50 protein-coding genes (2 of these 50 only partly in view) are annotated in these 56,759 nt (G+C 68.3%); 29 read left to right on the top strand and 21 right to left on the bottom strand.

Going from position 1 to position 56,759, the window contains the following annotated elements; all coding sequences use genetic code 11:
* The 10 genes from ORK51_RS05260 to ORK51_RS05215 form a co-directional block, all read right to left on the bottom strand.
* Positions 1-330, bottom strand: partial view of a DUF2968 domain-containing protein gene (locus ORK51_RS05260; protein WP_266084421.1) — the beginning only. It extends 390 nt beyond the left edge of the window; 330 of the gene's 720 nt are visible here — the first part of the coding sequence; it begins with the start codon at positions 328-330; the stop codon falls past the left edge of the window.
* A gap of 92 nt (positions 331-422) precedes the next feature.
* Complete coding sequence (locus ORK51_RS05255; protein WP_266084420.1) at positions 423-2,594, bottom strand: TadG family pilus assembly protein; 2,172 nt, start codon at positions 2,592-2,594, stop codon at positions 423-425.
* 4 nt (positions 2,595-2,598) lie between these two features.
* Positions 2,599-3,057, bottom strand: a complete 459-nt coding sequence (locus ORK51_RS05250) for a DUF3613 domain-containing protein (RefSeq protein ID WP_019185095.1) — start codon at positions 3,055-3,057, stop codon at positions 2,599-2,601.
* Positions 3,054-3,962, bottom strand: a complete 909-nt coding sequence (locus ORK51_RS05245) for a tetratricopeptide repeat protein (RefSeq protein WP_261996794.1) — start codon at positions 3,960-3,962, stop codon at positions 3,054-3,056. Before ORK51_RS05245 ends, ORK51_RS05250 begins: the two co-directional genes overlap by 4 nt.
* Before the next feature lie 5 nt (positions 3,963-3,967).
* Positions 3,968-4,918, bottom strand: a complete 951-nt coding sequence (locus ORK51_RS05240; protein WP_261996793.1) for a type II secretion system F family protein — start codon at positions 4,916-4,918, stop codon at positions 3,968-3,970.
* A gap of 30 nt (positions 4,919-4,948) precedes the next feature.
* Complete coding sequence (locus ORK51_RS05235; RefSeq protein WP_266084419.1) at positions 4,949-5,890, bottom strand: type II secretion system F family protein; 942 nt, start codon at positions 5,888-5,890, stop codon at positions 4,949-4,951.
* 2 nt (positions 5,891-5,892) lie between these two features.
* The gene (locus ORK51_RS05230) at positions 5,893-7,245 is read right to left on the bottom strand and encodes a TadA family conjugal transfer-associated ATPase (protein WP_070425289.1); all 1,353 of its coding nucleotides are present in this window, start codon (positions 7,243-7,245) and stop codon (positions 5,893-5,895) included.
* Positions 7,230-8,507 carry a CpaE/TadZ family protein gene (locus ORK51_RS05225; protein WP_266084418.1) on the bottom strand — a complete coding sequence of 426 codons (1,278 nt, stop codon included), beginning with the start codon at positions 8,505-8,507 and terminating at the stop codon, positions 7,230-7,232. Before ORK51_RS05225 ends, ORK51_RS05230 begins: the two co-directional genes overlap by 16 nt.
* 25 nt (positions 8,508-8,532) lie before the next feature.
* Positions 8,533-9,900, bottom strand: a complete 1,368-nt coding sequence (locus ORK51_RS05220) for a type II and III secretion system protein family protein (RefSeq protein ID WP_266084417.1) — start codon at positions 9,898-9,900, stop codon at positions 8,533-8,535.
* A gap of 19 nt (positions 9,901-9,919) precedes the next feature.
* Positions 9,920-10,168 carry a hypothetical protein gene (locus ORK51_RS05215; protein ID WP_266084416.1) on the bottom strand — a complete coding sequence of 83 codons (249 nt, stop codon included), beginning with the start codon at positions 10,166-10,168 and terminating at the stop codon, positions 9,920-9,922.
* Between the two features lie 30 nt (positions 10,169-10,198).
* Between ORK51_RS05215 and ORK51_RS05210 the strand changes: the two genes are divergently transcribed.
* Positions 10,199-10,468 carry an aminotransferase class I/II-fold pyridoxal phosphate-dependent enzyme gene (locus tag ORK51_RS05210; protein WP_266084415.1) on the top strand — a complete coding sequence of 90 codons (270 nt, stop codon included), beginning with the start codon at positions 10,199-10,201 and terminating at the stop codon, positions 10,466-10,468.
* On the opposite strand, the gene ORK51_RS05205 is transcribed toward ORK51_RS05210, so the two are convergent.
* Positions 10,465-12,252 (bottom strand): FAD-binding oxidoreductase, encoded by a 1,788-nt coding sequence (locus ORK51_RS05205; RefSeq protein WP_266084414.1) that lies wholly within the window; start codon positions 12,250-12,252, stop codon positions 10,465-10,467. The two genes, ORK51_RS05210 and ORK51_RS05205, sit on opposite strands and share 4 nt — an antisense overlap.
* 278 nt (positions 12,253-12,530) lie before the next feature.
* On the opposite strand from ORK51_RS05205, the gene ORK51_RS05200 reads away from it, so the two are divergent.
* The 8 genes from ORK51_RS05200 (at position 12,531) to ORK51_RS05165 (ending at position 26,652) form a co-directional block, all read left to right on the top strand.
* Positions 12,531-14,798 carry an arylsulfatase gene (locus ORK51_RS05200; RefSeq protein ID WP_266084413.1) on the top strand — a complete coding sequence of 756 codons (2,268 nt, stop codon included), beginning with the start codon at positions 12,531-12,533 and terminating at the stop codon, positions 14,796-14,798.
* A gap of 47 nt (positions 14,799-14,845) precedes the next feature.
* Positions 14,846-19,597 (top strand): ATP-dependent helicase, encoded by a 4,752-nt coding sequence (locus tag ORK51_RS05195; protein WP_266084412.1) that lies wholly within the window; start codon positions 14,846-14,848, stop codon positions 19,595-19,597.
* A 189-nt stretch (positions 19,598-19,786) separates the two neighbouring features.
* Entirely contained in the window at positions 19,787-20,203 is a 417-nt protein-coding gene (locus tag ORK51_RS05190; protein WP_266084411.1) for a DUF2231 domain-containing protein, read from the top strand.
* Positions 20,200-21,516: a PQQ-dependent sugar dehydrogenase gene (locus ORK51_RS05185; RefSeq protein WP_266084410.1), complete on the top strand. Its 1,317-nt coding sequence runs from the start codon at positions 20,200-20,202 to the stop codon at positions 21,514-21,516. Before ORK51_RS05190 ends, ORK51_RS05185 begins: the two co-directional genes overlap by 4 nt.
* A 118-nt stretch (positions 21,517-21,634) precedes the next feature.
* Positions 21,635-24,175: a heavy metal translocating P-type ATPase gene (locus tag ORK51_RS05180; RefSeq protein WP_266084409.1), complete on the top strand. Its 2,541-nt coding sequence runs from the start codon at positions 21,635-21,637 to the stop codon at positions 24,173-24,175.
* Entirely contained in the window at positions 24,172-24,672 is a 501-nt protein-coding gene (gene cueR / locus ORK51_RS05175; RefSeq protein ID WP_261996760.1) for a Cu(I)-responsive transcriptional regulator, read from the top strand. The genes ORK51_RS05180 and cueR overlap by 4 nt, the downstream gene beginning before the upstream one ends.
* A 163-nt stretch (positions 24,673-24,835) precedes the next feature.
* Positions 24,836-25,030 carry a heavy-metal-associated domain-containing protein gene (locus ORK51_RS05170; protein WP_266084408.1) on the top strand — a complete coding sequence of 65 codons (195 nt, stop codon included), beginning with the start codon at positions 24,836-24,838 and terminating at the stop codon, positions 25,028-25,030.
* Positions 25,031-25,245: 215 nt separating this feature from the next.
* A complete protein-coding gene (locus ORK51_RS05165; protein ID WP_266084407.1) occupies positions 25,246-26,652 on the top strand; it encodes a DUF1254 domain-containing protein in 1,407 nt (468 codons plus the stop codon).
* Positions 26,653-26,668: 16 nt separating this feature from the next.
* On the opposite strand, the gene ORK51_RS05160 is transcribed toward ORK51_RS05165, so the two are convergent.
* Complete coding sequence (locus tag ORK51_RS05160) at positions 26,669-27,358, bottom strand: type 1 glutamine amidotransferase domain-containing protein (RefSeq protein ID WP_261996758.1); 690 nt, start codon at positions 27,356-27,358, stop codon at positions 26,669-26,671.
* Positions 27,359-27,458: 100 nt separating this feature from the next.
* Positions 27,459-28,070, bottom strand: a complete 612-nt coding sequence (locus ORK51_RS05155; protein ID WP_266084406.1) for a TetR/AcrR family transcriptional regulator — start codon at positions 28,068-28,070, stop codon at positions 27,459-27,461.
* Between the two features lie 170 nt (positions 28,071-28,240).
* Between ORK51_RS05155 and ORK51_RS05150 the strand changes: the two genes are divergently transcribed.
* On the top strand, positions 28,241-28,510 hold the full coding sequence (locus ORK51_RS05150; RefSeq protein ID WP_266084405.1) for a hypothetical protein: 270 nt from the start codon (positions 28,241-28,243) through the stop codon (positions 28,508-28,510).
* Between the two features lie 19 nt (positions 28,511-28,529).
* Here ORK51_RS05150 and ORK51_RS05145 read toward each other — a convergent pair whose 3' ends face one another.
* Positions 28,530-29,897, bottom strand: coding sequence for an aminotransferase-like domain-containing protein (locus ORK51_RS05145; protein ID WP_266084404.1), 1,368 nt, complete (start codon positions 29,895-29,897; stop codon positions 28,530-28,532).
* A gap of 190 nt (positions 29,898-30,087) precedes the next feature.
* On the opposite strand from ORK51_RS05145, the gene cyoA reads away from it, so the two are divergent.
* The 6 genes from cyoA to ORK51_RS05115 are packed head-to-tail and all read left to right on the top strand — an operon-like array spanning position 30,088 to position 35,074.
* Complete coding sequence (gene cyoA / locus ORK51_RS05140) at positions 30,088-31,062, top strand: ubiquinol oxidase subunit II (protein ID WP_266084403.1); 975 nt, start codon at positions 30,088-30,090, stop codon at positions 31,060-31,062.
* A gap of 2 nt (positions 31,063-31,064) precedes the next feature.
* Positions 31,065-33,044 carry a cytochrome o ubiquinol oxidase subunit I gene (gene cyoB / locus ORK51_RS05135; protein WP_266084402.1) on the top strand — a complete coding sequence of 660 codons (1,980 nt, stop codon included), beginning with the start codon at positions 31,065-31,067 and terminating at the stop codon, positions 33,042-33,044.
* Positions 33,041-33,679 carry a cytochrome o ubiquinol oxidase subunit III gene (gene cyoC, locus ORK51_RS05130; RefSeq protein WP_266084401.1) on the top strand — a complete coding sequence of 213 codons (639 nt, stop codon included), beginning with the start codon at positions 33,041-33,043 and terminating at the stop codon, positions 33,677-33,679. The genes cyoB and cyoC overlap by 4 nt, the downstream gene beginning before the upstream one ends.
* A complete protein-coding gene (gene cyoD / locus ORK51_RS05125) occupies positions 33,676-34,029 on the top strand; it encodes a cytochrome o ubiquinol oxidase subunit IV (protein WP_266084400.1) in 354 nt (117 codons plus the stop codon). The genes cyoC and cyoD overlap by 4 nt, the downstream gene beginning before the upstream one ends.
* Positions 34,026-34,508, top strand: coding sequence for a copper chaperone PCu(A)C (locus tag ORK51_RS05120; RefSeq protein WP_266084399.1), 483 nt, complete (start codon positions 34,026-34,028; stop codon positions 34,506-34,508). The genes cyoD and ORK51_RS05120 overlap by 4 nt, the downstream gene beginning before the upstream one ends.
* The gene (locus ORK51_RS05115) at positions 34,505-35,074 is read left to right on the top strand and encodes an SCO family protein (RefSeq protein ID WP_266084398.1); all 570 of its coding nucleotides are present in this window, start codon (positions 34,505-34,507) and stop codon (positions 35,072-35,074) included. Before ORK51_RS05120 ends, ORK51_RS05115 begins: the two co-directional genes overlap by 4 nt.
* A gap of 82 nt (positions 35,075-35,156) precedes the next feature.
* On the opposite strand, the gene ORK51_RS05110 is transcribed toward ORK51_RS05115, so the two are convergent.
* Both ORK51_RS05110 and ORK51_RS05105 read right to left on the bottom strand, forming a co-directional pair.
* Entirely contained in the window at positions 35,157-35,990 is an 834-nt protein-coding gene (locus ORK51_RS05110) for a class I SAM-dependent methyltransferase (protein ID WP_266084397.1), read from the bottom strand.
* A gap of 84 nt (positions 35,991-36,074) precedes the next feature.
* Entirely contained in the window at positions 36,075-37,415 is a 1,341-nt protein-coding gene (locus ORK51_RS05105; protein ID WP_046273600.1) for an Nramp family divalent metal transporter, read from the bottom strand.
* 116 nt (positions 37,416-37,531) lie between these two features.
* Here ORK51_RS05105 and ORK51_RS05100 point away from each other — a divergent pair, with 116 nt between their 5' ends.
* Together ORK51_RS05100 and ORK51_RS05095 are read left to right on the top strand one after the other, a co-directional pair.
* A complete protein-coding gene (locus ORK51_RS05100) occupies positions 37,532-38,302 on the top strand; it encodes a TspO-related membrane protein (RefSeq protein ID WP_261996748.1) in 771 nt (256 codons plus the stop codon).
* 51 nt (positions 38,303-38,353) lie between these two features.
* Entirely contained in the window at positions 38,354-39,331 is a 978-nt protein-coding gene (locus ORK51_RS05095) for a zinc-binding dehydrogenase (RefSeq protein WP_266084396.1), read from the top strand.
* A 113-nt stretch (positions 39,332-39,444) separates the two neighbouring features.
* On the opposite strand, the gene ORK51_RS05090 is transcribed toward ORK51_RS05095, so the two are convergent.
* Positions 39,445-40,338 carry a LysR family transcriptional regulator gene (locus tag ORK51_RS05090; RefSeq protein ID WP_266084395.1) on the bottom strand — a complete coding sequence of 298 codons (894 nt, stop codon included), beginning with the start codon at positions 40,336-40,338 and terminating at the stop codon, positions 39,445-39,447.
* A 203-nt stretch (positions 40,339-40,541) separates the two neighbouring features.
* Between ORK51_RS05090 and ORK51_RS05085 the strand changes: the two genes are divergently transcribed.
* From ORK51_RS05085 to ORK51_RS05075, 3 genes are all read left to right on the top strand, one after another.
* Positions 40,542-41,006: a (R)-mandelonitrile lyase gene (locus tag ORK51_RS05085; protein WP_266084394.1), complete on the top strand. Its 465-nt coding sequence runs from the start codon at positions 40,542-40,544 to the stop codon at positions 41,004-41,006.
* Positions 41,007-41,084: 78 nt separating this feature from the next.
* Positions 41,085-41,741, top strand: coding sequence for an SDR family oxidoreductase (locus ORK51_RS05080; RefSeq protein WP_266084393.1), 657 nt, complete (start codon positions 41,085-41,087; stop codon positions 41,739-41,741).
* Between the two features lie 65 nt (positions 41,742-41,806).
* Positions 41,807-42,733 carry a M14 family metallopeptidase gene (locus ORK51_RS05075; protein WP_266084392.1) on the top strand — a complete coding sequence of 309 codons (927 nt, stop codon included), beginning with the start codon at positions 41,807-41,809 and terminating at the stop codon, positions 42,731-42,733.
* Here ORK51_RS05075 and ORK51_RS05070 read toward each other — a convergent pair.
* Positions 42,706-43,572 carry a LysR family transcriptional regulator gene (locus tag ORK51_RS05070; RefSeq protein WP_266084391.1) on the bottom strand — a complete coding sequence of 289 codons (867 nt, stop codon included), beginning with the start codon at positions 43,570-43,572 and terminating at the stop codon, positions 42,706-42,708. The two genes, ORK51_RS05075 and ORK51_RS05070, sit on opposite strands and share 28 nt — an antisense overlap.
* A 297-nt stretch (positions 43,573-43,869) precedes the next feature.
* On the opposite strand from ORK51_RS05070, the gene ORK51_RS05065 reads away from it, so the two are divergent.
* Both ORK51_RS05065 and ORK51_RS05060 read left to right on the top strand, forming a co-directional pair.
* Positions 43,870-44,241, top strand: a complete 372-nt coding sequence (locus ORK51_RS05065) for a DMT family transporter (protein ID WP_266084390.1) — start codon at positions 43,870-43,872, stop codon at positions 44,239-44,241.
* Positions 44,238-44,558 (top strand): DMT family transporter, encoded by a 321-nt coding sequence (locus tag ORK51_RS05060; protein WP_266084389.1) that lies wholly within the window; start codon positions 44,238-44,240, stop codon positions 44,556-44,558. The genes ORK51_RS05065 and ORK51_RS05060 overlap by 4 nt, the downstream gene beginning before the upstream one ends.
* Positions 44,559-44,564: 6 nt before the next feature.
* Here the strand turns inward: ORK51_RS05060 and ORK51_RS05055 are convergent, their stop codons facing one another.
* The 3 genes from ORK51_RS05055 to ORK51_RS05045 all read right to left on the bottom strand — a co-directional run bounded on the left by ORK51_RS05055 (position 44,565) and on the right by ORK51_RS05045 (position 47,505).
* Positions 44,565-45,389, bottom strand: a complete 825-nt coding sequence (locus ORK51_RS05055) for an isocitrate lyase/PEP mutase family protein (RefSeq protein ID WP_429000615.1) — start codon at positions 45,387-45,389, stop codon at positions 44,565-44,567.
* 168 nt (positions 45,390-45,557) lie between these two features.
* A complete protein-coding gene (locus tag ORK51_RS05050) occupies positions 45,558-46,697 on the bottom strand; it encodes an MFS transporter (RefSeq protein ID WP_266084387.1) in 1,140 nt (379 codons plus the stop codon).
* 25 nt (positions 46,698-46,722) lie between these two features.
* Positions 46,723-47,505, bottom strand: a complete 783-nt coding sequence (locus ORK51_RS05045; RefSeq protein ID WP_266084386.1) for a DeoR/GlpR family DNA-binding transcription regulator — start codon at positions 47,503-47,505, stop codon at positions 46,723-46,725.
* A 125-nt stretch (positions 47,506-47,630) separates the two neighbouring features.
* On the opposite strand from ORK51_RS05045, the gene ORK51_RS05040 reads away from it, so the two are divergent.
* From ORK51_RS05040 to treY, 6 genes are all read left to right on the top strand, one after another.
* Positions 47,631-47,795 carry a hypothetical protein gene (locus ORK51_RS05040; RefSeq protein ID WP_266084385.1) on the top strand — a complete coding sequence of 55 codons (165 nt, stop codon included), beginning with the start codon at positions 47,631-47,633 and terminating at the stop codon, positions 47,793-47,795.
* 338 nt (positions 47,796-48,133) lie between these two features.
* Positions 48,134-49,693, top strand: a complete 1,560-nt coding sequence (gene glgA / locus ORK51_RS05035) for a glycogen synthase GlgA (RefSeq protein ID WP_266084384.1) — start codon at positions 48,134-48,136, stop codon at positions 49,691-49,693.
* Positions 49,690-51,930, top strand: a complete 2,241-nt coding sequence (glgB, locus tag ORK51_RS05030; RefSeq protein ID WP_266084383.1) for a 1,4-alpha-glucan branching protein GlgB — start codon at positions 49,690-49,692, stop codon at positions 51,928-51,930. Before glgA ends, glgB begins: the two co-directional genes overlap by 4 nt.
* Positions 51,927-53,663 (top strand): malto-oligosyltrehalose trehalohydrolase, encoded by a 1,737-nt coding sequence (gene treZ / locus ORK51_RS05025; protein WP_323053981.1) that lies wholly within the window; start codon positions 51,927-51,929, stop codon positions 53,661-53,663. Before glgB ends, treZ begins: the two co-directional genes overlap by 4 nt.
* Positions 53,660-55,552 carry a 4-alpha-glucanotransferase gene (locus tag ORK51_RS05020; RefSeq protein WP_266084382.1) on the top strand — a complete coding sequence of 631 codons (1,893 nt, stop codon included), beginning with the start codon at positions 53,660-53,662 and terminating at the stop codon, positions 55,550-55,552. The genes treZ and ORK51_RS05020 overlap by 4 nt, the downstream gene beginning before the upstream one ends.
* Before the next feature lies 1 nt (position 55,553).
* Positions 55,554-56,759, top strand: the beginning of a protein-coding gene (treY, locus tag ORK51_RS05015) for a malto-oligosyltrehalose synthase (RefSeq protein WP_266084381.1). 1,341 nt of this gene lie beyond the right edge of the window; only the first 1,206 of its 2,547 coding nucleotides appear in the window; the start codon lies at positions 55,554-55,556; the stop codon falls past the right edge of the window.

The raw sequence follows: 56,759 nt of genomic DNA, 5'->3' as shown, positions 1-56,759 counted from the left end.
ATCGGTCTTGATCACGCGCCAGAAGTCCTTCTCGTGGAACAGCGCCACGTAGTAATTCAGCGTGCTGGTATTGAACAGCAGGCTGGCACCGTAACTGCCGTTATAGGTGGTGCGCAGCTCGGTGAGCTGCTTGGAGTCGACCAGCTGGCGCAGTTCGTCCACGGTATTGCGGACCACCGGCGCCGGGCGAACGGCGGTCTCCACGGCCGGCTCGGCACGCGGTGCGCGCGCGGCCAGGGCCTGCGGAATGACGCTCAACGACAGCAGCAACACAATCCCACCGGTCAGCGCGTGCGCGACGATGGAACCAACCCCTTTTCTCTCTCGCATATTCAGGCCATCCACGAGTGGATTATCAGTGAAGTAAAGTCCCCGCCGGAGTCTAGCACGCACAATCGCGTGGCCTGCACTTTGCCGCAGCGTCAATAAACCAACTGTGCCGGGGTGCACTGGATGGACTGCATGTGCACGTCGGTCCGCCCCAGCTCCAGCCCGAGCACCTGGGCCAGCGTCTGCGAGAGCAGGGTGCCGACGCCGTTGAGCAGCGGCTTGAGGGTTTCCAGCACCGGGGTCAGCGCCAGGCACAGCAGGCCGCTGCAGCGGACCTGGTCAGTGCCCGGGTCGGTGACTCCGGTTCCGCCGGCGAGGTCCTCCAGGCCGCCCGGCCGGGTCTGCAGGTAAGAGGCCAGATTGGATTTGACGCAGTTGTTGTAGTTGAGCAGGGTACTGAGCAGGCTGTTGCAGCGGTTGATCACCAGCCCACCGAGCAGGGAGCCGAGCAGGCCACTGAGCCCGCCCATTCCCTTTCCGGTAACGGTGGCGTTGTAGCCGTCCCAGACCGAGCCGGTTTCAAAACAGGTGCCCAGATTCAGCGCGCCACACGCGTGCGGTACGCCGCCCACGACGTCCCAGTCGCCGAGGGCGCCGATGCCGCGTGCCGGGTCACCGTGTCGCAGCAGGGCAATGGTCTTCTCGGCGTCGTAGAAAACGTTGCCCGGATTGGCGGCCTTCAGATACTGATCCGCCAAACGATTGGCGGTGGCGGCATCGGTGCTGCCCTGCTTGCCCGGGGTGACCACGTTGCTCAGCACGCGCAGCAGTTCGCTCACCAGGCCGGAGATGGCTGTGCCGACCTGGGCCTGGTTGAAGTAAGTGGAGGCGGTCTCTCCGGCCGCAAGGGTGACGCTCTCATCGCGGGTCAGCGCATTGAGGGAAATCTTGTCGGTGACCAGCGGTGCGCCCAGCAGGGTCAGCAACTGCTCGTTCTGCAGCCCGGCATCGCACACATTGCGCTGCGAAAATTCGTTGGCGGCGGCCACGCGGCCGACGCAGGCGCGCAGCAGCGAGGATTGCACCCGCACCGTGGCGGTTGGCGGGGTCGCGCCGCAGTTGAGCGCGTCCAGTGTGCCCATCGCGTTGGTCACATCGGCATAGATCGGCAGGTTGAGGCGGATCCCCAGCCCGCTGAGCACGGGCCCGAGCAGCGCCAGCCCGCCGGTATCGATGTTGATCTTCAGCCGCACCTGCGCGTTGTAGGCACGGGTGCCGACGCCGCCGATCGCGATCGAGGGCGGTTCGATGATCGCCGCGCGGGTCTGCACCAGGCCCAGGATGTTGAGGTTGTTGACCGCCACGCCGTTGCCACCGCTGGCGATGCTGATGCTGGTGGTGATCAGGTCCAACGCGCTGATGTCGGCCTGCAGCGCTGGCGAAGCGGGGCCTTCGGGCGCGACGATGCGTGCGAACAACCCGCCGGTGCTGTCGGTGCTGCCGAGCTGCACGTTGAGCTGGTTCAGATCGACCTTTGCCGCGAGCGCATTGCGCAGTGCCGTCAGATCCACATGGGTGACGCCGCTGTTGGTGAGCACCGTGGCCGTGGCATCGAGCAGCTGGCCAAGCGAGACCCGGTTGGCGGCCAGCAGGGCGTTGAACTCGGCGATACCGATGTTGGCCTGGACCGGAATGCCCAGCGCCTGCAGCAGGCCGCCCGGGGTGACCTTCGCCTGGGCCAGGCCGTCATAGCCAAGCAGGGTGGTGCGGTCCAGGTTGACGCCCACCAGGTCGAGCACGTTGCCCAGCGGCGTATTGCCATTGACCCGCAGCAACTGCGAGCCCACCGAGAACACCGCGATCGGCGGCGCACGCGTGGCCACCGCCTGCGCACGGATCGTGGGCAGGCGCGTGTTCTGGCCGAAGAACGGCACCACCGAACGGGTGGCGACCACTTTGACCGCATTGAGCGGGTTGGCGGCGTCGGGCGTCATGCTGAAATGATCCTCCGCGCCGCGTGCAGGATTCCAGTTGCCGCAGTGGATCACCAGGGCGCCGGAAAAGCCGTTGTCCCGCTCAGCATTGTTGCGGGCAGCGCCGTTGTCCTTGAGGTCCGCGCGGCACAGGTCCAGGCGCTGCGCGCCGGCGACGGCGGCCAGGTCGACCACCTTCTGCGCATCGCGCTTGGCCCAGTACAGATAGCCCACTTCCACCAGGCCGAGCATCCCGACCAGGCCGAGCAGGACCAGCATCATGGTGACCGACATCCCGCCGCGCAGCCGCCGCCGGAACGGCCGGGGCGCACGAACGCTGGACTGGTGCATGGCATCAACCTCCGTCGTTGGAACCGCCTACGTCCTTTTTCACACTGGTCTTGAGGAACTCGGGAATCTCGTGCTCGAAGCTCTTGAGGTAGCGCGCATAGCTGGCCGCGGCCTGGTCACCCAGGATCGGCAGGCGCGCCCCCGCGTGGGTTCCCTGGGCCTGCATCCGCAGCAGATCACGGGTGGTCTGGCCTATCTCGCTGCGCGGCGCGGGTGCGGGAGGCATGTAGCGCCCGGGCGCGGCGTCGGTGTAAGCCGGCGCGCGATCGACGTAGGTCGGCACCGGTGCCGGGGTCTCTGGCGCCGGCAGCGTCGTAGTGGCGACCGGCGGGGCCTGCTGTCCGCCGAGCATCTGCCCGGTGAGCGGTGCCTGCTGCGCCATCGCGGGCAGCGCCACCACCATCAGCAGCCACGGCAGGCCAACGTGCAGGAACGTAACGGGCAGGCGACGCAACTGGTTCATGGCGTGGTCTCGCTGGCAGGAGTGGGCGTGCTGAAGCGCTCGAGCATCGACGGCGCCAGGCGCGCATCGGCACGCGTGCGGTGATCGGTATCGATGGCGACCCTGCGCTGCGCCGGGCGCCCGGCAGCGGCGCGTGGTGCAGGCGTGGCGCCGCTGCCGGGCGCGGCGGCCGCCGTGGCGACGCTGGCCGGGGCACGCTGCACCGACGGCGCCGGGGCCGCCTGCTGGCGCAGCTGGTCCGCCAGCCGGCGGACTTCGGCCTGCGCGCTGTCGGTCAGGCGCGCGTTGCGCATGATGGTGTCGGCCATGTCGTTCTGGCCGCGCAGCAGCGCCCAGACCGCCAGGTTGGCGTTGGCCTTGGCACTGCCGGGCGATAGTTCGGCGGCCTTGGCCAGCGGTTCCTGCGCGCGGGTCCAGTCGCCGGCGCGCAACCGGGCGAAGCCCAGATCGCCGAGGTAGCCGGTGTTCAACGGCTGCAACTGTACGGCCTTCGCCAATGCCTGCTCGGCACGTGCCGCGTCGCCATCGCGGGCGGCGATCAGGCCGAGTCCGTGCCACGCCGCGGCCGCCTGCGGGCCGCTGGTCAGGCTGCCGTACATGGCCAGTGCCGCCTCGCGCTGGCCGGTTTCGCGCAGTGCATCGGCATTCAACAGGCGCAGTTGGGGACTGTCGCCATAGCGTTGGCGATACGCCTCCACGTGCGCCAGCGAGGCGTAGTACGCGCCCTGCTGCTGCATCTTGGAGATCAGCTCGAGGTAAAGCTGTTTGTCGTCCTGCGGGGCCACCTCGGGCGAGGCCAGTGCCATCGGATCCTGTCGGTAACCGTTGCGCACGTTCGAACAGGCCGCGCAGAGGGCAGTTGCGGCGAGCAGCAGGCAAAGGCGGGAGAGCACGGCGTGGTGCATGGCGTTCAATCCAGTTTGGTCAGGGCGGAGGCGAGGGCGATGATGGCCGGGCCGGCCAACACCAGCATCAGCGCCGGCAACAACGTCAACATCATCACCACGGTCATCTTTACCGAGAGCTTGCCGACCTTCTCCTTGAGGGTGGAACGGCGCTGTTCGCGCAGGCGGATGCTGAACTGGCGCAGCGGCTCCTGCACCGCTCCGCCATGTGCGTGGACCTGCAGGATCAGCTGCACCAGGCTGCGCAGGTCTTCGTCGTCGAACGACTCGCCCAGCCGGCGCAGCGACTGCTCGCGGCTGCGCCCGTGCATGTAGGCGATGTTGGCCTGGTGGATCTCGCGGCCGAGGACCGGGATCGCGTTGCGCAGTTTGTCGCCCAGGGTCTGCAGGCTCTGGTCCATGCTGAAGCCGACGCCCTGCAGCAGGCGCAGCAGGTCGATCAGCAGCGGCAATTCCGCCGAGACCTGCTTGCGCAGGCGCATCGCCCACGCGCGCAGGGCGAACTTCGGCAACAGGATGCCGAAGGCCAGCGCGCCGAAGATCACCATCGCGCGGCTGAAGCCGGTGCTGTGGTTGAAGGCCAGCACCAGGACCAGCGTGGCCACGGCGATCAGCAGCCGAAGGGCAAGGAAGATCGCGGTGCCGGCGTTGGTGTTCCAGCCGGCCTGGTCGAGCAGCAACCGGTCTTCCGGTGCCAGCAGGGCGGCTTCGATGCGGCCGCCATTGAAACGCTGGCCGAGCGCGGCGACCGCAGCGAGCCAGCGCTGGCGCAGGCTGACCGGCGGCTGCTGGGCCGGGGCAGGGGCGCCGGCGGCATCGCGCGGCCGCAGGGCGGCCTGCAGGGCGTCCTGGTGGCGTTGCTCGCGCCCGCTCAGCACCCAGCCGCGCAGCCCGAGCAGGCCCACGCCGGCGGCGAGGACCAACAACGTAGCGATCCACCAGCCGTTACTGCTCATGCGGACTCCCGGTGGATGAAGGGCGGGCGCTCATATCGACTTGGCCAGCCGGTACAGCAGGAAGCCACCGATCAGTTCCAGCCCCAGCGCCCACAGCAGCAGCTTGTGGCCGAGCGGCTCCTGGATGATCGGCTGGAAGAAGTCCGGGCTGGTGATCGCCATCAGCACCGCGCTGATCGGCGGCAGCAGGCCGAGCACCCAGGCCGACATGCGGGTCTCGGAGGTGGTGGCCATCAGCTCCTGCTGCGCCTGGTCCAGGTCGCGCATGAAGTCGGCCATGCGCTGCAGGATCTGGTCGGCGCGGCCGCCGATGCGGACACTCACGCCGAGCACCACCGACAGCACGTTCAGGGCTTCCAGCCGATAGGGCTGGGCGGCCTGTGCCAGGGCGCGGTCCAGGTCCAGGCCGCTGCGGGTGTAGGACACGGTGGCGTCGAGCAGGCCCCGCAGCGGCATCGGCATCTGCGCGGCCGAGGTCTGGAAGGCCATCTGCAGGCTGTTGCCGAGGCCGGCCAGGCGCACCAGATTGTCGAGGAAGTCCGGCAGTTGGCGCAGCAGCTTGGCCTGCAGCCGGGTGATCCGCCGTGATACCCAGAACCAGGCTGCCAGCGCACTGAGCACCAGTACGATCGGCGCGGCCCACACCGTGCCAAGCCGCGCACTGGCGATCCAGGCCAGCAGTGCCGCAGCGGCGACGATCAGCAGTGGCACCCGCCAGCCGGTGGGAAGCGCGGCGCGCCGCATCAGCGCGTCCCAGGGCCGGCCGGCCGGGGTGCTGGTGACCGGCATCGGCGGGGGCGGGGCGTCGCTGATGCCGGCCAGGCGCGGGGCGGTGTCCGGTCGCGCCAGCCGCTGTTCGGCGTGCTGCAGTGACAGCCGGCGCTGCTCGCGCGCGGCCGCGCCGCCCCACAGCTCTACGGCCAGCGCCACCAGTATCAGCGCCGCACTGCACAGGAGCAGGACGAAGGCCATCCTCAGAAGCCTCCGCCCAGTGCTTCGCGCAGCTGCCGCCGGAACGGTTCGAGCTTGTGCGAATGGGGCTGGAAGCCGAGCCCGACCCAGCGGTCGTACTCCTTGCCGTCGCCATCGATCTGCACCTCGTGGCGGAACATCTCCTGGGTGGCGATCATGTTGTCGGTGACGCCGGTGATCTCCGTGATCGAGACCAGCACGCGACGGCCGCTGCCCAGCCGCGAGATCTGCACGATGAAGTCGATGGCGCTGGCGATCTGCCGGCGCAGGCTGTCTTCGCTGCCCTGGAATCCGGCAAAACCCGCCAGCATCTCGATGCGGTACAGGCAATCGCGCGGCGAGTTGGCGTGGATGGTGGCCATCGAGCCGTCATGGCCGGTGTTCATCGCCTGCAGCATTTCCAGCACTTCGGCGCCACGTACTTCGCCAACCACGATGCGGTCCGGGCGCATGCGCAGGCTGTTGCGGACCAGGTCGCGGATGCTGATCGCGCCGTTGCCGTCCGCACCGCCGATACGGCTTTCCAGACGCACGACATGCGGGTGGTTGAGCGAGAGCTCGGCGGTGTCTTCGACGGTGATCACGCGCTCGTTGGCGGGAATGTAGTTGGCCAGGGCATTGAGCAGCGAGGTCTTGCCCGAGCTGGTGCCGCCGGAGACCAGGATGTTGCAGCGGCCCAGCACCATGGCATGCAGGAGCGCCTGCATCGGCCGATCGAACGTGCCCATGCGCAGCAGCTCGTCCGGGGTGAACGGATCCTTGCGGAACTTCCGGATCGAGACCATCGGCCCATCCACGGCCAACGGCGAGATGATGGCGTTGAGGCGCCCGCCGTTGGGCAGCCGCGCATCCACCATCGGGTTGGATTCATCCAGGCGGCGGCCGAGCGGCGCCAGGATCCGGCGCAGGATGCGCAGCAGGTGGCTGTCATCGCTGAAGCGCTGCGGCGCCCGCTTGAGCATGCCGCCCTGGGAGACGTGGATGTCCTTGTAGCCGTTGATCAGGATGTCCTCGATCTCCGGGTCATGCAGCAGATCGTCAAGAGGGCCGAAGCCGGTCAGCTCTTTCACCAGTGCATTGGCGACGATGTCCTTCTCGGCCTCGTTGATCGGAATCCGCCACTCGTGCACGAAGCCGGCGGTCTGCGCGTGCACGTAGCGCGACACGGTGTCCGGTGCCCACGCGTCGATATCGATGCGCTCGTCCTCGATGCTGTTGAGCAGGTGCTCGTGCGCGGCGATCAGCACCTTCTGGTACTGCTCGGTCTGCTCGAACGGCTGCACGCCGTGCTCGGCGTCGGCACCGGGTTCGGCGCGGGCGGTGGTGGACGGAAACGGAGTCACTTTGTCTTCCATGGGGAACCACTCAGGCGAAGGGCGAGGTGTTCCCGCCAGCCCCTGGCCGGCGCGGGGGCCGTCGGATCCAGGTGCGACAACAGCGGGGCAAGGGCACGCACATACGGATCACGCGGCGCGTCCTGCAGCAGCAGGCGGCCATGGCTGGCACTGGAACGCAGTGTGGGCCGATCGGGCAGCACTGCCAACAGGGGCAGTTCGAAGCGTGTCGCGATCTGCGCCGGGCTCAGGCCGCTGGCATCGTCATGGCGGTTGATGATCAGCTGCAGCCGGGCATCGCGTGCGCCCACCTGGGCCAGGTGGCGAAGCATCTGGTCCAGCGAGACCAGGGTGCCGATGGACTGATCGGCGATCAGCCAGAGTTCGTCGGCACTGTTGAGCAGGGACACCGGCAACTGGCGCAGCGGCACGCCGCCCAGGTCGCACAGGACGGTGTGGAAGACGCTGCGCAGGCGCTGCATCAACATGCCAGGGTCGGGCAATGCGGTGCCTTCCATGCCGGGTGGCTGGCCGAGCAGGGTGACGCCGGCTGGATGGTGGGCCATCGCGGTGCGCGCCAGCGTGGCATCGATGCGTGCGGCATTGCGCAGCGCATCGTCGAAATGGAAGGTGGGGTCGACGTTGAGGTAGAGCGACAGGTCGCCGGTGGGTTGGCCCAGGTCCAGCAGCAGCGTACCGGCATCGGCCGGTGCCGCATCGCCGGCCGCTGACGGGTTGGACAGCGCGGTCTGGCCGGCGAGGACGCCCAGATGCGCGGCCAGGGTACTGCTGCCCACGCCGGGGCGGACGCCCAGCAGCAGCACCATGCGTGCGCGCGCCGGCGGCGCCACCGCAACGCTGCTGCGGCCCTGCGCGGCGAGCGCGGCAGCGCGACGGAGCACCGCTTCCATGTCCTGTGGTGCGCTGTCCAGGTCGAGCAGATCGCGCAGGCCGGCGCGCAACGCGGCGACCACGCCGTCCATGTGATCGGCGTGGGTGGAGCCGATCGCCACCAGCGGCAGCTCCGGGGCCTGGGCCTGCAGCTGCCGGGTCAGGGCCGCGGAGAAGGCGGCGTTCTCGTGCCGGTAGTCCAGCAGCACCACGCAGCCGGTGTCGCGCAGCGGTTCCAGCGCCGAGGCCGGCGCTGCGCTGTCCAGCCACTGCACCGTGCCCAGCGACGGCAACAAGGCCGACAGCAGGGTGGCCAGTTCGCGGTCCGGCGCAAACAGCACGAGCTTCATTGAAGCATCCCGTGGTTGGACCAGCTGCAGGGTGGCGGACATGGCGGGAAGGTTCCTGGCATTGGGCTCAGCGCGAGAATCCGGGCAGTTGGTCCGACGATGCCGGGCTCAACAGCCAGGCGCCCCAGACCGGCAGGTTCGGCGATGCCTCGCGCTGGCCCGGCAGCGGCACCTCGGTGCCCTGGGCCAACGGCTGCACCAGCCGCGGGGTGACGATGATGACCAGCTCCTTTTCTTCCTTCTTGTAATTGAGGGTGCGGAAGAACGACCCGATGATCGGCAGATCGCCGAGCAGGGGCACCTTGTCCACGTTGGAGCTGACGTTGTTGCTGACCAGCCCGCCGATCACGAAGGTTTCCCCGTCACCCAGCTCGACCGTGGTGTCGGCGCGGCGGGTTGTGATCGACGGCACCTGCACATCGTTGTAGGTGATGCCGGCGGCGTAGTTCAGGTCGCTCGCTTCCGGCGCCACCTTGAGTGCGATGCGGTTCGGGCCGAGCACGGTGGGGGTGACGGTCAGGCCAATGCCGAACGGCTTGAAGGTGACCGTCGTGGTGCCCAGCCCCTGTGGTTCCAGGATCGGCAGCTCACCGCCGGCCAGGAAGCTGGCGCTCTGTCCGGACAACGCAACGAGAGTGGGTTCGGCCAGGACGCGGGCCATGCCGTTGCTCTGCAGCAGGTCGATGTTGGCGTCCCAGCCATGGGTGAGGGATTTGAACACCAGCCCGAAGGCCGACGACAGCGGGTTGGTGATGATGACGTCGTCGGGCCCCGCCGATTCGCCCGCCGGCAGCACGCCGGGCAGGGTCGCGCCGGGGCGCGTGATGCCGTAATAGAAGCCGTTGTTGCGGTTGAAGTTCTTGTTGCCGAAGCTCATGCCGATCTGGCGCAGCACCGACTTGTTGAACTCGACGATCTTCACCTCGACCTGGACCACGCCACCCGTGGCGATGGTGGAGATATCGGCCAGCTGGCCCTCTTTGCCCACGGCCATCGCCGCGGCCTTGACACTGTTCTGGTGGTCCAGCAACGAAGGGCTCAGGCCCTGCAGCAGGCCCTGGCCGTCCTGCACGATCAGCCCGGTGCCACCGCCCTGGGTGGTCAACGCACCCTGCACGGCACTGCGCACCTCCACCTGCAGCCGTTCCGGCTCGCGATTGCCGTTGCGCCACAGCAGCAGCGTCGTGTTGCCGGGTGCCTTGCCGACCAGCAGTGCCTCGCGGCCACGCAGCATCACCACGTCGGCCACGCTGGGGTCGGCGATGGCGACCCGTTCCAGGTTGGCCGGCAACGACCACGGTCGCTGCTCACGCGTCTGCAGTACCAGCTCTGCGTCGGCACTGGCCAGCAACGGGCTGCCGATCAGCACGCCAGCCAGCAGGCAGCGTGGCAGGGCGTGGCAAAGGCGGCGCGTGAGGGTGGGGCGTTCGGTCATGGGCTGTCTCGGCATGGGCTTAACGCGACCCGCTGTGGGAGGAAATGTCGCCACGGATGATTTCAATCCCGCGGTCCGGGCGCGGTGCCGCACGCCGCGGTGCGCTGCCGGGAACGGGCAGTGCCGCGGTGGAACTGCGCCCGCGTCCGGCCAGGGCGTCGGTGTCGATGCCGGCGTAGGCATCGTTTTCCGGGCGCTGCAGGGCGATGCGCTCCTCGGCGGACAGCTCGCGGCGCGGGCTGAGCACGCGGCCGGGCGTCGGGAACAAGCCCTGGTCCGGCAGCGCGATGTCGGCCGGGTGGCCCAGGTCCGGCGCAGCGTTGCGCTGGAGCGGCAGCGCTGGCAGCAGGTGCTGACCGGGCTGGGCCTGCGTTCTACCGAGGCCGCCGGCAATTTCGTGTTCGTCGACACCGGGCGCCCGCATGCAGCCGTCGCAGCCGGGTTGCTGCAGCAGGGCGTGCGCATCGCGCGGGTGTTCGCCCCGTATGACACCTGGGTGCGGATCACCATCGGGACGCCGGCGGAGAACCGGCGCGCGCAGCAGGCGTTGCGTCACGTGCTGGGTTAGCCGCGGATGCGCTCGAAGCCGTCCGCGCTCCAGTCCTCGCTGCCCACGCCGTGGTGGATGACGAACAGCCCCTGCGGATCGTAGCGGCGCTTGGCGGCCTGAAGGCGAGGGTAGTTCGGTCCCCAGAATGCCTGCTGCCAGTCTTTCTGGAAGTAGTCGCTCTCGGAGACGTAGGCCGGTGCGGACGGGGCCACCGCGCTCAGCGCCTGGTAGGCGCGCGCTACGTTCAAGGCCCCCCGGCGTGCACGGGGCTCGTCCACCTTCAGGCCCAGGCCCGGGAAGACCGGTCCGCCGGCATTGCCGATGATGGCCAGCGCGAAGGCATCCAGCACCGCAGGGTGGGTGGCGGTGTCACGGCTGGCCGCCAGCGCAGCGGCCGGGGCGCCGAACAGGCCCTTGTTGCAGTGCAGGCCGACATCCATGTGCTCGGCCGCAGCGCAGATCGCGGCCGCCGCCTGCTCCCGCCGCGCATCATCCAGCAAGCCGGACGGCAGCCAGGCCGAGGCGTAGCCGTGCAGGAACCAGCCGGCCTGGCCCTGATCGCCCTTCCACAGCATGTGCCGCGGCGAGGCACCCGCGCGGGTGTCCTCGGCGATGAACCCGGGGGCATGCTGGCGGAAGAAATCGGCATCCCAGAAATCGCGGGCCGGCATCGCCAGGGCCTGCAGGGGGTCGGTGATCGTGTAGGCCGGCCGTGCACGCACCCATGCCAGGAACGGCGACCAGGTGGCTTCGGCCGCGTCGCGCGACAGCCCCTGGAACACCATCGAGACCGAGAGCCGGCGCGTGTCGGTGAAGGTGATCTGCTCGCCCCAGTGCGCGTTGCACAGCGTGTCGCGGTAGAAGCGCAGCATCTCCGCCGCCAGGGCCTGCCAGCTGGCGTCGTCGCTGGCCTGGATCTGGCAGGAGATGCCGCCGAAGGTATCGGGCAGGGCATGGGTGCGCAGCGTCATCCGGGTCACGATCCCGAAGCTCGCCGCACAGCCGCCCTTGAGGGCCCAGAACAGTTCCGGGTCGTTGTCGGCGTTGACGATGCGGATCTGGCCGTCGGCGGTGACGATCTCGGCCTCGAGCAGGCTGGCCGCCGCCGTGCCATGCGCCTTGGAGAAGCTGCCGAAGCCGCCGCCCGTGACCAGGCCGGTCACTCCCACCGAGGTGCAGCCGCCGCCCTGGACATAGCGGCCACCGCGGGTGGTGACCGCATCGTAGGCATCGATCCACATGGCCCCGGCGCCAACGCTCACCGCTGGCTGTGGGGCCGTGCCCGGGCGGGCGTTGTGGGCCACAAAGGCGTCATGCAGCTCGACCTGGTTCATCGCGCGGGTCCAGACCAGCAGCGAATCCGGTGCGCAGGACGTGCCGTGGTAGCTGTGCCCACCGCCTTTGACCACCAGCCGCAGCCGGTGGGTACGGGCGAAGTTCACCGCGGCGGCAACGTCGGCGCTGTTGGCGGCCGCGACCACCTTGGCACTCGGTACGGAGCGCCACGCCCCGAAGTAGCCACTGGTCTGGGTCAGGGCGGGCTGGTCACCGAGGAAGAAGGGGTTCTGCAACTGCTCCAGGGCGGCCGCGCGGGTGGCAGGGTCAGCCAGGAACGGCGACTGCGGGACCGCCAGCCGTCCGCCCACCTCACGCGACAGCCGGTCCCATTCGGTCGCCGCCGGCCAGGCCGCGCTCCCCGGCCGCACCCTCGCACCGGTCGCCGCGAGGGCGGGGCCGGCCTTGAGCAGCGTGGGCAGCAGGGGCAGGGTCAGCCCGGCCTTGAGGCAATCGCGTCGTTTCATGGAAGTCGTTCCTGCGGAGGGCGCTGTGTGTGATGCCGATGAGTGTGATCCCGGGAAGGCCCGCCCGCATTGGCCTGGGGCTGGATTCCGGGGGTGAAGGGACGAATGGCGGCCGGTGTGGGGCGGCCGGTAGTCCGGCCCGACGAGCTGCCTGGCGTGGGGCAGCGGCCAGTAGTTTTTACCCGGGCCCGCCAGTAGTTCTGCGGTCGCCGAGCGGCTGGCTGCAACGCAGACTTCAATGACGGACTTCCAACTGCCCCTCATTCACAGGACGCCCCATGAACACAAAGGTCAGCAATCTGCCCCTGCCGGTGCCGGCGTTCTCCGGGACGATCACCGAGAACTACAAGGAGGCCACGGCCGACTTTCCGCAGCCGGTGGCGCCGCCGGCCGGCGCACCGGATGTGCTGGTCATCCTGATCGATGATCTCGGCTACGGGGGCACCTCGATGTTCGGCGGGCTGATCCCCACCCCCAACATCGATGCGCTGGCGCACAACGGCCTGCGCTACAGCCACTTCCATAATTGCGCGCTGTGCTCGCCGACCCGGGCGGCGCTGTTGTCCGGCCGCAACCACCACCGCACCGGCAACGGTTCGATCACCGAGGCGTCCACAGGCTTCCCCGGCTACAACAGCATGTGGGCCGACGACAATGCGGCCATTCCGCAGGTGCTGGCCTACAACGGCTACAGCACGGCCGCGTTCGGCAAGTGGCACAACACGCCTGATTGGGAAACCAGCCCGGTCGGGCCCTTCGATCGCTGGCCCACCGGCAAGGGCTTCCAGACCTTCTACGGGTTCATGGGCGGGGAGACCAACCAGTTCACCCCGCAATTGTTCAGGAACACCACGCCGGTCGAGCCGGAAACCACCCCCGAGCAGGGCTACCACCTCACTGACGACCTGGCGACCCAGGCCATCCAGTGGCTGCACACCCGCCAGTCCATCACCCCGGACCGCCCGTGGTTCCTGTACTGGGCGCCCGGGGCGATGCATGCGCCCCACCATGTGCCCGAGCCGTACATCGAACGCTTCAAGGGGCAGTTCGATCTCGGCTGGGACGCTTACCGGGCCAAGCTGTTCGAGAACCAGAAAGCCGTCGGTGCGATTCCCGCCGATGCGCAGCTCACCCCGCGGCCGGCAGAGTTACCCGGCTGGGACACCTACAGTGCGGACGAAAAGCGGCTGTTCGCCCGGCAGATGGAGTGCTTCGCCGGCTTCCTGACCCATCTGGATGAACACATCGGCCGCCTGCTCGAGGCGGTCAACGCGCTGCCCAACGCCGACAACACGCTGATCATCGCGGTGCTGGGCGATAACGGGTGCAGCCCGGAGGGCGGCCTGCTCGGGACGTTGAACAACATGGCGACCCAGAACGGGCTCCCCGATGACGTTCCGACCATGCTGGCGGCCATCGATGAGATCGGACAGTCCCATCACGAGAACCACTTCGCCGTGGGCTGGGCCTGGGCGGTGGACTGCCCGTTCCAGTGGACCAAACAGGTGGCCAGTCACTTCGGTGGCAACCGCACCGGGGTGTCGATCACCTGGCCGGCCAGGATCAAGAACGGTGGCGAACTGCGCGCGCAGTTCCAGCACGTGGTCGACATCGCGCCGACCATCTACGAAGCGGCCGGGATCGCCTTCCCCGAAGCGGTCAATGGGGTCCGGCAGCAGAAGCTCGACGGTGCCAGCTTCCTGCATACCTTCGCCGATGCCGATGCGCCGTCTACCCATCTCACCCAGTACTTCGAAAATGCAGGCAACCGGGCGATCTACCATGACGGCTGGATCGCCTCGGCGCACCATGGCGTGCCGTGGGTGCTGCTGGGACGCGACGGTCATTTCGAACGCGACCATTGGGAGTTGTACGACCTGAGCCAGGACTTCAGCCAGGCCAATGACCTTGCGGCCACGCATCCGGAGAAGCTGGCGCAGCTGCTGGAGATCTTCCGCCAGGAGGCCGACGCCAATTTCGTGTTCCCGCTGGATGATCGCTTCTCCGAGCGCGCGCACGTGCCCGACCGCCCCAGCGTGACCCGTGGCCGGGCGCGGGTCAAATATTACGGCGGCACCACGCGCATCAGCGAGGGCACCGCCCCCGACGTGAAGGCGCGCAGCCACAGCATCACCGCCACCCTGGTCATTCCGCAGGGCGGCGCGGAGGGCGTGATTGTCGCGGCTGGCGGCAGCGCGGGCTACGCGTTCTTCGTCAAGGACGGCGAACTGATGTACGAGAACAACTTCTTCGGCCGCGAGCGCGACCTGATCCGTGCCGGAACCCGGCTTCCTGCTGGAGAAGTGACCGTGTCCTTCCATTACACCCATGAAAGCCAGGCCTACGGCGGCGGCGGAACCGGCCGCCTGGCGATCAGCGGCAACGAGGTGGCGCGCCTGCCATTCGCCCATGTGCCGCCGGCCCGCTACAGCGCCACCGAGACCATGGACATCGGTCGTGACCTCGGCGAAGCCGTGTCGACGCAGTACAAGGGACCATTCCCGTTTACCGGTACGGTGAAAGAGGTGGTGTTCGAGATCGGTTAACCTCTTGAGCGGATGCGCCACGAGCGCTCGCCTGGTCTCGTTGTTGCATGCCCACCCCGAACGCTTCCCTCACCGGTTCGCTGGCCACCTTCACCCCGGCCACGCGCGCCTGGTTCACCGCGGCGTTCACCGCGCCCACCCCGGCGCAGGCGCATGCCTGGGCTGCGATCGGCGCCGGCGAGCACACCCTGGTGATCGCGCCGACCGGTTCGGGCAAGACCCTGGCGGCGTTCCTGCACGCGATCGACCAGTTGTTCCGCAGCGGCGAGCCATCCCGCGTTCCGCCCTCCGATCCAGCGCCGCCGAAAAAGCGCGGCACCCGCGTGCTGTACCTCTCGCCGATCAAGGCGCTCGGCGCCGACGTGCAGCGCAACCTGCAGATTCCCTTGCAGGGGGTCAGCGCCGAGCGTGAGCGGCGCGGCGATCCGGCGGTCAACCTGTCCGTGGCGATCCGCACCGGGGATACCACGGCCGCCGAGCGGGCGCGGCTGGTCCGGCGCCCGCCCGACATCCTGATCACCACGCCTGAGTCGCTGTTCCTGATGCTGACCTCGCAGGCGCGCGAAACATTGCGCGACGTGCATACCGTGATCATCGATGAGATCCATGCGGTGGCCGGCAGCAAGCGGGGTACTCATCTGGCGCTGAGCCTGGAACGGCTGGAGGCGCTGCTGGCGGTGCCGGCGCAGCGCATCGGGCTGTCGGCCACGGTGCGGCCGGTCGAGGAAGTCGCGCGGTTCCTCGGGGGCGACCGCCCCGTCAGGGTGGTCCATCCGCCGTCGCAACGGGCATTGGATGTGCGCATCGTCGTGCCGGTGGAGGACATGGCCGACCTGCCGCCCCATCCCGGCGCTTCGGAGGCTTCGCCGTCGTCCGGGCGGCTGGGGTCGATCTGGCCGCACGTGGAGGCCAGCATTCTCGACCAGGTGCTGGCCCGGCGCTCCACCATCGTGTTCGCCAACGCGCGCGGGGTGGCCGAGAAGCTGACGGCGCGGCTCAACGAGCTGTACGCCGAGCGCCTCGCGCAGCGGCCAACGCCGGGTCCGGCGCCAGAGCACCATGGTTCCTTCACTGGCGGCACCGCCGCGCGCTCGGCCGGGGCAGAGGCGCTGATCGCACGTTCACACCATGGCTCGGTGTCCAAAGAGCAGCGCCGCGAGATCGAACAGGCGCTCAAATCCGGTGAGCTGCGCTGCGTGGTCGCCACCTCCAGCCTGGAGCTGGGGATCGACATGGGCCTGGTCGATCTGGTCATCCAGGTCGCAGCGCCGCCTTCGGTGGCCAGCGCCCTGCAGCGGGTCGGGCGCGCCAGCCACCAGGTGGGCGGCATCTCCACCGGCCTGGTCTACCCACGCACGCGCCGCGATCTGATCGATGCGACGGTCGCGGTGGAACGCATGCTCGCCGGCGATATCGAGGCGATCGACCCTCCGCGCAATCCGCTGGACGTGCTGGCCCAGCAGACCGTGGCCGCCGCGGCGATGGATACGCTGCAGGTGGAGGCGTGGTTTGCCTGTGTGCGTCGCGCGGCGCCGTACCGGTCGCTGCCACGCAGCGCCTTCGATGCCACGCTGGACATGCTGGCCGGGCGCTACCCGTCCGATGATTTTGCCGGGTTCCGCCCACGGCTGGTCTGGAACCGTGACACCGGTGAGCTGAGCGCCCGGCCCGGATCGAAGCAGCTGGCCGTCACCAGCGGCGGCACCATTCCCGACCGCGGCATGTTCAGCGTAATGCTGCCGGAGGGCGAGGAACGCGCGGGCTCGCGCCGGGTCGGCGAGCTGGACGAGGAAATGGTCCATGAGTCGCGCGTCAACGACGTGATCACGCTCGGCGCGACGTCGTGGCGCATCGAACAGATCACCCATGACCAGGTGGTGGTGACCCCGGCACCGGGCCGCTCGGCGCGGCTGCCGTTCTGGCGGGGCGAAGGCGTGGGGCGCCCGGCCGAGCTGGGCGAAGCGGTCGGTGCCTTCATCGGGGCGCTGGAAGGCGCGGTCGGCGAGGGCGACGTTTCCCCCGCGCTGCGGGCGCGGCTGCAGGCCGATGGGTTGGCCGACAACGCGGTCGCCAACATCGTCGGCCTGCTGGGCGAACAACGTGAGGCCACCGGCCTGCTACCCACCGATCGCACCCTGGTGGTGGAACGTTGCCGCGACGAATCCGGCGACTGGCGGTTGATGCTGCATTCTCCGTATGGCCGGCGCGTGCATGACCCGTGGGCGCTGGCGATGGCCGCGCGCATCCGCGAGCGCTGGGGCATCGATCCGGCGGTGGTGGCCAGTGATGACGGCATCATCGCGCGGCTGCCCGACGCTGCCGGCCGCCTGCCCGGGGCGGAGCTGTTCCTGTTCGAGCCGGAGCGGCTGCGCAGCGAGGTGACCCGTGCGGTGGGCGGCTCGGCCTTGTTCGCCGCCCGCTTCCGCGAATGCGCGGCGCGCGCGCTGTTGTTGCCTCGGCGCACGCCGGGCCGCCGCTCCCCGCTGTGGCAGCAGCGCCTGCGCGCGGGCGAGCTGCTCGGGATCGCGCAGGGCTACCCCGAATTTCCGATCCTGATCGAAACCGCGCGCGAATGCCTGCAGGATGTCTACGATCTGGACGCACTGGATGGGTTGATGCAGCGGCTGGCCGATGGGCGCGTGGCGATGGCCGAGGTCACCACCGAGGTGCCGTCACCGTTCGCGGCGAACCTGCTGTTCGGCTATGTCGCCGAGTTCATGTACGGCACCGACGTGCCGCTGGCCGAGCGCCGCGCGTCGGTGCTCTCGCTCGACAGTGGCCTGCTGGGGGATCTGCTCGGCCAGGTCGATCTGGGCGAACTGCTTGATCCCACCGTGGTCGACGCGATGGGCGAGGCGCTGCAGCGGCGCGTGCCGGATCGCCGCGCCAAGGGCAAGGAGGGCGTTGCCGATCTGCTGCGCGAGCTGGGCCCGCTCACGGCAGCTGCGCTGGCCGCGCGCCTCATCGACGCCGAGCCGCTGCCGCTGCTCCAGGCATTGGAGCAGGAGCGCCGCGCGATCCGGATGCCGATCGCCGGTGTCGAACACTGGGCCGCCATCGAAGATGCCGCACGCCTGCGCGACGCACTCGGTGTCGCCGTGGCGGCGGACCTGCCCGACGCATTCCTGCAGCCGGCTGCCGATCCGTTGGGCGAGTTGCTGGCGCGCTATGCCCGCAGCCATCCGCCGTTCACCACCGCCGACGCAGCAGCGGCGTTCGGGCTGGGCGTGGCCGTGGCCGATGCCGCGCTGACCCGGCTGGAGATGCAGGGCAAGCTGCTGAAGGGCGCGTTCGGCGTGGTCCGCCGGCAGTCGGCGGGGGCCGGCGCGATGCCGGCGCCGGTCCCGCTGGCCCGTCACGAATGGGTAAGCGAGGACGTGTTCCGGCGGCTGCGGGTGCGCTCGCTGCAGGCCGCGCGCGAGGCCACCCGGCCGGTGCCCCGCGAAGCTTACGCGTTGCTGGTGCTGGAACGGCATGGCCTGATCGCCGATGCCGCCCAGGCCGCCCGTGGCATGCAGACCCCGGCCCGCAGTGCGCTGGAGGGTATCGACGGCGTGGCACGGGTCGTGGAACTGCTGGCCGGCGTGCCGCTGCCCGCCTCGGTATGGGAGCAGCAGATATTGCCCGCGCGGGTGGTGGACTACGCGCCCGGACTGCTGGACGAACTGCTCGCGACCGGCACGGTGCTGTGGTCAGGCCATGGCCGCATCGGCGAGGACGACGGCCTGGTCGCGCTGCACCTGCAGGAACTGGCCGCCGAGACCTTGTCGGCACCCCCGGCCCACGTGGAGCTCTCTCCGTTGCAGGCCGGCATTCTGCAGGTGCTGACCGACGGTGGTGCGTACTTCGCCCGCCAACTGGTCGCGGCCGTGCGCAGCCAATGGGAGCAGGCCGGCACGGCCAGCCCGGAGATCACCCCGGACCAGCTGCAGAGTGCCCTGTGGGACCTGGCCTGGTCGGGCCAGGTAACCACCGACCTGTGGGCGCCGCTGCGCGCGCTGTCCGGCACGCGCCCGCCGCGCCCCCGCGTGACAAGGACGTCGCGGCGCAGCCGCGGTTTCCGCGGCTTCCCGATGCACGACATGCCCGCCGTCAGTGAAGGTTCGCCGCCGGGCACCGCCAGCTTCGCGGCGCCGACGCTGGCCGGTCGCTGGTCGCTGCTGCAACGGGAGGCGGTGAGTGACACCGTGCGTGCGGTGGCCCTGGCCGAGGGCCTGCTGGATCGCCACGGCATCGTGACCCGTGGCGCGGCCGTCGCGGAAGGGATTGCCGGCGGCTTCCCGGCATTGCAGCAGGTCTATCGTGGGATGGAGGACACCGGCCGCGTGCTGCGTGGGCGTTTCGTGGAGGGGCTGGGCGGGGCGCAGTTCGCTGATCGCCTGTTGGTGGACCGCCTGCGCGGGATTGCCGAGGCGCTGCGGCCGGGGGCTGCCGACATCGCGGTCGGCCTGTCCGCGGTGGACCCGGCCAATCCGTTCGGTACGGTGCTGCCGTGGCCAGCGCATCGCACGGGGCAGCGTCCGGTACGGCGGGCTGGCGCGTTCGTGGTGATCGGCGGTGGGCGCCTGCTGATGTATCTGGCCCAGGGTGGGCGCCACCTGCAGGTGTATGTCGAGGCGGATGATCCGTCGCTTGGCGCGGCCTCGCAGGCACTGGCCAGTGCGCTCAGGCGTGGCCGACGCAGTTCCTTCACCCTGGAGCTGATCAACGACGCGGTGGTGAAGCGCGACGCCTTGATGGATGCCCTGCGTGCCGCGGGTTTTTCCAGTGCGCCCAAGGGCGTGAGCTGGGAAGGGTAACCAGAAGGGCCGGCATTGCTGCCGGCCCCGTGCGATCAGGCGCAAGGTCCGCGAGGTTTCCGCGTTCCTGACTGATGCGACCGGCTCGCCGCCGTATTGGGACCTGGCCGATACCTGAGCCATCGGCACCCCCATCACGCCGGGGGTGGCAGGATCGGGAGAGATTCGCCCCCTCACCAGGAGACCACCATGGCTTCGACCGTTGTCCTGACCCGATCATGGGTCATCCATCCGTTCCACGCCGCTGTACTGGGCAGCGTGCTGCCGTTGTTCCTGGGCGCACTGCTGGCGGACTATGCGTATTGGAGTTCGTACGAGATCCAGTGGGCCAACTTCGCGTCCTGGCTGCTGATCGGGGCAATGGTGATGACCACGCTGGCGCTGCTGTGCGGGATCGTCGGGCTGGTCCGTGGCAGTCGCAATCTCGCTTACGTGGTGATTCTCGCGGTGATCTGGGGCGTGGGCTTCATCAACTGCCTGCACCATGCGCGCGATGCGTGGGCGGTGATGCCGGCGGGCCTGGTGCTCTCGGTGATCCTGACCGTGCTGGCGCTGATCGCCACTTGGGTGGGACTGTCCAGCCTGCGCGTGGGAGGTGTGCGATGAGCCGCCAGACGACGCTCCGCACTCTCTCGGTCTCCGCGCTTGCGGTCGCCCTGGCTGCCTGCAGCGGCAAGGCGCCGGAGCTGGAACAATATGGCGGCAACCCGGAGATGCCCAAGCCGCATCGCGGGCTGATGCCGGACATGACCATCGCCAAGCCGGCGCAATGGGGTGACATGCTCCCCACCGTGCCCAAGGGCTACCGCATCTCGGCGATCGCCACCGATCTGGCCATTCCGCGGCAGACCCTGGTGCTGCCCAACGGCGACATTCTCGTGGCCGAAGGCCGCGGCGGCAGCGCGCCGAACCTCAAGCCGAAGGATGTCATCGCCGGCAAGATCAAGGCCAAGGGCAATACCGCGGTCAAGAGCGGCAACCGCCTGACCCTGCTGCGCGACGCCGATGGCGATGGCGTCTACGAATTGAAAACGGTGTTCGCCGACAAGCTCAACGCGCCGTACGGCCTGGCGATGATCGGCAATGCGATCTTTGTTGCCAACCAGGACGCGGTGGTGCGCTTTGACTACCAGGAAGGGCAGACCAAGGCGAGTGGCGCACCGGTCAAGCTCACCGACCTGCCCGCGGCGATCAACCATCACTGGACCAAGGCGATGACCGCCAGCGCCGATGGCCGTTATCTGTACGTGGGCATCGGCTCCAACAGCAACATCACCGAACGTGGCATGGCGGTGGAGATCGACCGCGCGCGGATCTGGCAGATCGATGCGGTCACCGGCGCGCACAAGGATTACGCCACCGGCATCCGCAATCCCACTGCGTTGGCGATCCAGCCGGGCACGGGCACGTTGTGGGCGGTGGTCAACGAACGTGACGAGATCGGCCCCAACCTGGTGCCCGATTACCTCACCTCGGTGAAGGAGGGCGGCTTCTATGGGTGGCCCTACAGCTACTGGGGCAAGAACGTGGACCGCCGGGTGATGCCGCAGAACCCGGAGAAGGTCGCCTCGGCGATCGCACCGGATTACGCCTTGGGCTCGCACGTGGCCGCGCTGGGCGTGGCCTTCTCGTCCCCGGTGATGGGCACGCAGTTCGCCGAGGGTGTCTTCGTCGGCGAGCATGGCAGCTGGAACCGCAATCCGCCGGTGGGCTACAAGGTCGTGTTCGTGCCCTTCAGCAATGGCCGCCCGGCCGGCGAACCGATCGATTTCGTGAGCGGCTTCTTCGGCGAAGACGGCAAGACCCGTGGCCGCCCGGTGGGCGTCACCGTCGATCCGCGCGGCGCGCTGATCGTCGCCGACGATCTCTCCAACACCATCTGGCGGGTTACCGCCGACGGCACCCCGGCACAGCCGTAAGGCTGTTTAACAGGGACGGAGGGGAATAATAGTCCTCTCCGTCCCCGTTAAGAGGGGCTTGACCTTCCCATGATGGGAATCTTTAGGGTGGCAGGTAACCTCACCCCAAGGACTGCCCATGTCGTCTGTAATCTCCCGGTCCGGCGCGCCGATCAGCCGCCTGAGTCTGCCCATCGAGGGCATGACCTGCGCCTCCTGCGTGGGCCGGGTGGAGCGTGCGCTGACCGCCGTCCCCGGCGTGCAGACCGCCGCGGTCAACCTCGCCACGGAGCGGGCCGATCTCAGCTTCATCGGTGCGCCCGACCCGCAGGCAGCGGTGCGCGCCATCGAACGCGCGGGCTACAGCGTCCGCGAAGACACCACCGAGCTGAGCATCGAGGGGATGACCTGTGCGTCCTGCGTCGGTCGCGTGGAACGCAGTCTTGCGCAGCTGCCGGGCGTGATCGCGGCCAGCGTCAACCTGGCCACCGAGCGGGCGCAGGTGCGGCATCTGGCCGGCACGGTGTCCGTGGCCGATCTTCAGGCCGCCGTCGAGAACGCCGGCTACACCGCGCGGCCGGTCAGTGTGAGCACGGCCGCAACCGGTGACCAGGACGAGCAACGCCGTGAAGGCGAAGCACGCGCGCTGCGCCGTTCCCTGCTGCTGGCGGCGGTGCTGACCCTGCCGGTCTTCATCCTGGAAATGGGCTCGCACCTCGTCCCGGCCATGCATCACTGGGTAGTGCACACCGTAGGGTTGCAGACCAGCTGGTACCTGCAGTTCGCGCTGGCCACGCTGGTGCTGTTCGGGCCGGGCCTGCGCTTCTTCCGCAAGGGCGTGCCGGCACTGCTGCGCGGCGCCCCCGACATGAACTCGCTGGTGTCGCTGGGCACGGCAGCGGCGTACGGCTATTCCGTGGTCGCGACCTTCGCACCGGGCGCACTCCCGCCGGGAACCGCGAATGTCTACTTCGAGGCGGCCGTGGTGATCGTGACCCTGATCCTGCTCGGCCGCACGCTGGAGGCGCGGGCCAAGGGCCGTACCTCGCAGGCGATCAAGCGCCTGGTCGGGTTGCAGGCGCGGACCGCGCGCGTGCAGCGCGGTGGGGAGACCGTCGAAGTGCCGCTTGAACAGGTCACGCTGGACGACATCGTGCTGGTCCGCCCAGGCGAGAAGGTGCCGGTCGATGGCGAAGTGGTGGAGGGTGCCTCCTATGTCGACGAAAGCATGATCACCGGTGAGCCGGTACCGGTGGCCAAGGCCGTGGGCGCGGAGGTGGTGGGCGGTACGCTCAACACCACCGGTGCCTTCAGTTTCCGCGTCACCAAGGTGGGCGGGGACACGGTGCTGGCGCAGATCATCCGTCTGGTCGAGCAGGCGCAGGGTTCCAAGCTGCCGATCCAGGCGCTGGTCGACAAGGTCACCATGTGGTTCGTGCCGGCGGTGATGGCCGCCGCCGCGCTCACCTTCCTGATCTGGCTGGTGTTCGGCCCCACCCCGGCGCTGACCTTTGCACTGGTCAACGCCGTGGCGGTGCTGATCATTGCCTGCCCCTGCGCGATGGGCCTGGCCACGCCGACCTCGATCATGGTCGGCACGGGCCGCGCGGCGGAGCTGGGGATCCTGTTCCGCAAGGGCGAAGCGCTGCAGGCATTGCGCGATGTGAGCGTGATCGCGCTGGACAAGACCGGCACGCTGACCAGGGGCCGTCCCGAACTGACCGACCTGGAGCCGGCCGACGGTTTCCAGGCCGATGAAGTGCTGGCGCTGGTCGCTGCGGTGGAAACCCGCTCGGAGCATCCCATCGCCGAGGCCATCGTGGCTGCCGCCAAAACGCGTGGGCTTGCACTGGCGACCCTTGAGCGCTTCGAGGCGGTGCCCGGCTTCGGTGTGTCCGCGCAGGTCGGTGGCCGCACCGTAGCCGTGGGCGCGGACCGCTACATGACCCGGCTCGGCCTGGACGTGACCGCTTTCCAGCCCACCGCGCAGCGGCTGGGCGAGCAGGGCAGGAGCCCGCTGTATGCCGCCATCGACGGTCGCCTGGCGGCGGTGATCGCGGTGGCCGACCCGATCAAGGAAAGCACGCCTGCGGCGATCCAGGCGCTGCACGCATTGGGCCTGAAGGTGGCGATGATCACCGGTGACAACGCGGCCACGGCGGCAGCGATCGCGCGCCAGCTCGGCATCGATGAAGTGGCGGCTGAAGTGCTGCCGGATGGCAAGGTGGCTGCGCTCAAGCGCTTCCGCGCGGGCGGCGCGAAGGTGGCGTTCGTCGGGGACGGCATCAACGACGCACCGGCGCTGGCCGAGGCCGATGTCGGGTTGGCGATCGGCACCGGCACGGACGTGGCGATCGAAGCCGCCGATGTGGTGCTGATGTCCGGCGACCTGCGCGGCGTGCCCAACGCGATCGCGCTGAGCCAGGCGACGATCCGCAACATCAAGCAGAACCTGTTCTGGGCCTTCGCCTACAACGCGGTGCTGATTCCGGTCGCGGCGGGCCTGCTGTACCCGCTGAACGGCACGCTGCTTTCGCCGGTCTTCGCCGCCGCGGCGATGGCATTGTCCAGTGTGTTCGTGCTCGGCAACGCGCTGCGGCTCAAGCGCTTCCATGCACCGATGCAGGCCGATACGCTGGGTGCCGGCGTGGAGCAAGGCGCGATGAGGACCGTACGATGAATATTGGTGAAGCCGCGACGTTCTCGGGGGTCTCGGCGAAGATGATCCGCTACTACGAGCAGATCGGCCTGATCCCCCCGGCCGCGCGCTCGGAGGCGGGCTACCGGCATTACAGCCCGCAGGACGCGCACAGCCTGCGTTTCATCCGGCGTGCGCGCGACCTCGGTTTTTCCGTCGAGCAGATCGGCGAACTGCTGGTGCTGTGGCAGGACCGCGAGCGTGCCAGTGCCGACGTCAAGGCGGTGGCGCTGTCCCATGTGGATGGGCTGAAGGCGAAGATCGCCGAGCTGCAGGCCATGGTGCAGACGCTGGAGCACCTGGCCGCGCATTGCCACGGCAATGATCGGCCGGATTGCCCGATCATCGCCGACCTGGCGCAGCCGGCTGCGGCGCCGGTGGAGACCGCAGCGGCCAGGAAGCCTCGCAAGACGCCGCTGTTCGGCGCCGATACGCCGGTGTCTTCGCGCGGGCGTGCGTCCCGCAGGCCACGTTCCTGATCGACCCGGCCGCGTCCATGCCCCGCACCGGGCGTGCACGCATCTGCTCCCGCGCGGCGGATAACGCGGGCATGAATAACCGGCGACGCTCCACGACAATCGCTTGACCTTGCCACGTTGTCATCCCCGACAGTGGGCTTACACCCACGACGGCGAGGTCGCCATGCATCGTTTCATCATCCCCACCATGACCTGCGGCGGCTGTGCCCGTTCGGTCACCAAGGCCCTTCAGGGCGTCGATCCAGACGCGCGTGTCGAGACCGATCCGCCCGCACGCGAAGTGCGTGTCGAGAGCGCCCACGGGCCGGAGGCGTTTGTTGCCGCACTGGCCGAGGCCGGATTTCCCGCGACGCGTTGAGCACGCGATCCTGCATAGCTGCCCGGAGGGCAACCCATGTGCACCAAGCATCTTCTGACGATTCTGCCGTCGCTGGCGGCAGCGATGACGGCACCGCACGCAGCAGCGGCAGTAGTTTTACTGAGGCCGCCCACGCAGATGTTCGCTGGTGCGCAGGACCGGCCACGGCGAGGATCAGTCTCCCAAGGCCTCCCCGGCCAGTCGGAGCTGACATCATGCACAACGTCGCGCACACGTCCACGCAGGTCGAGATAGCGGGTCCGGTCAGGGGTACCCGGCTGACTGAAGCGTATGTCCGGATGGTCGCGCGCAACGCCTATTTCTGGGCGTGGCCGATGGTCAACATCTACAACCGGCGGCTGAAGTTCAAGGATCTGCCCGAGCCGGGCCTGATGGGTGGCTTCGTGCCGGTGGCGCCACTGAATCATGTGTGCATGCTCAGCGATTACATCGGTCCGCAGGAGCGGATGGTGGCGTGCCCCAACCAGGACGTCGTCTACGGTGCCGGCAGCATCGGCCTGGATGTGGAGCCGGTGGTGCTGCAGGTGCCCGATTTCGGCGAGCGCTTCTGGGTCTACCAGGTGGTGGATCTGCGCAGCGACAGCTTCGCCGATATCGGCAAGATGTACGGTACGGCTCCCGGCTTCTACCTGCTGGTGGGCCCGGACTGGCACGGCGACGTTCCCGCCGGCATCACCCGGGTGTTCCGTTCCAGCAGCAAGACCGGTTTCGTCATTCCGCGGGTGTTCCTGGACGATACCCCGCAGGACCGGCAGGCGATCCTTCCGCTGATCAACCAGATCGACATGTATCCCTTGTCGGCCTTCGACGGCGCGCCCAAGCAGCGCGACTGGGCCCGGGTAGCCAGGCTTCCGGCGGACGAGAGCCAGGGCAACAGCGGCGGCGAAGCGCAATGGGTCATCCCTGCCAGCTTCATTGATGAGCTTCCGCTGGTGCTGGACGATGCCAGCCCATTGCCGGGTGAGCAGGCCCTGTATGCCGAGCTGCGGGCAGTGGTCGAGGCAGCACGCCAGAACCCCGAGCTCAAGCGTGCGATGACCGATGAAGTGGGCAAGGCCGAGAACGACCTGGTCGGTCCGCTGCTGCAGTTCCGCAACTACGGTCTGCCGCTGCCGCACCACTGGACCACGCAGAGCAATGGCGCGGCGTTCGGCACGGATTACTACACCCGCACCGCCGTGGCCAAATCCAACATCTTCGTCAACAAGCCGAACGAGACGAAATACTTCTATCAGGACCTGGACGATACCGGCCAGCGGCTGGACGGTTCCAGCCGCTACACGGTGACCTTCCCGGCCGGGCAGTTGCCGCCGGTGCAGGGTTTCTGGTCGCTGACGCTCTACAACCAGCATCACTTCTTCTCGCCCAACGCGATCGAGCGGTATTCGGTCGGCACCAAGAACAAGACCCTGATCGCCAATCCCGACGGCTCGCTGACGATCTACGTGCAGGCCGACGCACCCAGTGATCCGGTGCAGCAGGCGAACTGGCTGCCGGCACCCGAAGGCGAAGCGTTTTCGCTGTACATCCGTGCCTATTGGCCGCAGCCCGCGGTGACCGACGGCAGCTGGACGCCACCGCCGGTACGCGTCGCGGGTTGACTCGGCCCGGAGCGGGTCAGTTCTTGTTGGAAGCCACCGTCCGCAGCAGCACCGCGGCCGTCTCCGCCGAGGAGGCCGGATTCTGGCCGGTGATCAGCACGCCATCGGTGACCACGTACGAGCCCCAGTCCGGTCCCTTGGAATAGTGGCCGCCCGCTGCCTTGAGCATGTCCTCCACCAGGAAGGGCACCACCTCGGTCAGGCCGACGCCGGCTTCTTCGGTGTTGGTGAAGCCGGTGACCTTCCTGCCCTGGACCAGCGGGGTACCTTCGGCAGTCTTGACGTCACGCAGTACACCCGGCGCATGGCAGACCAGGGCCACCGGCTTGCCGGCAGCGATGAAGGCTTCGAGCAGCGCAACGGAATGGCGGTCTTCGGCCAGATCCCAGAGCGGGCCGTGGCCGCCGGGATAGAACACGGTATCGAAGTCCGCCTGCGAGACGCTGTCCAGGCGTACGGTGTTGGCCAGCTGCGCGTTGGCATCCACGTCCGCCTCGAAACGGCGGGTGGCGTCGGTCTTGAAGTCGGGTTCGTTGCTCTTGGGATCCAGTGGCGGCTGGCCGCCCTTGGGCGAGGCCAGCACGATCTCGGCGCCTGCATCCTTGAAGGTGTAATAGGGCGCGGCCAGCTCTTCCAGCCAGAAGCCGGTCTTCTTGCCGGTGTTGCCGAGCTGGTCGTGGGAGGTCAGAACGATGAGGACTTTCATGGGAGACTCCAGAGGGTAGTGGGTTAAGAGTAGACCGGTCGTCTAGAAATGGAGCGTGAAAAAAGCACGCCGGTGGGGCGCGCCGGTGATCTTCTACGCGTCAGCGCGAAGGGTGGAGCAACTGGTGGGTGGTGCGCAGGGCGGTCTCGAACGGCTGGGCATTGCGCACGATCTTGACCATGATGCTGGCGCCCAGCCAAAGCTGGTACAGACTCTGGGCGAGCGGCTCCGCGCCGCCCGCGAACGACAGCGAGCCGTCTTCGGCGCCGTCTTCGAGGGCGCGCGCGATGCGCTCGATGATGCCGGCCGTGCCCTGCTTCAACGCGGCACGCATGCTGGCGGACAGGTCGGCCACTTCCGCGCCCAGCTTCACCGCCAGGCACTTCCCTTGGCAATCCTCGAACGACTGGCTCTCCTGCCAGGCGCTGAAGTAGGCGTCCAACTGCTGCGCCTTGGTCTGGCCGGGCTGGCGGAAGAGGCGGTCCATATCGGCGAGGTAGGCACTGAAATAGTCGGCCAGCAGCGCTTCGCCGAAGGCTTCCTTGGAGGCGAAGTAGTGATAGAACGAGCCCTTGGGCACGCCTGCAGCGGTCAGTACCTCATTCAGGCCCACCGCCGAAAAGCCCTTCGCGCCCATGATCCGCTGGCCGGTGGCCAGGATCGTGTCGCGGACGTCGGTAGTGGCAGGAGCGCTGGCGGTGGCGGAGTTCATGGGATGCACTCTACGCCGAATTAGACCGGTCGTCTAGTGCCGGGTGCGCTGGGCTCATGGGCATCCCGCCAACGCCCGGTACCACCGGGTAGAGGGGCACGCTGTCGGCCGACGGCGCAGGATCAGGGTATATTCCCCGGCCCCTTTTACCGCCAGATCCAGCCTCCGCCATGAGCACGACCCGGAAACACTACAAACACCCTGCGGAATCCGAGATCGGCAACGGCACGATCTACCTCGAGGCGCAGGGCGATGTGATCGTCCGCCAGGTCGAAAGCTATCGCAGCCTGCTGGTCTGGGCCGACAAATCCGGGCAGGCCGACGAGCGTTTCCCGCTGTCCGATCAGCCCTTGTCCTGGCTGGACCTGGATTCGGATGACGCCATTACCGCCAGCCAGTTTGAAGCGGTCTGGAAGCAGGCCAAGGCCGTTTCCGGCTGAGCAGGGCCACCGGCGGGGCTCAGACCTTCCAGCCGGTGCTTTCCGCCGCCGCCACATGCATCAGTTGATCCAGTTGCCGCAGCGCCCGATGCAGTTCCTGCCGGTTGGCCGCGGCACCCAATGAGATCCGCACCGCATCGTTGATCGCCACGCCTTCGGGCGTGAAGGCCGACGACGGTGCGATGCCCAGGCCCTGCAGGCGCGCGGCGTGGGTGAGGCTGGCATCGGTCCAGTGTGCGGGCAGCCGGCACCACGCATGCACCCCCGCGCAGTGCTGCAGGAAGCGCGGCGAGAGCGCCGACTGCGCGAGGTAGCGGCGCTCGGCGGCTTCCTCCTGCACCAGTGTCAGCATGGCCTGGGCCGAGCCGTCCAGGATCAGCTGCGTCACCAGAGCATTCATCAGCGGCGGTGCCATCAGGTTGACCGCGCGCAGGGCATCGAGCACCGGTTGCCGGTCCATGCCGTCGGGCAGGCGCACGAAACCGGTGTGCAATCCCGGGCTCAGGCACTTGGAGAGGGTGGAGATGTAACAGGTGTGCCGTGGTGCCAGCAGCGCAAGCGGGGCAGGGGCGTCGTCAACCAGCAGCCAGTACGGATCGTCTTCAATCAGCTGCAGGTGCTGCGCGCGGATCACGTCGGCCAGGGCTACGCGGCGTGCGGGCGGCATGGTGTGGGCCGTGGGGTTCTGTGCGGTCGGGTTGAGATAGACCACGCGCGCGCCGTGCTTCTTCGCAGCGCGTGCCAGCGCATCCGGTCGCATGCCCGCGTCGTCGCACTCGACCACGTGCAGCCGTCGCTCCAACACCCGGGTGGCATGCAGCAGGCCGGGGTAGACCAATGGCTCGCACAGAATCGTGTCACCGGCATTGGTCAAGGCCAGCAGCAGGGCGGACAGCGCGGCCTGCGCGCCTTCCGTGACGATCACCGTACCTGCATCGACCTTGCCGAGGATCGGCTTGAGCCATTGTTGCGCGGCCTGATGATCCGCGCGGCTGCCGCCACCGACGTGGTACGTCATCAGGTTGCCGACATCGCTGCGGGTCAGCACCGATGACAGGCCGCGCCGCAGCACCTCGGCCACCTGCTGCCCGCCAGGGCTGGGCGGCAGGTTCATGCTCAGGTCGATCAGCTGGGTCAGTTCCACCTGTGGCGGCGCCACGAACGAGCCCAGCGGGCCGCGTGCATCGATCAGCCCGCGCTTGCGCGCCTCGGTGAAGGCCCGGGTGATCGTGGTCAGGTCCACGCCGAGTTCATTGGCCAGGGCGCGTTGCGCCGGCAGGCGCTCGCCGGGACGCAGTGCGCCGGACCAGACCGCACGTTCCAGGGCCTGCACGATGCGCAGGTACACCGGCCCGTGGCCGTCGGCAATGAGGGGGCTCCACTCCATGCGCGCATGGTACGCGCGCGGCCGGGCAGGACTGCGACAGTGTGTCGCATCATGTATGGATCATGTCGTTGCCTAACGTACGCGGCTGCGGCGGGCACCCCCCATGCATATCGGTCATGCAGGGGGGTGTTCGCCACTTCTCATGATCCGGGCCGCCCGGCCCGGCACTGCGTTGGAAGGGCCGTCACGCATGAACCCCGCTATACACCCCGCTCGCCGCGCCGCGCTGGCCGGTCGAGCCCGCGCCGGACGCTGGTTCGGCCTGGCAGCGCTGCTGCCGCTGCTGTCAGGTTGCAGGAACCTGGAGCTGTTCAATCCCATGGGCAGCATCGCCGAGCAGGAAATGCAGCTGATCCTGGTCTGCACCGGCCTGATGCTGCTGGTGGTGATCCCGGTGATCATCCTCACGCTGTACTTCGCGTGGCACTACCGCGAGTCGAACAAGAAGGCCACCTACGCACCCACCTGGTCGCACTCCACCGCCATCGAAGTGGTGGTGTGGACGATCCCGTGCCTGATCGTGGTCGTGCTCGGCGTGCTGATCTGGAAAAGCACCCACGCGCTGGATCCGTACCGGCCGATCGAATCGGACAAGGCGCCGCTGCGCGTGGAAGTGGTCTCGCTCAACTGGAAGTGGCTGTTCATCTATCCGGACCACAACGTGGCCACGGTCAACGAACTGGTGATGCCGGTCGATACGCCGGTGGCGTTCAAGCTGACCTCCGAGTCGATGATGAATGCCTTCTTCGTGCCGCAGCTGGGCAGCATGGTCTACACCATGCCGGCAATGCAGACCCGCCTGCACCTGATCGGGCATACGCCGGGCACGTACGCCGGCATGTCCTCGGCCTACAGCGGCGCGGGCTTCTCGGACATGAAGTTCGATGCGCGGGTGATGACCGAGGCGGACTTCGCGCAGTGGCTGGCGCAGTCGCGCGGTACTGCCCAGCACCTGGGCCAGGCCCGTCTGGCCGAACTGGAGAAGCCGACCCACGGCGCGCCGATGCAGCGCTTCGCCAGCGTGGATACCGGCCTGTTCGACAGCATCCTGCGCCGCTACGGCGGCATGCCCGACGACGAAATCTGCCTGCCCGGTGAAGAACCCGGCGCGACATCCCAACTCGTGAGCCTGGCCGCGTCTGCCAGCCGTACCGCGGAGAACTGATTGTGCTTGGAAAGTTGAACCTCGAAGCGATTCCCTACCACGACCCGATCATCATGTCGGCGCTGGTCGGCTCGCTGCTGCTGGGCGTGGCGATCGTCGTGGCCATCACGTATTACAAGAAGTGGGGCTACCTCTGGACCGAGTGGATCACCTCGGTGGACCACAAGAAAATCGGTGTGATGTACATCATCCTGGCCCTGGTCATGCTGGTGCGCGGCTTCGCCGATGCGCTGATGATGCGGGCCCAGCAGGCCATCGCCGCCAATGACAGCGCCGGTTACCTGCCGCCGGAACACTACGACCAGATCTTCACCGCGCATGGCGTGATCATGATCTTCTTCGTGGCGACCCCGCTCATCGTGGGCCTGATGAACATCGTGGTGCCGCTGCAGATCGGCGCGCGCGACGTCGCCTTCCCGTTCGTCAACTCGCTCAGCTTCTGGTTGTCGGCGGTGGGCGCGGTGCTGGTGATGCTGTCGATGTTCGTCGGCGATTTCGCCGCGACCGGCTGGGTGGCGTATCCGCCGCTGTCCGGGATCGAGTACAGCCCCACGGTGGGCGTGGACTACTACATCTGGTCACTGCAGGTCTCCGGCATCGGCACCACGCTGACCGGCCTGAACTTCATCGTCACCATCCTCAAGATGCGTGCGCCGGGCATGGACCTGATGAAGATGCCGGTGTTCACCTGGACCGCACTGATCACCAACATCCTGATCGTGGCGATCTTCCCGGTGCTGACCGCGACCCTGGCGCTGCTGACCATGGATCGCTATTTCGGGATGCATTTCTTCACCAATGACGCCGGCGGCAACGCCATGATGTACGTCAACCTGATCTGGATCTGGGGCCACCCGGAAGTCTACGTTCTGATCCTGCCGTGCTTCGGCGCGTTCTCGGAGATCATCGCCACGTTCTCGGGCAAGCCGCTGTTCGGCTACCGCTCGATGGTCTACGCCACCTCGTCGATCGGCATCCTGTCGTTCTTCGTGTGGCTGCACCACTTCTTCACCATGGGCTCGGGCGCGAACGTGAATGCCTTCTTCGGCATCATGACCTCGATCATCTCGATCCCCACCGGGGTGAAGCTGTTCAACTGGCTGTTCACCATGTACCGCGGGCGGATCCGCTACCACTCCTCGACGTTGTGGACGATCGGCTTCATGGTCACCTTCGCCCTGGGCGGCATGACCGGCGTGATGCTGGCGATCCCGGGCGCGGACTTCGTGCTGCACAACAGCCTGTTCCTGATCGCGCACTTCCATAACGTGATCATCGGTGGCGTGGTGTTCGGCTGCCTGGCCGGCATCAGCTTCTGGTTCCCCAAGGCCTTTGGCTTCACCCTCAACGAGCGCTGGGGCAAGATTTCGTTCTGGTGCTGGCTGGTCGGCTTCTACCTGGCCTTCATGCCGCTGTACGTGCTGGGCTTCAAGGGCATGACCCGCCGCATGAACCACTACGGCGTGGAGGGTTACCAGCCGTGGCTGATCGTGGCCGCCGTCGGTGCGCTGGTGATCGCCGCCGGCATCGCCGCGATGTTCATCCAGTTCTATGTCAGCGTGCGTGACCGCAAGGCCAACATGGACCTCACCGGCGACCCGTGGAACGCGCGCAGCCTGGAGTGGGCTACCTCTTCGCCGCCACCGTTCTACAACTTCGCCAGGCTGCCGGCGATCACCTCGCTGGAACAGCACTGGGACGACAAGCAGCACGGCCGTGCCTGGCAGCGCCAGGACCGCTACGAGGACATCCACATGCCGCGCAACACTGCCTCCGGCGTGGTGATTTCGGTGTTCAGCCTGGTGCTGTGCTTTGCCCTGGTCTGGCACATGTGGGTGCTGGCCGGCATCGGCCTGATCGGTGTGATCGCCACCTTCGTGCTGCGCTCGTACAACCGTGATGTGGACTATTACGTGCCCGCCGCCGAGGTGAAGCGCATCGAAGACGCGCACTTCGCGCAGATGGAAGGAGCCAAGGCATGAGCGGCGATACCCTCACCGCTGCCACGCAGCACGGGCAGCTCGCGGCCGGTCATCACGACCCTGCCCACGCGCATCACGACGATGGCAGCAAGACCGTCGTCGGGTTCTGGATGTACCTGATGGGCGACTGCCTGATCTTCGCGGTGCTGTTCGCCACCTTCGGCGTGCTGCTCAACGGAACGGCCGACGGCCCCAGCGGCAAGGAACTGTTCAAGCTCGGTTTCGTGCTCTCCGAGACCGTGGTGCTGCTGCTCAGCAGCTTCACCTTCGGCCTGGCGATGCTCGGCATGCAGGCGGGCAAGCGCAACCCGGTGGTGGGCTGGCTGGCCGTGACCGGCGTGCTCGGTGCGGTCTTCATCGGCATGGAGCTGTATGAGTTCGCCGAGCTGATCCATGAAGGCGCAACGCCGGATGTGAGTGCCTACCTCTCGGCGTACTTCACGCTGGTGGCCACCCACGGCCTGCACGTCACCTTCGGCCTGCTGTGGCTGGCGATCATGATCCACCAGGTGCTGAAGTTCGGCCTGGACGGCATCGTGCGCCGCCGCCTGGCGTGCCTGAGCCTGTTCTGGCACTTCCTGGATCTGATCTGGATCTGTGTGTTCACCTTCGTCTACTTGAGGGAGTTTGTATGAGCGCGAACGCGCCTGAGGCCGATCACGGTGGCGGCCATGCCACCCTGACGGGCTACATCCTCGGCCTGCTGCTGTGCCTGGTCCTGACCGGCGCCTCGTTCGGCGTGGTCATGACCGATCTGGTCCCGCAGCCGCTGCGGCTGACCGCCATCGTGGTGCTGTGCGTGGTCCAGCTGGTCGCCCAGCTGGTGCTGTTCCTGCATATCGGGGCAGGGCGCAGCCAGCGCGAGAACACCGGCATCTTCCTGTGCACCGCCTTCCTGATCGCCATCGTGGTGGCCGGTTCGCTGTGGGTCATGCACAACGCCAACCTCAACATGATGCCGATGCAGATGTCGGGCACGCCATGAGCCGCTCATCCTGCGCAACCCTGCTGGCCGGGCTGCTGTTCTCCTCTCCCGTGATGCCGGTGGTGGCTGCGGCCGCGCAGGCCCACACCGCGGCAACGGTGTCGGTCAGCGATCCCTGGGTCCGCCTGCCACCGCCGGCGGCGAATGTCGCCGCCGGTTACGTGCTGCTGCATAACGGCGGCGGTGATGACCGGCTGCTGTCGGCCGCGTCCCCGATATTCGCCGAGGTGCAGATCCATGCCATGCGCATGGACGGTGAAGTGATGCGCATGCAGGCGCTGCCCGATGGCCTGGCTTTGCCGGGGGGGCAGACCGTCGCGCTGGAGCCAGGTGGCTACCATCTGATGCTGCTCAAGCCAAAGCGGCCGTTGTCGGCCGGGCAGACGGTGCGGGTGAGGCTGCAGTTCGCCCGCAGTGCACCGCAGGTGGTGGACTTCAGCGTGCGCGATGGCCTGGTGCTGCACGGAGCGGCGAAGTGAGGCGATGGGTCGCCGCGGGCATCGTGACGGTGGCGCTGCTGGCCGGTTGCGCCGATGATCAGGCACCGGTAATGGGCCAGGCGGCACTCGGCGCGGTCAAGCTGGAGAGCAGCGACGGACGTACGCTGGCGATCCGCGACCTGCAGGGCACGCCGACGCTGCTGTTCTTCGGCTTCACCCACTGCCCCGAAGTGTGCCCGCTGAGCCTGGTCAAGGCGGTGCAGATCAAGCGGCTGCTGGGCCCCGCGGCAGAGCAGCTGCAGGTGGCCTTCGTCACCGTCGACCCCCGGCGCGATACGCCCGAGCACCTGCGCGAGTACCTGGCGGCCTTCGATACGACGTTCCTCGGCCTGGCCGGCGACGAGGCCGGTACCCGCGCCATCGCCGAGAGCCTGGGCGTGAGCTATCGACGCGTCGGCGAAGGGGACCGGGCGACCTTCGAGCACACGGCCTCGTGGTTCCTGCTCGGTGCTGACGGCCAGCTGCAGGATGTCTACGGCTATGCAATGAGCGAACAGGATATCGTCGAGAAGCTGCGCGTGCGGCTGGTCGAGGCCGGCACGTAAGCGGGCTGCAGGCCACTCCCCACGCCGTCGCATGGCCATGGACCGTGCAGGCGCGCACCGCGCGGATGGATCCGCCCGGTGGTCACCACGCGCGGGCGCGCACGTCCCAGCAGGCCGCGGTGAAGGTTACGGACTCGCCGTCGACGAACGGCTCGAAGGCATGCAGCACCTCCTCGAGCACCTTCGTTCGTACGTCCGCAGCCAGGTTGTTGTTGCGCAGTGCGCTCCCGACCGGTCCAAGCAGCGAGACGTACGTCGCCAGATCCGCTCGGTTGATCCGGCACACGACATCCAGCGGCAGCAGCTCGATATCCTCCCAGCCGCCGTCGCCCAGGATCTGCTCGACCCGGGCCTTATCGGCAAACGCAAACTGACCCGGTGCGCCGGGCTGGCGCGGTGGCAACGTCAGCCAGGGCGCCGCGGCGCGCTCGGCGGTGGTCATGAAGGCATTCTCGTCCGCCCCACGCCAGACCAGCGCCTGCAGCACCCCGCCGCGTCTGGCGGCGCGCTGCAGTTGGCCAAAGGCCTGCACCGGCTCATCGAAGAACATCACGCCGAAGCGCGACACGATCCGGTCCAGGCTCCCCGGGGCGAATGCGTGCTGCTGCGCGTCGGCAACGATGAACTCCACGGCCAGGCCGGCGCGCTGCGCGCGCTCGCGCGCCAGGGCGATCATCGGGGCGGAGATATCGACCCCGGTGACGTGCGCCTCCGGCCCCAGGCGCCCGGCCATGCCCAGCGCCACCGCGCCGGTGCCGCAGCCCACATCCAGCACCCGCAGATCGTCGCCCGGCGCGATCGCGGCCAGCAGGTGGTCGGCCAGCGGCGCGAACATCTGGTCGAGGAGGCGCTGCGCGTGCACCCAGGCCTCACCGGCCGGGCCATTCCATAACGCGTGCTGCGAGTTATCGGTCATTGAGCGGCTCGATCTGGACGTGCCAGTGGGATGAGGGAAATGCACTGTGCCATCTCAACCAACGTTGAGGTCAAGCGCCGCGGCTCAGCCCCGCCACACATCCACCAGCAGCTTCACGTTCAACACGATGATGAGGCCGCCGATCAGCCACGACAGCGCGATCAACCACCTCGGCGCCACCAGCGCGCCCATCTTGGCCTTGTCCGAGACGAACCGTACCAGTGGCACCACCGCGAACGGCAGCTGCATCGAGAGCAGCACCTGGCTCAACACCAGCAACCGTGCGGTGCCTTGCTCGCCATAGATGGCGGTGACCACCACCACCGGCACGATCGCGATGCCGCGGGTGATCAGGCGCCGCGCCCACGGGGCGATCCGCAGCCGCAGGAAACCTTCCATCACGATCTGGCCGGCCAGCGTCGCGGTCACGGTGGAGTTGATGCCCGAAGCGAGCAGGGCGACCGCGAACAACGTCGAGGCCAGGCCGACGCCCAGCATCGGCGCGAGCAGTTCGTAGGCCTGCTCGATCTCCTGCACATCGGTCCGGCCGTGCGCATGGAACACCGCGGCCGCCAGGATCAGGATCGAGGCGTTGATGAACAACGCCAGCATCAGCGCGATGGTGCTGTCGGTCACCGCCCAGCGCAGCGCGCTGCGGCGACCGGCATCCGTGCGCGGGTAGGCGCGGGTCTGCACGATGGAGGAGTGCAGGTAGAGATTGTGCGGCATCACGGTGGCACCGATGATGCCGATCGCCAGGTACAGGGCCTTGGGATCGGTCACCACCTGCGCGTGCGGAATGAACCCGGCCAGCACCGCCTGCAGCGGCGGGGCGGCGATGAAGATCTGGATCGCAAAGCAACCGAAGATCACCAGCAGCAGCGCGATCACGAACGCCTCAAGGGCACGGAACCCACGGTTCATCAGCAGCAGCACCAGCACCACGTCCACCGCGGTGATGATCGCGCCGGCCAGCAGCGGGATCCCGAACAACAGCTTCAGCGCGATTGCCGTGCCGATGACTTCCGCCAGATCGCAGGCGATGATCGCGATCTCGCACAGCAGCCACAGGCCCAGGTTGACCGGCCTCGAGTAGTGGTCGCGGCACGCTTGCGCCAGATCGCGCCCGGTGGCGATGCCCAGCCGTGCCGAAAGCCCCTGCAGCACGATGGCCATCAGGTTGGAGAGCAGGATCACCGAGAGCAGCAGGTAACCGAACTGCGCACCGCCGGCGATGTCGGTGGCCCAGTTGCCCGGGTCCATGTAGCCGACCGAGATCATGTAGCCCGGGCCGAGGAAGGCCAGCAGCCGGAACCACCAGTGACCGCCACTCGGGACCGCGACGCTCGCGTTCATCTCGCCCAGGCTGGGCGTATGCCCGGCCGAGGACGGCCAAGCGGGGGCGTTTTCTGGGCGGCGTTGGATGTCCACGGCCGCAATATAGCAGAGGCTATGTTAGTAAGGCTTTGCAATCTGTGGCCTCCCAACGCCTTAACCCTGAACCGCGTATCGTCACCGCTCTTTTCAGCTGGAGTGGATGCATGCGTTGGATCGTGTTGTTGGCCGCATTGGCCATGCCCGTGGTGGCGTGGTTCTCACAGACCGGCGCGTTCGGCCCGACCAACGGTGCAGTGTCCGACCAGTACCCGACCCTGCTGGTCGCGGCCGGTTATGCCTTCGCGATCTGGGGCCTGATCTTCCTGTGGGACGTGCTGTTCGGGTTCTGGCAGCTGCGCCTGCGCAAGCCGGACATCACCGGGGTGCGCCCGTGGGCGGCGGCCGGTTTCGCGTTGACCGCCGCCTGGATGCCCGTGTTCTCCAACCAGTGGTTCCTCCCGGCGCTGGCGGTCATCTGGGCCGCCTTGCTCTGCGTGATCGTGGCTGCCTACCGCGCCTCGCCGGTCACCGCGCCGGGTGGCCAGCGTGCGTGGGCTGCCTATCCGTTGGCGCTGCATGCCGGTTGGTTGTCGCTGGCGGCCTTCCTCAATACCGCCCAGGTGATCGTCGCCCATGGCTGGCTGCCGACCGACAACATGCTCGGCTGGAGCCTGGTGCTGCTGGTGCTGGCCACGCTGCTGGTGCTGGTGGTCAACCAGCTGCTGCGCGGGCACTTCGCCTATCCGGCGGCCGTCATCTGGGCGCTGGCCGGGATGTACGTCAAGCAGTCCGGCTGGGATCTGCCGGGGGCCCACAACATCGCCATCCTGGCGTTGGTGCTGATCATCATCGTGGTGATCCAGACCATCTGGCTGCGCGTGCGCGCCTGGCACCAGCCGCGCGCCATCGTCGCCGCCCATCGTCATCGCCGTTGATACTTTCTGCAGGAGATACCCCATGAACATCGCAATGAAGGCGCGCGACTGATGCGCGCTGCCATCCACACCACCTTCGGTGACCCGACCCAGGTCCTGCACGGCGGCGACGTGCCGCAGCCGGCCCCCGCGGCCGGCGAGGTGCGCATCCGCACCGTGCTGGCGCCCATCCACAACCACGACCTGTGGACCGTGCGCGGTCAGTACGGTTACAAGCCCGAGCTGCCCGCGGTCGGTGGCAGCGAAGGCACCGGCGTGATCGACGCGCTCGGCGAAGGCGTCGAAGGCCTGAAGGTCGGCCAGCGCGTCAGCGCCGCGTCGGTGCACGGCACCTGGGCCGAGTACTTCATCGCGCCGGCGCGCATGGTCATTCCCATGCCCGACAGCATCGATGACAACGCGGCGGCACAGCTGATCGCCATGCCGCTCAGTGCCTTGATGCTGCTGGAGTTCCTGCAGGTGAAGCAAGGCCAGTGGATTCTCCAGAACGCGGCCAACGGCGCGGTCGGCAAGGCGCTGGCAATGCTGGCCAAGGCCCGTGGCGTGCACTGCATCAACCTGGTGCGGCGCGACGCGGGCGTGACCGAGATGGCCGGACTTGGCATCGACCACACCATCTCCACCGCGCAGTCCGACTGGATGGCCCAGGTGCAGGCCACGGTTGGCAAGGCATCGATCGCCGCCGCCGTGGACTCGGTTGGCGGGCGTGCCAGCAGCGAGTTGATGACCCTGCTGGGTGATGGCGGCACGTTGGTGTCGTTCGGTTCGATGACCGGTGAGCCGATGCAGCTCAGCTCCGGCGATGTGATCTTCAAACAGGCCACAGTGAAAGGCTTCTGGGGCAGCAAGGTGAGCCAGGCGATGGCGCCGGACGACAAGCGGCGCCTGGTCGGGGAGCTGCTGCAGCTGGCTGCGGGTGGCGGGCTGAGTCTGCCGGTGGACGGTGTGTTCGGTCTGGACGAGGTGGCCGACGCCGCCAAGGCCAGCCTGGAGCCAGGCCGTAACGGCAAGGTGCTGCTGCGCCCCTGAGAACAGGTAGAGCCGACCAACGGTCGGCTGCCCTTGATCGGGTACTGCGTCAGCCGACCAACGGTCGGCTCTACGTGGGATGTGGCGCCGCGTGAGCCGACCAACGGTCGGCTCTACCGTTCTGCGCGCAATGTTTCGATCACCACGCGCATCGCGCTGGAGGAATGCCGGCGGCTGGGGTAGTAGGCGTAATAGCCGTCGAAGGGATCGCACCAGTCCGGCATGACACGCCGCAAGGCACCTGCGGCGATGTCCTCAAGCACCATGTCCTCGGGCAGATAGGCCAGTCCGGCACCGGCCAGGGCGGCGCGACGGATCGCGCTGCTGCCGTTGAAGGTCCATTGGCCGTCCACGCGCACGTTCACCTCCTCGCCGTCCTTTTCCAGGTCCCACACCATCAGCCCGCCGTGGGTGGGCAGGCGCATGCCGATGCAGTTGTGTGCGGCCAGATCGGCCGGCACCTGCGGCGCGGTATGCGTGGCGAAGTAGGCCGGGCTGGCCACGATCGCCATGCGCTGCGGCGGGCTGATCGGCACGGCGATCATGTCCTTGGCCACGCGCCCGCCCAGACGGATGCCGATGTCGTAGCGCTGGGCGACGATGTCGGCCAGGCCGTAGTCGATGGTGAGCTCCACACGCAGGTCGGGGTAGGCGGGCAGCACGGCCGACAGCCGCGGCCAGACGATCGTGTTGGCCGCATGTTCGGCCGTGGTGATGCGGATCGTGCCGGCCGGGCGGTCGCGGTACTCGCTGATCGCGGCCACTTCGGCCTCGATCTCCTGCATGCGCGGCGCGACGGTGTCGTACAGGCGCTCGCCAGCCTCGGTCATCGAGACGCTGCGCGTGGTCCGGGTCAGCAGGCGCACGCCCAGCCGCTCTTCCAGGCCGCGGACGGTGTGGCTCAGCGCAGACTGCGAGACGCCGAGCTGGGCGGCCGCGCGGGTGAAGCTGCGCTCGCGCGCGACAGTCACGAACACCTGCAGATCGTTGAAATTCTCGCGGGCCATGGAGCGGGGGCCGAGGGCGCATGGCAGTCATGCGCGCCCATGATGCGCGGGCCCGACTGATGAACTCAAGTAGCGTTGTTTACCCATTGATGAGGATCAGTCATGGCTGCATCCCGGTTGCGATGGGTAGTTCCCGTGTGGAGCCAGGCCTAGAGTGAGGGTCCCGGCGGCGTGCTCCGTCGCTCACCACAGGAGATCGCTTCATGGACCTGTTCACCGCCGCGCTATCGCTTTCGATGGCCGCCACCGCGCCCGCCGAAGCGGCGCCCATCGTCATCACCCGCGCCGGCAGCACCGCCTCGGCGGCCGGCCCGGCCGATTACTTCACCGGCCGCGTCCGCATCGATGCGCCCTTCCAGGCCGATGCGCCGGCGCGGGTCGGCGGAGCGACGGTCACCTTCGAGCCCGGTGCCCGCACCGCATGGCATACCCATCCGCTGGGCCAGACCCTGATCGTCACCGCAGGCGTGGGCAGCGTGCAGGAGTGGGGCAAGCCCGCGCGCGAGATCCGCCCGGGCGACATCGTCTGGATTCCACCGGGCGTCAAGCATTGGCACGGCGCGCAGGCCACCACGGCAATGACGCATATCGCGATTGCCGAAGCGGTGGACGGCTCGCCAGTGACGTGGATGGAACAGGTCAGCGACGCGCAGTACAGCGGCGGCTGAACGTCGGCGCGCGATGGGGACGGTCGTGTCACATCCGCCTGCGTAGGCTTGCCGCTGGATCGAAACAGGAGAAGCGTCTTGAGCACTGTCTTCATCGTCGGCGCGGCCGGCAAGGTGGGTCGTCATCTCGTCAAGCAGCTGGTTGAGAGAGAGCATCGCGTGCTCGCGCTGCATCGCCGTGCCGGGCAGGGCGATGAACTCAGCGCGCTGGGTGCCACGCCGGTCCCCGGCGACCTCACCGCCATCGACATGGACACGCTCGCCCGCAGCATGGCGGGCAGCGATGTGGTGGTCTTCACCGCCGGTGCGGGCGGCGCAGGCGTGGACGTGACCAACGCCATCGATGGCCGCGGCCTGGAACTTGCCGTGGATGCCGCGCGGCAGGCGGGCGTGCGTCGTTTCCTGCTGGTGTCGGCATTCCCCGAAGCCGGCCGCAACAAGGCCATGGGCGAGGGCTTCGAGAATTACATGACGGTCAAGAAGCGCGCCGATGTGTATCTGGCCGCGACCGATCTGGACTGGGTCATCCTGCGCCCGGGCACCTTGACAGATACAGCAGGCACCGGCCGCGTCACCGCGGGACCGGCGATCGCCTATGGCGACATCCCGCGTGCCGATGTGGCCGCCACCCTGGTCGCGCTGGTGGAACAGCCGCAGCTGCGGCGGACGATCATCGAGCTGACCGAAGGCGACCAGCCTGTCGATGCAGCGATCGCCGCGCTCGACCACGCGTAAGCGGGGCTGCCTGGTGCGGCAATGGTAAAATCGCGCTTCCACACCGCACCACAGACGAGCACGCCATGACCAACGCCTCCTTCTATCCTATCGGTACCCCTGGCCAGCCCTGGGGCGCTGCGGAGAAGGCGCAGTGGCGTGCCCGCCAGGTGCCGCAGCGGCGCTATGCCGATGACGTGCTGCCGGTGCTGGAGGCATTGCGCGGCCGCTTCGATGTCAGCCAGTACGGCACGTTGGATTACGCCCCGGACCAGTACCCGCTGTTCGCCGTGCGCAGCCGCGACTGGAACCCCGCGCTGCCGACGATGCTGGTCACCGGCGGCATCCACGGCTACGAAACCAGTGGGGTGCAGGGTGCCCTTCAGTTCCTGCAGACCCGCGCGGCCGAGTACGCCGGGCGCGCCAATCTGCTGGTGGTGCCCTGCGTCAGCCCGTGGGGCTATGAGCGCATCCAGCGCTGGAACGCCGAGGCGATCGATCCGAACCGCTCCTTCATGGTCAACAGCCCGGCGGCCGAAGCGGCCGCGCTGATCGCGCTGGTCGCGCCGCTGAAGGGCAGTATCGTGATGCATATCGACCTGCACGAAACCACGGACAGCGATGAAACCGAGTTCCGCCCGGCCCTGGCCGCGCGCGACGGCAAGCCGTTCGAGCCGGGCCTGATCCCGGATGGTTTCTATCTGGTCGATGACAGCGAGAACCCGCAGCCTGCGTTCCAGACCGCCGTCAACGCGGCCGTCGAACGGGTGACCCACATCGCCCCGGCTGACGACAAGGGCGAAATCATCGGCTCGCCGGTGGTCGCCCCCGGCGTGATCGAATATCCGTTGGAAAAGCTGGGTCTGTGCGCCAGTGTCAGCGGTGCGACCTTCACCACCACCACCGAGGTGTACCCGGACAGCCCGCGCGCCACCCCGCAGCAGTGCAACGATGCCCAGGTGGCGGCGATCTGCGCGGCGATCGATTACGCGTTGGCCGCCCCCAGGAACTGATCCAGCAACCACAGCGCGGCCGGCCCCAGCGGCGCGCCCTTGCGCCACACCGCATCGGTGGAAACCAGCCGTGGCCAGCCCGGCAGGGGCAGCTCCACCAGCATGCCCCGGCCGTAGCGCGTGACCAGCGCGCGCGGCAGTTCGGCCCAGCCGAAGCCGTCCTCGGCCATCTCCAGCACCATCAGGTAGTCCGAGGCTGACCAGGTCCGCCCGCGTGCGTGGCCCTCACGGCAGGCGTCGCCGCTCAGGCAGATCTGGCGATGACGGGCCAGGTGCGATTCCTCCGGCGTGGCCACGGCGGCCAGCGGGTGAGCGGCGGCCACGAATACCGCCATCTCCGCACGCAGGGGCAGGGCGCGTACCGCCAGTTCGAAAGGATAGGACGGCTGATGCGGGATCAGCCCGAGCTGGGCGCGCCCGCGCTGCACCACCTCGAGCACGTCGCCGCCTTCGGCATCCAGCCACTCAAGTTCGATATCCGGGAAACGTTGCTCGAACCGGCGCAGCAGATGCTGGTCGGGATTGAGCTGGTAGATGTCCGAGAACACCAGGGTCAGGCGCGGTTCGACCTCGTCGGCCAGGCGGATGCTGAGCTGCTCGAGGCGGTCGGCGGCGGCCAGGATTTCCTGCGCATGGCCGAGCACTTTGCGGCCGTCTTCGGTCAGCACCGGGTAACGACCACTGCGATCGAACAGGGTGAGGCCCAGATCCGCTTCCAGCGTGGCGATCGCGGTGCTGATGGTGGATTGGGTCTTCTTCAAACGGCGTGCGGCGGCGGAGAACGAGCCGAGGGCCGCGGCCTCGACGAACGCGTGCAGGGATTCAGGGCCATAACGCATGGATGTATCGCCTTTGCCGATGGATTCCATCTTGGGACTGATGGAAAAGACGATGATAATGGGCGCGTCGCTTGGGTGCCATTGACCGGCTGCCGTACCGACCAACGGTCGGTACCTACCGGACTGCATGCCCGGATTTACCGGACTGCGTGCCCGATTTACCGGGCCACGTGCCGACCCGGTGTCGGCAGCCATGTCACCCGGCCAGCAGCGACGCACGCGCATCCGCCATCCCGGCCGATGCCCCGGTGCCCGGCATTCCGCCGGTGCGCACCGGCCGCAATCAAGGAGCTTTCCATGCACACACAGGTGCATTCGCAACCCCGTGCCCGCGGCGGCCTGATCGCCTGGGCCTGCCTGACCGTGGCGATCGTCGCCGAAGTGGTCGGTACCTCGTTCATGGCCGATGCCGCCCGTCATGGCGGCTATGTGGGCTATGCCGTGATGGCCGTGGCCCTGGCCATTTCCTATTACTTCCTTGCGCTGTCGGTGCGCGGCATCGCGGTCGGTGTCGCCTACGCGGTATGGGAAGGCCTTGGCCTGACCCTGCTGACCCTGGTCGGTATTTTCGTGTTCAAGGACAGCCTGTCGATGCAGCAGATGATCGGCCTGGTGATGGCGGCGGTCGGCATCGTCTGCGTCACGCTCGGTGAGGAGCACACGTCATGAATCTCAACGCCTTCCTGTTCGTGGTCTGCTCGGCGCTGATCGACATCGCGGCCAACATGATGGTCGCCAAGTCCGATGGCTTCCGTAAGCCGGCGTGGGGCGTCGCCGCGATCGTGCTGGTCTGGATCGCGTTCGCGATGCTCGGCCAGGCGGTCAAGACCCTCGACCTGGCCACGGCCTATGCGATGTGGGGTGCGATCGGTGTGATCGGCACCGCGCTGTGCGGGCGCGTGCTGTTCGGCAATCGTCTGCGCCCGATCGGCTGGGTGGGCATCGCGCTGGTCACCGCGGCGGTAGTGGTGCTGTCCAGCCACTGATCCCGCTCAGCGGAACAACTGGTTCAACACCGTGCCGGAGGCCGCGTCCGCGAAGCCGTCGAAGCGGCCTTCGTCCTTGAGCAACTGCGCGGCGCGCATCATCCCGCCCCAGGCAGTACGCGCCATCGCACCGCCAACGCTCACCCGGCGCACGCCCATGGCGGCAATGTCCTGCAGGGTGAACGGCAACGCGCTGCCCACCAGCAGGTTGACCGGTCGCGGCGCCACTGCGGCCACCACCGCCTCGATCTGCTCGCGGGTGCTGATGCCCGGTGCGTAGAGGCAGTCCGCACCTGCCTCGGCATAGGCGCGCAACCGCGTGATCGCATCCTCCAGGTCCGGGCGGCCGACGAAGAAATTCTCGGCACGGCCGATCAGCACCACGTCCTCATCGGCCTCGTCGATCGCACGGCGCGCCGCGCGCACCCGGGCCACGGCATCGTCCAGCGTGCGCAGCGGATGGTCCGGGTCCGGGCTGGCGTCTTCGATGGAGATGCCAGCCACGCCCGTGGCGATGGCAAGGGCGACGTTGCGGCCGACCTCCTCCAGCGTGCCGAAGCCATCGCCGAAATCGGCGTTCAACGGCAGCGGGGTCGCGGCGGCGAGGGAGTGGAGATGGGCGAGCGTTTCCTCCAGCGTCAACGTGCCATCGGCCTGGGCCTGGCTCCACGCATAACCGGAACTGGTGGAGGCCAATGCCTGGAAACCGAGGCTGTGCAGATAGCGTGCGCTACCGGCGTCCCACGGGTTGGGCAGCACGAAGCAGCCGTCATCGTGCAACGCGCGGAAGGCCGCGCGGCGCGGGCGGGGATCGAAGGACAGGTCCGTCATCGTGCGCATCCGGTAAGCAGTGCCCTGATGGTAACGCCCGCCGCTGCCACGCCCATGCTGCGCTATCGCATGATCTTCCTGATGCTGCTCGTACTGGCCGCGATCGCACTGTTGGTGCTGGTGATCCTCGCGCGCTACGGGCGTTAGCGAGGAACAGTCCGGGCAGTCTCAGGCGCGCACCCACCGCGCGCACAGCCCCACCAGCACCAGCGTCACCGCCACCGCGCTGAAGGCGAACACCAGGCTGCTGGCCTGCGCCACGAAACCGATCAGTGCCGGGCCTGCCAGCACACCGGCATAGCCGAGCGTGGTGATCGCCGGGATGGCCAGGCTTTCCGGCATGACCTTCTGGTTGCCGGCCATCGAGAACAGGGCCGGCACGATGTTGGCGCAGCCCAGGCCGACCAGGGCATAACCGCACAGGGCCAGCGGCATCCAGGCAGCGAACGTTGCCAGCGCGAAACCGGACGCCGCGACCAGGCTGCCGATCAGGATCGAACGATGGCGGCCGAGCCTGGCCACCACGCCATCGCCGACGAGACGGGTCACGGTCATCGCGATGGCAAAGGCCAGGTAGCCCAGGCCGGCGCGCGAGGGATCGACCTGCTGCACCTCATGCAGGAACACCGCGCTCCAGTCCAGTACCGAGCCTTCGGCCAGGAACGCCACGAAACACAGCACGCCGATCGCGAGCACCACGCCGTGCGGCACCGCGAACATCGGTGCATCACTGGGGGCCTTGTCGGTCCGCCAGTGCGGCAGCGAAAGGGCCAACAGCGCGGCCATCACCGCCGACGCCAGCAGGCAGACCAGCCACGGCGGCAGGTGGACCGCGAGCAGGGCGGTCATCGCGCCGGCACCGACGGCACCGCCGATGCTGTAGAACGCGTGGAAGCCGGACATCATCGGCCGGCCGCTGTCGCGCTCGACCATGATCGCCTGCATGTTCATCACGCAATCGCAGGCGCCCACGCCGGCACCGAACACGAACAGCACCAGGCCCAGGGTCAGCGGCGAGGGCGCGACGGCGAGCAGGGGAAGGGGGGCGATCACCATCGCCAGCGTGGCGATCATGACCGCGCGGCAGCCGTGGCGTGCGGCGAGCATGCCGGCGATCGGCATCGCCAGCAGCGAGCCGGCGCCCAGGCACAGCAGCACCAGGCCCAGCGAACCTTCATCCAGCCCGGTGCGGTGCTTGGCGAACGGGACCAGCGGCGCCCAGGCAGCGGTGGCGAAGCCGGGCAGGAAAAAGGCGGCGCGGGTGGCGTGCTGCTGCCCGCGGGCAGCAACGGAAGAGAGCGGGGTCATCAGTCTGGAGATTCCTGGGAAAGGGTCAACGGCGCGAGGCAAGCTGGATATCCACGCCGCGACGGACGAATGCATCGATCTGCGGCGCAGGCGCATCGGCTTCGAGCACCAGCACATCGATGTCATCGACGCTGCCGATGCGATGGCTCGCCTGGGCGCCGAGCTTGTCGTTGGTGGCCACCACCACGCAGCGGCTGCTGGCAGCCAGCATCGCCCGCTTGAGGGCGGCTTCTTCGCCATCGACCGCCCACAGACCCTGCTGCGCATCCACTGCGCAGGTGCCGATGAAGAACAGATCCACGCGCAGTCCGCCCATGGCCTCCAGCGCCTGCGCGCCCACGGTGGCGCCGATGCGCGGATCAAGGCGGCCGCCGATCAGCGTGACCTCGATGCCGCCGCGCGCCATCAGGGTGAGCGCGATATCCGGTGCATTGGTCAGAATGTGCAGCCCTTCCAGCGCTGGCAGGCAGGCGGCGATGGCGCTGTTGGTGGAACCGGCATCGAGCAGGACGGTGTCGCCCGCCCGGATCTGTGCGGCGGCCTCGCGTGCCAGTGCCTGTTTCTGCGTTTTCTGCACGGTTTGGCGGGCACTCAGCGGCGGAAAGTCCGGGGTGGCGGGCAGGGCGCCGCCATACACCTTCCGGCACAGGCCCTGCTGCGCGAGATCGCGCAGATCGCGGCGGATCGAGTCCTCGGAAACCTGAAGGTCCACTGCCAGCTGGGCCGAAAGAACACGGCCATGTTGCTGGAGCAGGCCGAGGATGGTCTGCTGGCGTTCGCTGGGGAGCGTGTCCGGGGCGGGTGTCATGGCGAGAGCGGCCTGTGCTGAGTCTGCGTGTTAGTGCGCATTCTATTGAAGTGCGCATGAACGTGCAAATGCCCGGAGCGGCCGCATTCGACCGCCTTGCTCGCGGGTAAGCCCGCCGGTCGAACATGGCCGTCGCTGGCGTCGCTGGCCTCTATGTCGACTCTGGTGTCGCCGCCATCGTCGGCGTCGCCGCCATCGCAGCCATCGCCGCCATCACTGCCATCACTGCCATCACTGCCATCAACGGCACGGAGGTCTGGAGGATGTTCTGGGTCACGACATTGGTTTGATCCAGAACCAGAAGGCATGTCGATATGCATGGCGCACCGCACTCGCCAACGGTAGGTGCGCACACGGTTTTCATCGAATCTGAAAGATTCATCGAGCGCAATGCGCGCGTCGTGCAAGGCGTTGTGGACCGTTTTCGGCAGCGACGTCCCGCGTAGTCAACAAATCGTCGCCGAGGGTTCACAGTCCATTGATTCAGCGGGAGTGTAGATTCGATCCACAGGTCGAGGTTGTGTCTCCGACCGATTCTTTTTCCAGGCAGATCACGCTTCGTCCTGTGCGTATCACGCGCGGGGCGGCGAGTGGCTGCGCCATGCCTCCCCCGTTGAGTCTTCCCCCAATGTCCGCTCGCAATCGCACCCGTGAGGTCTCCGCCGCCAAGGCCGAGGCCCTGGTCAAAACCGATGCCCTGCGTGCGCGCCGGCGCCGCATCACGCAGACCGTCGTGCCTGGCGACCACATCGAACGTGCCAGTGGCCGCGACCATCGCGTGCTGTTTGTCGTCTCGGAGATGGCCGACTACATCAAGGCCGGCGGCCTGGGTGATGTCGCCGCCTCGCTGCCGCGTGCGCTGCGCGACCGCGCGGACATGCGCGTATTGATTCCCGGCTATCGCGAGGTGCTCGAGCGCACCGGGCCGATGCAGGTGATCGGGCAGACCCCGGCGCACGCGGCGTTGCCAGCCTGCGTGATCGCACACACCGTGCTGGACGACGGATTGCCGGTCTACGTGCTGATCTGCCCGGAGCTCTATGAACGCGACGGCTCGCCGTACGTCGACGCTGCCGGGGAGCCGTGGGCCGACAACGCGGTGCGCTTTGCCACGCTGTCGCGCGCGGCGGCGGTGATCGCCGCAGGTGAGGCCGGCATGGACTGGACGCCGGGCCTGCTGCACCTCAATGACTGGCCGTGCGCGCTGGCCGCAGCCTACGTGCGCTGGTCGGGCAGCAAGGCCTCGTGCCTGCTCACCATCCACAACCTGGCCTACCAGGGCCTGTTCCCGGCCAGCCTGGCCGCGGACCTGGGCATCGCCGAGGCGCAGCGTGAAGCGCTGGATTTCCACGGGCAGCTGTCCTTCCTGCGCGGCGGCATCGTGCATGCCGACCAGGTCAATACGGTCAGCATCAGCTATGCCGCGCAGATCACCGCGCCGGCGGAGGGCTGTGGCCTGGACCGGCTGCTCTCGCGCCGTGCAGCGCTGGGGCACCTGAGCGGCATCGTCAACGGCATCGACAGCAGCTGGGACCCGCGCACCGACCATCACCTGCCGGTGCATTTCAGCGTGCAGTCCTGCGAAGGGCGCGACCACAACGCGCGCCATGTCCGGCGTGCGTTCGGCCTCCCCGAAAGCCGGGGTCCACTGTTCGCGGTGGTCTCGCGGCTGGTCCACCAGAAGGGCCTGGACCTCACCTGCGACGTCGCCCCGCAGATCGTCGCCGCCGGTGGCCAGCTGGTCATCATCGGCGGTGGCGAGCCTCAGATCGAAGCGCAGGTGCGTGAACTCGCGCGCCGCTATCCGGGTAGCGTCTCGGCCTACATCGGTTTCGATGAAACGCTTGCGCGCCGCATGTTCGCCGGCGCCGACTTCCTGCTGATGCCATCGCGGTTCGAGCCGTGCGGCCTGAGCCAGATGTACGCCCAACGCTTCGGCTGCCTGCCGATCGCGCACGCCACCGGCGGCCTGATCGATACCGTGGACGATGGCGTCACCGGCTTCCTGTTCAACGGCGCCGAAGCCGATGCGCTGCGCCGCTGCGTGCAGCGTGCATTCCGCACCTTCCGTCAGGCCGGGCTGATGGCGGCGATGCGCCGCGCGGCGATGCTGCGCCCGAGCGGCTGGGATATCGCCGGCACGCATTACCTGGATCTTTATCAACGCACCACGGAAGCACGCGCATGAGCACGCAATGGGAACTGGATGCCGGGATCGAGCCCGGCGGTGAGAGCGTGTCCGCAGCGCCTTTGGCCGAGGCGGCGTTGTCGCCGGCGCGGGCGTCGATTGCCGCCGGCGCGCCTGGCGATGCCTTCGCGCTGCTGGGCCCCCACCGTGATGCCACCGGCGCCTGGCGCCTGCACGTGCTGTTCCCGGCCGCACTGGCGGTCCTGCGCCGCGACACGGCCGGCCACTGGCGGCCGATGGCCGCCATGGGCGAGGGCATCTTCGAGGCGCCCATCGAGGGGCCCGTGGTGAGCCTGCTGCGGGTCGATTGGGGTGGCGTGCAACAGGAGATCGAAGACGTTTACGCCTTCGGCCCCGTGCTGGACGAGGACGCGCTGGCCGGCATCGCCGCCGGCGACCCGAACAGCATCCGCGTGGCGCTGGGTGCGCACCAGGCACAGCAGCAGGGTATCGATGGCGTGCGTTTCGCCGTCTGGGCCCCGAACGCGCGCCGTGTTTCGGTGGTGGGCGACTTCAATGGCTGGGACGGGCGGCGTCACCCGATGCGGCTGCGCCATGGCGCTGGCGTGTGGGAGATCTTCCTGCCGCGCGTGGAGGCCGGCGCGCGCTACAAGTTCGAGATCACCGCAGCCGACGGCACCCGGCTGACCCACAAGGCCGACCCGATGGCCCGCCAGTCCGAGCTGCTGCCGGGCACGGCCTCGGTGGTGGCCGATGGGGCGCAACGTGCATGGCAGGACGACGCCTGGATGCAGGCGCGCGCATCGATGGACGACCGCGCGATCTCCATCTATGAAGTCCACGCCGGTTCCTGGCGGCGCAGTGACAACGGCGACGTGCTCGACTGGGACCAGCTCGGCGACCAGCTCATTCCCTACGTGACGGGCCTGGGCTTCACCCATATCGAACTGCTGCCGGTCAGCGAGCATCCGTTCGGCGGTTCGTGGGGCTATCAGCCGCTTGGCCTGTACGCCCCCACCGCGCGGCACGGCGGGCCGGACCGTTTCGCACGCTTCGTCGATCGTTGCCACCAGGCTGGACTGGGGGTGATCGTGGACTGGGTCGGCGCGCATTTCCCGTCCGATGCCCATGGCATGCAACGCTTCGACGGCACCGCGCTGTATGAGCACGATGACCCGCGCCAGGGCCTGCACCCGGACTGGGACACGCTGATCTACAACTTCGGCCGCAGCGAAGTGACCGGCTTCCTGATCGGCAGCGCACTGGAGTGGATCGAGCGGTTCCATATCGATGGCCTGCGCGTGGATGCCGTCGCCTCGATGCTGTATCGGGACTACAGCCGCGAGGACGGGCAGTGGATCCCCAACGCGCACGGTGGCCGCGAGAACCTGGAAGCGATCGCCTTCCTGCGCGACCTCAACGATGCCGTCGCCCGGCAGGCACGCGGCGTGCTGGTGATCGCCGAGGAATCCACTGCGTGGCCGGGCGTGACCGCCCCCAGCGGCGAGGGCGGGTTGGGCTTCACCCACAAGTGGAACATGGGGTGGATGCACGACACGCTGAGCTACCTGGGGCGCGACCCGATCCATCGCTCGCACCATCACAGCCAGATGACCTTCAGCGCGATGTACGCCTTCTCCGAGCAGTTCGTCCTGCCGCTCTCCCACGATGAAGTGGTGCACGGAAAGGGATCGCTGCTGGGCAAGATGCCCGGCGACCGCTGGCAGCAGCTGGCCAACCTCAGGGCCTACCTCGGTTTCATGTGGGCCCATCCGGGCAGCAAACTGCTGTTCATGGGCGGTGAATTCGCGCAATGCACCGAATGGAACCACGATGCTCAGCTGGACTGGGCACAGGCGTCCGAGCCGGCCCACGCGGGCGTGGCGCGGATGGTCGGCGACCTCAACCGGCTGCTGCGCGAGCTGCCGGCGCTGCAGCACGGCAACCGCACCGAGCAGGGATTCGAGTGGAGTGTGGGCGACGATCACGTCAACAGCGTGCTCGCCTTCATCCGCCATGATCCGCGTGGCCGCGCGGGCCCGCTGCTGGCGGTCAGCAATTTCACCCCGATGGCGCGCCAGGGCTATCGCGTAGGGGTGCCGCACGCCGGGCGCTGGCAGGAAGTGTTCAACAGCGACAGCCGTTTCTACGGTGGCAGTGACATCGGCAACCATGGGCAGGTCGATACCCTGCCGATCGCGATGCACGGGCACGCGCAGTCACTGGCCTTGACCCTGCCGCCACTGTCCACTGTGTTCCTGCAGGTGGAGGGGTGACGGCGGGAGAGCGATTCGGCGCTTGGCGGCAGCCTGGAGGTGACCATGTCTTCCGTCTCTGGGCGCCGGCCGCGCACTCCGTGGAGCTGCTGCTCGACGGCGAGGCGCTGCCGATGCAGGCAGCCGACGACGGCAGCTACTGGATCCGGCTGGTCTGTGCACCGGGGGCGCGCTACCGCTACCGCATCGACGGGACGCTCAGCGTTCCCGATCCGGCCTCGCGCTGGCAACCCGAAGGGCTCAACGGCCCCAGTGCCGTGCTGGACGAAGATGGCCATGCATGGCAGCACGCCGATTGGGCGGGCAGGCCGTGGGAGGAAGCCGTCCTCTATGAAGTGCACGTGGGTGCTGTGGGCGGCTACGCCGCGCTGCAGGCGCAACTCCCGGTACTCGCAGCGATGGGCATCACCGCCCTTGAACTGATGCCCCTGGCCACCTTTCCGGGGACGCGCAACTGGGGCTACGACGGCGCATTGCCCTACGCGCCGGCCGCCGCCTATGGCAGCCCGGATGAGCTCAAGGCGCTGATCGACCACGCGCATGCGCTGGGCCTGATGGTGCTGCTGGACGTGGTCTACAACCACTTCGGCCCGGAGGGCAATCATCTGCCGCAGTATGCGCCCGCGTTTTTCCGTGACGACGTTACCACCCCGTGGGGTGCGGCGATCGACTTCCGCGAACCGCACGTGCAGCGCTTTTTCATCGACAACGCGCTGATGTGGCTGCGCGAGTACCGGTTCGATGGCCTGCGCCTGGACGCCGTACACGCGATCCAGCCGCCGTCGTTCCTCGCCCAGCTGCGCGAGGCGATCCAGACGCACGGGCCGTCGCACCAGGTGCACCTGATCCTGGAGAACGAGCACAACACCGCCTCGCTGCTGGCCGATGGTTACACCGCGCAGTGGAATGACGACTTCCACAACGCGCTGCACGTGTTGCTGACCGGCGAAACCGAGGGCTACTACGCTGATTTCGCGGCCAACCCGACCGCACAGCTGGCGCGGGTGCTGGCCGAGGGATTTGCCTGGCAGGGGGAAGTCAACCGCCTGGGGCAGCGGCGGGGCGAACCCAGTGCGGGGCTGTCGCCGGCGCACTTCGTGATCTTCGCGCAGAACCATGACCAGATCGGCAATCGCGCCTTCGGCGACCGCCTGCAGACACTGGTGTCGCCCGAGCGGCTGCAGGTGGCGCTGGCGCTGACCGCCCTGACACCGATGATTCCCTTGTTCTTCATGGGTGAGCCGTGGGGCGCGCGCGAGCCTTTCCTGTTCTTCACCGATTTCGATGCGCCGCTTGACCAGGCGGTACGCGATGGCCGCCGTGCCGAGTTCAGCCACTTCAGTGCCTTTGCCGATCCGCAGGCGCAGGCCTCGATCCCGGACCCGAATGCCCTGGCGACCTTCCAGGCATCGCAGGCGCCGCTGCCGTCAGCCGAAGCACGTCAGCAGAACCCGTGGCTGGCGGCCTTCCGCAGCGTGCTGGCCCTGCGCTGGCAGTACCTGGTGCCGCAATTGCGGCACGCGCGCAGCCTCGGCGCGAGCGTGCTCGGCAACGGCGCAGTACGCGCAGGCTGGCAACTGGGCGATGCCCAATGGTGGCTGGCCTTCAACCTTGGCCAGACCGCCGTGCTGGCCGATCTACCTTATGGCGAAACCGTGCTGCAGCTGGGCGAGGTCGGGCACGGCCAGCTGCTGGCACCGGCCGCGCTGCTGGTGCGGCGCGTGGCGGCATGAACGCCACGCCCGCGCTTGCCAGCCTGGCCGAGGCCGCCGGGCTGCTGATCCGCTGGGAGGACGTGCACGGCACGCCGCGCCTCGTCGAACAGGACACCCTGCAGAGCGTGCTGGACGCATTGGGCTGGCGCGCGGGAACACCGGTGCAGTGCCAGCAGAGCCTGCAGCATTGCCTGCACGAGCGCGCCGTCCCGTCGCTGCGCACCGTGCAGCTCGGTGAGCCCCTGCTGCTGGATGTAGAAGGCGCAGGCGAGTGGTGCGATGAACGCGGTCACACCATGCCGGCGACGCGGGCACGAGCCGGTGTCTGGGTAGTGCCGGAGCAGCCCGGCTACTGGCGCCTGCGCGTCGGGCAGGATGAGCATGCCGTGGCGGTGGCGCCGACGCGCTGCTTCAGCGTGGCCGATGCCACCGGTCTCGCCGAGCCGCGCAGCTGGGGCGCGGTGCTCCAGGTATATGCCGCGCGCCGTGCCGGTGATGACGGCATCGGCGACAGCAGTGCTGCACAGCAGTGGTGTGAGCGCATTGCCGCCGCCGGTGGCGATGCGGTGGCGCTGAGCCCGCTGCACGCCGCGGGCCGGATCGATGCGTCCTTCAGTCCCTATTCGCCGAGTGACCGTCGCTTTCTCGAGCCGGTGTATGCCGGCACGCTGGAGGAGTGGGACATGGCCGAGGACGATGCGCCGGACCCGACGCCGGCGGATGGCTTGATCCACTGGGCCGGCGCGGCGGCACGCAAGTGGCATCGCCTGCAGCAGTCGTACCAGCGGTTCACCCAGGCACCAGAGGCACTGCAGCGTGATCTGCGTGGCTTCGAGCAGGAGGGCGGCGCTGCACTGGCCGCGTTCGCACGATGCAACGCCGCCGCGATGGGCCAGCGCGATCCAGCGTTGCAGGTGCATGCGCAATGGCGCGCTGCGCGCAGCTGGCAGCAGGCGCAACGCCGCGCGCAGGAGGCCGGCATGGCATCGGGCCTGATCGCCGACCTGGCGGTCGGCTTCACCGCCGATGGCGCCGAGGCGGCCGCGGCTGCCGACACCGCCCTGCGTGGGCTGGTACTGGGTGCACCGCCGGACGCCTTCGCCCCTGGCGGACAGGTCTGGGGCATCAGCAGCTACTCGCCGGATGGATTGCGCCGCAGCGGCTTTGCGCCGTTCATCACCCTGCTGCGCGCCGTGATGCGTGACCGGGGCGGGGTGCGGATCGACCACATTCTCGGCCTGCAGCGGCTATGGGTGGTGCCACACGGCGCGGGCTCGGGGCAGGGGGTGTACCTGCGCTATCCGCTGGCCGATCTGCTCAATCTGCTTGCGCTGGAATCCTGGCGCAACCGCTGCATTGTCATCGGCGAAGATCTCGGGGTTGTGCCGCCCGGGATTCGTGACACGTTGGCCGCGCGCGGCGTGCTCGGCATGGATGTGCTCGCCTTCACCCGCGCGCCGGACGGCGACTTCCTGCCGCCGGCGCAGTGGCGGAGTGACGCCGTCGCACTGACCGGCACCCACGATCTGCCAACGCTGGAAGGCTGGCAACACGGCGATGACCTGCGCTGGCGGGCGCGCCTGGGCGCAGCGCCGGCCGCCGATACCGCGCAGGCCATGGCCGCGCGGCGCGAGGACGTGGCGCGGCTGGCCCGCGCGGTCGGCACCGATGGCGCTGCGCCGGATGCCCTCCGGCTGGCCGCGCTGCGGCAGGTCGCCGCCAGCCCGGCGCCGTTGGCGCTGTTGCCGGTGGAAGACGCGCTGGGCCTGCGTGGCCAGGTCAATCTCCCGGGCACGGTCGCCATCCACCCGAACTGGCGCCAGCGCCTGCCATCCCCGTTGCCGTTGCGGACGCTGGACCGTTCGCTGCAGCAGTTCGCCGCGGCCCGCCGCGGCCAGGAGCATTGAGATGGTTCCATTCCGCGCCACCGCCCGCCTGCAGCTGCACGCCGGCTTCGATTTCGATGCGGCCCGCGCGCAGGTGGATTACTACGCTTCATTGGGCATCAGTCACCTGTACCTGTCGCCGATCGCCAGCGCGGTGCCCGGTTCCACGCATGGCTACGACGTCATCGATCCCACCACGGTCAATCCGGAGCTGGGCGGGGAGGCCGGATTGCAGCGTCTTTCCGATGCCGTGCGCGCACGCGGGATGGGCCTGATCCTGGATATCGTGCCGAACCACATGGCGGCGCACCCGCTCAATCCGTACTGGGCCGATGTGCTGGCCCACGGCAAGGCCAGCGCGCATGCCGGCTGGTTCGACATCGCCTGGCGCGCACCGGGGCGTGACGGCAAGCTGTGGCTGCCGGTGCTGGATCGACCGCTGTCCAGCGCGATCGCCGAAGGCGTGCTCACCGTGCAGCGCGCCGCCGACGGATCGGCGGGCGTCGCGCACCATGGCACCGTGTATCCGCTGGCGCCCTCTACCTGGGCCGCAGGCGGGTCGGAGCTGACGGCACCGGCCTTGGCCGGCGTGCTGGCGGCGCAGCCGTACCGGCTGGCGTGGTGGCGCAGTGGCGATGACCGGATCAACTACCGTCGCTTCTTCACCATTGCCTCGCTGGTCGCGCTGCAGATGCACCGCCGCGATGTCTTCGAGACCGTGCACGCACTTCCGCTGCGTCTGGTGGCGGAGGGACGGGTGGATGGCCTGCGCGTGGACCATGTGGATGGACTCCGCGATCCCGCCGGTTACCTGCACCGGCTGCGTGCAGCGCTGGACGCTGCCGGCGCCCGCCGTGGGCTGTCGCCTGGCGCGCTGGGCCTGTGGGTGGAGAAGATCCTGGCGCCGGATGAAGCCTTGCGGGCGGACTGGCCGTGCGATGGCACCACCGGCTACGACTTCATGGACCAGGTCGGTGCATTGCTGCACAGCGGTGCTGGCGGCAACCCGCTGACACGGCACTGGCAGCAGGTCACTGGTGACCCCCGCAGCTTCCGCGAGGTGGAACTGGAGGCCCGGCGCGACGTGCTGGAGCAGGGCCTGCGGGCCGAATTCGATGCTTTCGTCGCGCGCCTCGTCCGCCTTTCGCGCCTCACCGGCGGCATCGCCGCTGATTTCGGCAGGCCTCTGCTGGCGCGCGCGGCGTTGTCCCTGTTGAGTCACTTCCCG

Origin of the sequence: Stenotrophomonas sp. RIT-551, assembly GCF_026241915.1 — a bacterium.
Classification (GTDB): domain Bacteria; phylum Pseudomonadota; class Gammaproteobacteria; order Xanthomonadales; family Xanthomonadaceae; genus Stenotrophomonas; species Stenotrophomonas bentonitica_A.
The sequence above is the reverse complement of the archived record's forward strand: the minus strand, read 5'-3'. Positions and strand labels throughout refer to the sequence as shown.

Bases quoted from the DNA above. Each gene is read 5' to 3' on its own strand.
- ORK51_RS05200 (WP_266084413.1), top strand. From the start codon at position 12,531: ATGAACACAAAGGTCAGCAATCTGCCCCTGCCGGTGCCGGCGTTCTCC.
- ORK51_RS05065 (WP_266084390.1), top strand. From the start codon at position 43,870: ATGCACACACAGGTGCATTCGCAACCCCGTGCCCGCGGCGGCCTGATC.
- ORK51_RS05075 (WP_266084392.1), top strand. From the start codon at position 41,807: ATGACCAACGCCTCCTTCTATCCTATCGGTACCCCTGGCCAGCCCTGG.
- ORK51_RS05220 (WP_266084417.1), bottom strand. From the start codon at position 9,900: ATGACCGAACGCCCCACCCTCACGCGCCGCCTTTGCCACGCCCTGCCA.
- ORK51_RS05185 (WP_266084410.1), top strand. From the start codon at position 20,200: ATGAGCCGCCAGACGACGCTCCGCACTCTCTCGGTCTCCGCGCTTGCG.
- ORK51_RS05155 (WP_266084406.1), bottom strand. From the start codon at position 28,070: ATGAACTCCGCCACCGCCAGCGCTCCTGCCACTACCGACGTCCGCGAC.
- ORK51_RS05050 (WP_266084387.1), bottom strand. From the start codon at position 46,697: ATGACCCCGCTCTCTTCCGTTGCTGCCCGCGGGCAGCAGCACGCCACC.
- cyoA (WP_266084403.1), top strand. From the start codon at position 30,088: ATGAACCCCGCTATACACCCCGCTCGCCGCGCCGCGCTGGCCGGTCGA.
- ORK51_RS05190 (WP_266084411.1), top strand. From the start codon at position 19,787: ATGGCTTCGACCGTTGTCCTGACCCGATCATGGGTCATCCATCCGTTC.
- ORK51_RS05195 (WP_266084412.1), top strand. From the start codon at position 14,846: ATGCCCACCCCGAACGCTTCCCTCACCGGTTCGCTGGCCACCTTCACC.
- ORK51_RS05205 (WP_266084414.1), bottom strand. From the start codon at position 12,252: ATGAAACGACGCGATTGCCTCAAGGCCGGGCTGACCCTGCCCCTGCTG.
- ORK51_RS05165 (WP_266084407.1), top strand. From the start codon at position 25,246: ATGCACAACGTCGCGCACACGTCCACGCAGGTCGAGATAGCGGGTCCG.
- ORK51_RS05085 (WP_266084394.1), top strand. From the start codon at position 40,542: ATGGACCTGTTCACCGCCGCGCTATCGCTTTCGATGGCCGCCACCGCG.
- ORK51_RS05110 (WP_266084397.1), bottom strand. From the start codon at position 35,990: ATGACCGATAACTCGCAGCACGCGTTATGGAATGGCCCGGCCGGTGAG.
- ORK51_RS05145 (WP_266084404.1), bottom strand. From the start codon at position 29,897: ATGGAGTGGAGCCCCCTCATTGCCGACGGCCACGGGCCGGTGTACCTG.
- cyoD (WP_266084400.1), top strand. From the start codon at position 33,676: ATGAGCGCGAACGCGCCTGAGGCCGATCACGGTGGCGGCCATGCCACC.
- ORK51_RS05255 (WP_266084420.1), bottom strand. From the start codon at position 2,594: ATGCACCAGTCCAGCGTTCGTGCGCCCCGGCCGTTCCGGCGGCGGCTG.
- cueR (WP_261996760.1), top strand. From the start codon at position 24,172: ATGAATATTGGTGAAGCCGCGACGTTCTCGGGGGTCTCGGCGAAGATG.
- ORK51_RS05055 (WP_429000615.1), bottom strand. From the start codon at position 45,389: ATGACGGACCTGTCCTTCGATCCCCGCCCGCGCCGCGCGGCCTTCCGC.
- glgB (WP_266084383.1), top strand. From the start codon at position 49,690: ATGAGCACGCAATGGGAACTGGATGCCGGGATCGAGCCCGGCGGTGAG.
- ORK51_RS05120 (WP_266084399.1), top strand. From the start codon at position 34,026: ATGAGCCGCTCATCCTGCGCAACCCTGCTGGCCGGGCTGCTGTTCTCC.
- ORK51_RS05045 (WP_266084386.1), bottom strand. From the start codon at position 47,505: ATGACACCCGCCCCGGACACGCTCCCCAGCGAACGCCAGCAGACCATC.
- ORK51_RS05070 (WP_266084391.1), bottom strand. From the start codon at position 43,572: ATGCGTTATGGCCCTGAATCCCTGCACGCGTTCGTCGAGGCCGCGGCC.
- ORK51_RS05230 (WP_070425289.1), bottom strand. From the start codon at position 7,245: ATGGAAGACAAAGTGACTCCGTTTCCGTCCACCACCGCCCGCGCCGAA.
- ORK51_RS05240 (WP_261996793.1), bottom strand. From the start codon at position 4,918: ATGAGCAGTAACGGCTGGTGGATCGCTACGTTGTTGGTCCTCGCCGCC.
- glgA (WP_266084384.1), top strand. From the start codon at position 48,134: ATGTCCGCTCGCAATCGCACCCGTGAGGTCTCCGCCGCCAAGGCCGAG.
- ORK51_RS05060 (WP_266084389.1), top strand. From the start codon at position 44,238: ATGAATCTCAACGCCTTCCTGTTCGTGGTCTGCTCGGCGCTGATCGAC.
- ORK51_RS05225 (WP_266084418.1), bottom strand. From the start codon at position 8,507: ATGTCCGCCACCCTGCAGCTGGTCCAACCACGGGATGCTTCAATGAAG.
- ORK51_RS05095 (WP_266084396.1), top strand. From the start codon at position 38,354: ATGCGCGCTGCCATCCACACCACCTTCGGTGACCCGACCCAGGTCCTG.
- ORK51_RS05150 (WP_266084405.1), top strand. From the start codon at position 28,241: ATGAGCACGACCCGGAAACACTACAAACACCCTGCGGAATCCGAGATC.
- ORK51_RS05245 (WP_261996794.1), bottom strand. From the start codon at position 3,962: ATGCACCACGCCGTGCTCTCCCGCCTTTGCCTGCTGCTCGCCGCAACT.
- cyoC (WP_266084401.1), top strand. From the start codon at position 33,041: ATGAGCGGCGATACCCTCACCGCTGCCACGCAGCACGGGCAGCTCGCG.
- ORK51_RS05170 (WP_266084408.1), top strand. From the start codon at position 24,836: ATGCATCGTTTCATCATCCCCACCATGACCTGCGGCGGCTGTGCCCGT.
- ORK51_RS05180 (WP_266084409.1), top strand. From the start codon at position 21,635: ATGTCGTCTGTAATCTCCCGGTCCGGCGCGCCGATCAGCCGCCTGAGT.
- ORK51_RS05100 (WP_261996748.1), top strand. From the start codon at position 37,532: ATGCGTTGGATCGTGTTGTTGGCCGCATTGGCCATGCCCGTGGTGGCG.
- ORK51_RS05250 (WP_019185095.1), bottom strand. From the start codon at position 3,057: ATGAACCAGTTGCGTCGCCTGCCCGTTACGTTCCTGCACGTTGGCCTG.
- ORK51_RS05235 (WP_266084419.1), bottom strand. From the start codon at position 5,890: ATGGCCTTCGTCCTGCTCCTGTGCAGTGCGGCGCTGATACTGGTGGCG.
- ORK51_RS05020 (WP_266084382.1), top strand. From the start codon at position 53,660: ATGAACGCCACGCCCGCGCTTGCCAGCCTGGCCGAGGCCGCCGGGCTG.
- ORK51_RS05040 (WP_266084385.1), top strand. From the start codon at position 47,631: ATGGCCGTCGCTGGCGTCGCTGGCCTCTATGTCGACTCTGGTGTCGCC.
- ORK51_RS05160 (WP_261996758.1), bottom strand. From the start codon at position 27,358: ATGAAAGTCCTCATCGTTCTGACCTCCCACGACCAGCTCGGCAACACC.
- ORK51_RS05090 (WP_266084395.1), bottom strand. From the start codon at position 40,338: ATGGCCCGCGAGAATTTCAACGATCTGCAGGTGTTCGTGACTGTCGCG.